Source organism: Arhodomonas sp. AD133, assembly GCF_051195215.1.
GTDB lineage: Bacteria > Pseudomonadota > Gammaproteobacteria > Nitrococcales > Nitrococcaceae > Arhodomonas.
This window is the reverse complement of sequence record NZ_JBNAZM010000035.1, coordinates 1-53639: the sequence shown is the minus strand read 5'-3', so window position 1 is coordinate 53639 and position 53639 is coordinate 1. Positions and strand designations below refer to the sequence as shown.

Sequence of the window (53639 nt, the reverse complement as noted above, 5' to 3'; positions counted from 1 at the left end):
CCGCCTCGATGCCGAACAGCTCGGCGATGAACGCCTCCAGCTCCGGGCCCAGCGCCAGCAGCAGCTCGCTCACCTCGATCGCCGTCAGCGACGCCCCCGCGCGGTAGTCCGACAACCGCTGCCCCAGCCCCGGCGCGTGCTCGTCGAGGTAGGCGCGGAAGCGGGCGTCGACTTGCACGAGCCCGGCCGGTCGCTGAAGCTCCGCGAAAGTAAGCCCGTGACGTTCCAACGCTCGATCCAGGCCGGCTTTCATGCCACACCTCCGCTCATACATGCCATTGCACCCATACCCGTGTTTGCCGCGCGATCGATTCATCGCTCGCGGACAATGCCCTCCAGCAGGGCCATTACGTCACTGCGATGGTCGATCAGGTGGAAATGACCGCCGTCGTAGACCCGCAACCGGAACCCGCTGGCCGAGTAACGGCGCCATTCCCGCACTTCGTTCACCGGAGCGAGGAAGTCCGCGGTGCCGGTAAGCGCCGTTATCGGTACGTCGACGACACCGCCGCCGGTGTTGCCGCGCGCGGAGAGCAGTAGCTCGATGTCGGCCTGAACGACGGGCAGCATCAGATCCATCAAATCCGGGTCGCTCAGGAATTCCGCCGGCGTGCCCCCCATCTGCTGCAGCGCCTCCAGCGCTCGATCCCGCGACATGCGGTGAATGTTCGGCGTCCGGCGCGGCGCGTGCGGCGGCGTCAGCGAGGACAGCACGAGATGGACCGGGGCGGGCCCCCCTTCCCGCTCCAGCACGACGGCAAGCTCGTAGGCGAGCATTGCGCCCATGCTGTGGCCGAAGAATATGGCCGGGGTATCGTCCATCAACGGAGCGATTACCTCGGCGAGCTGACGAACCAGTACATTCGCCTGCCGCTGCGCTGGCTCGGCACGCCGCTCTTCGCGCCCGGGCAGCTGCACGGCGCAGACTTCCGCGTAATCGTGCAGCGGCGCCAACCAGTGGTGGAGAGCGGAGGCACCGGCACCCGCATAGGGGAAGGCGAACAACCGCACCCCGGGCGTCCGCGAGGCGACCGGGCGATGTGGCAGCCACACACCCGGTTCCTCCGCATAGCGCATCGCGCGACTGACAGAACCATTCACAGTCATGGCCACGTTTACCCCGTCGCGACACGTGCCTGCGAGACGTCGACGAGCGAATCGGCCAGCGCGAACCGGTCCACCTTGCCATTGCTGTTTCGCGGCAGCTCGCCGAGCAGGTGGATACGATCGACGATCATGTAGCGCGGCAGCCGTTCCGCGCAGTGGCGTTTGACTTCCAGGATCGAAGGCGGCTGATCGACCGCGGGTACGATGAAGGCACGAAGCTCGCTGTCGACACCGCTACCCAGAGCGATGACGGCCGCCTCGGAAATGCCCGGATGTGCCAGTAGCGTGGCTTCGACCTCCCCACGCTCTATCCGGTAGCCGCGAATCTTGAGCATGTCGTCGCGGCGGCCGACGTACTGAAAACCGCCTTCCGGCAGCGGCCGCACGAGGTCGCCGGTGGCGTACGGACCGTCCCCGTGGGGAGCGCGGCCGTAGTAGCCGAGCATGACCGTAGGCCCCTCGACCATGAGCTCCCCTTCCTCGTCGACACCGCACTCGCTGCCGTCGTCGCGGCACGCCCACACCCGGTTGCCGGAACACGCACGCCCGATGGGCACGGGAACGCTGCGGTCGGGCTCTATCGTGGTCACCTCGTGGAAGGTGCACACATTGGTTTCGGTGGGACCGTAAAGATTGAGCAGACGCACGTCCGGCCAGGTATCCCGCAACCGCCGGACATGCTTGATGGGGAAAGGCTCGCCGGCGAAGAGCACGGCACGCAGGCTCGGCAGCGAGCGCTCCAGCATGCCGCCCTGCTCCTCCATGAGGATCAGAGCGGACGGCACGGAATACCAGACGGTGATGGCGTGATCAGCGAGGAAATCCACCAGCGCGGCCGGTGAGAACGACGTTCCTTCCGGAACCAGGTGTACGCTCGCACCACCGGCGAAGCTCCCGTAGAGATCCAGCACGGAGAGATCGAAGTGTAGCGGCGCGTGGTTGGACAGCCGGTCCCCGGGACCGATACCGAGCTCGCCGACAGCCCAGTCCACGAACGCCATGGCGTTGGCGTGGCTGATGCAAACACCTTTCGGCGTTCCCGTAGAGCCGGAGGTGTACAGGATATAGGCCATGTCATCGAGCGCGCGCGTCACGAGCTGGGGCGCACCGGCACTGCGGACCAGCTCCGTCCACGCGGCAGGATGATCCCTGTCATCGACCACCACGATGAGCCGGTCATCGAGTCCCGCCGCCTCCAGCTCCGCCACCCGATCGCTGGTGGTGAAGACCGCGACCGGTTCGCAATCCCCGGCGATCGTGGCGGCACGACTGACAGGGCTGAGCGGGTCCACCGGCACGTACACGGCGCCGGCGCGCAGGGCACCCTGCATGGCAGCCACCACCATGGCACCCTTTTCCGCCCATAGCATCACCCGGTCGCCCGGCCGCACTCCGCGGGCCTGCAGCCCGGCCGCCAGGGCGGCAGCGGTGCGGTCGAGCTCGTGGTATGTCATGGCCCCATCGGAAGCCACCACCGCCGTCGCCTCCGGAGCGACCACGGCACGCTCGGCCACGAGTTCATGCAGACGTTTCATAGCGAAAGCTCCTGTGCAACGATTTCCCTGAGCATTTCGGATGTCCCCGAGAACAGGGCGGTGGGTACGGCATCGCGCAACATGGATTCGATGCCCGGCTCCTCCTGATACCCCCACCCACCGAAAATCTGCACCGCATCCAGACCCGACTGAACCGCAGCCTCGCTGACCGCGAGCTTCGCCAATGCCACCGGAAGCTCAGCCGACTCACCTTGATCCAGGGCCCAGCAGGCGCGGTAGAGCAGCAGCCGGGCCCCCTCGAGCCGTAACTTCATGTTGGCAATGCGGTGCGAGACCGCCTGGTAGCTACTCAAACGCTGCCCGAACTGCCGGCGCTCGCCGGCATGCGCGATGCAGCGGTCGAGCTGCCGGTCCATCAGTCCCACGAAAGCACCGAACAGACAGGCACGCTCCCAGCCCATGGAACGCTGAAACACGACACGCCCCTGCCCCTCATCACCGATGCGATGGGATGCCGGCACGACGCATTCGTCGAACTCGACCGTGCCGGCGGGACAGTTGCGCAGCCCCATCTTCGCGAACGGGGCGCTGCGGCGAACGCCCGGACGATCGGTTTCCACCACGAAACCGGTGATGCCCAGTGCACCGAAGCTCGGATTGGTGGTGGCATACGTGACCAGCAGATCCGCGACGGGCCCGTTGGTCACGAAGCTTTTGTGGCCGCTGAGCGCGTAGCCATCGTCACCGGTTGCCGTCACCCGGGTGGCCAGGGCGGTGACGTCCGAGCCGGCCTGCTCCTCGGTGATCGCATTGGCACCGATCCACTCACCACTGCACAGTTTGGGAAGGACGCGCTCGCGCACCGGCTGCGATGCGAATTCGACGATGGGCATCACGCAGGCGAAGAGATGCGCCGCTGCCCCGAAGACCAGGCCCATGTCGCTGCAACCGCGACCGAACGCCTCCATGGCGACCGCGGCCCCCAGAGCGCCGTGTCCTCCACCACCGAATTCCGTGGGTGCCGACAGCCCGAGCAGCCCGGCGCGACCGCAGGCGCGCCACTGGTCCCGCGAGTAGAAAGGCTCGCCCTCGTCGCTGCCGGGGAGCTCCTCCTCGCAGAACGTCAGGATGTCCCGGTAGAGCGCGCGGTGAGTGTCGCTGAGCTGAAAATCCATGTCGTCCGTCACCTCCTTATCGGGATGTCGGCGTCAATCGCCGGCGGTAGCGGCCCCGTTAGTGCCGCTGCTTTTCTTCCGGAACGATCGGTAGAAAACGAGACGCCGCGCCCCCTTTGGCGCAGCGCGCATGCCCCACCAGAGTGTCTTGAGCTTCTTGGCCGCCGAGAGGTGGTACACCCGGTCTTCCGGGTCGGCGAATCCGTAGATCGGCGGCACGTAGTCCGCGTCCGCGAGGGCGTCGAATATCCGCCGCGCGGCCGCCGATGGGGTACACGTACCGGCGTCGACATCGCGGCAGGCAGTCACGGCACCGTTCAACAATTCCTTGTAGCCGTCGAAGACAGGCATCCAGAAACCGTCCTCGGCAACACCGTCGACGGCCTCGAACACCCCGGCATCCCCGGTCTGGACGAAACGGTCATAGACCTTCTTGGTGGTGATGGTGCTGGCGATGGACACCAGCAGCCACACCCGGGCATAGGCGTTCCACAACTCGAAATCCCGGAAAGCGGTATACGCGCTCGCGGCGATACGATCGCTCAACCCGGCGATCGCCGTTTGCACCCGGTCGAACGCCAGCAACTCCGGTGAGTCATAGGCGCCGCGGGGCGCCGCCGTGAGCAGCCGGTGTGCGACCGCGTGGACGAGCTCCGCGGTATTGGAGAGTTTCCGGGAAAACAGCAGATCGTTGCCGGCAGCCGCCTCATCGAGCAGGCAATAGCGTGAGCCGACGGTATCGATCGCCCGGTACTGGGCGGGGCGCTGCACGTCCCATTCCCGCACCCGGCGCATGTCCCCGAGCTGATCGCGTAGCGACGGAAACCGCCGCAGCAGCCGTTCCAGCTGGGCATCCCCCGTGTCGGCCCCGTCGATTTCACCTCGAAGGTTCAGTGTCACGCTGCACAGGGGGTTGAGCGAGCCTCCGTGATTCCCGAACGGCACGACCCCCAGCCAACCGTCCGCGAAGACATGGTGCAACGTCCCTTCGTGCCACCGCCCGGGCAGTTTGTGGGGCACGCAGTCGTCGAACCGCTTCACGCCGATGGCATGGGTAGCGAGCGTGGTGGATCGCGTCTCCATCCCCTCGGCCTCCTGTCGGAGCCCGAAGCGGTTGGCCACCGGTGAGTCCCGGCCGCTGACGTCCACGACGTAGTTCGCGCGAATCGTCTCGCCGTGAGCTCCCTCGACGCTCACCCCTTCCGAACCGATATCGATATCGCCATCGGCCCGCCGCGAGCGCAGGACGGCGCCGTACCGCACTGCCGTACGCAGCATGTAAGCGTCGATATCCTGCCGGAAGAGGTGGGTCTCGCCATGCTCCGACGGGACGTTAAACTGCAACGCCTCACGGGGGTCGTGACTCTCGCCGTCGCGGTGATAGAGAAAGCCCAGGTTTTTCTTCACGCCCGATGTCGGGGCGATCGTGCCGAAAACGTCGCGGGCGCGTGCGATGTTGCGTATCTCCGGAACACCGTAGCGGTCGGCAATAAGCTCGAAGATCAGCGATGTGTAGGGAATGCTCGCCTCGCCGGTGGCATAGCGGGGCTGCCCCTCGTGGTCCGCGATGACGACCCGCAGGCCGTGCCGTGCGAGAATCGCGGCGAGCATCGTGCCGGCGAGACGCGAGCCGAGGATCGCAATGTCGAAACGTTGTGGTGTAGCGGTCAGCGGCGATGGTTGCCTCGTGTCCACGCCATTCATGGCGCACCTCCCTGTCGAGCGTTGTCTCCGTCCCGGACGGTCTGCAGGGGCAGCCCACGCCCGACACGTGCCGTCCCCGGACATGGCCTGCCTCCGGATGCCTGCATGCGGGCGCGCTAGGCGCTCGCGGCGAGTGATTCGACGTCTCCGTGCTGGGTATTGACCTGCTCGAGCAGGAAGTCCGGCCACTGCAACCCGGGGCAGTCGAAGAAGTCGCGGGCGTTGATCTCGATGCGCAGATCGCGCCGGCAGCGGCCGATCATTTCCATGACCATGAGGGAATCCAGCCCGAAATCCATGAGACTGCCGCCGTCCTCCAGCTTCGCCTTAACGCGCTCGACGTCCACGCCCAGAATGCGGGCGTACTGGTCCCACACGTAGCCGTCCATCACGGCGAGACGTTCGTCCGCCTCCGCCGCGGCCAGGCGCTGGAGAATGTCGGACTCGGCGTAGGGCTCGGCACGACGGCGCTCGTCGGTGCGTATCCCCCGGAGCAACGGACGCGGCCCGCGCGACTCGAGCAGCGGCTTGAACGTCTCCCAGTCGACGCCGGCCACGACGATCTGCGTTATGTCGCTCGCCAGAAGCCTCACCAGCACGTCGATACCCTGTGTACCCGGCAGGGGTTTGAGGCCGACGGACTTCAGGAACGTCGCCACCTCGTCGTCGAAGAGATGACTGCCGATACCCCACAGCCCCCAGTCGGCCACCATGGCGGGCAACCCCAGCGCACGGCGGTGGTGTGCCAGACCGTCGAGAAACTGATTGGCGGCGGCATAGCTCGCGATATGCTGCGAGCCCCACACGCAGGCGATGGAGGAGAACAGCGCAAAGAACTCCAGCTCCAGCGAAGCAGTGAGCTCGTGCAGCACCCATGCGCCCTCCACCTTGGGACGCAGCACGGTGTCGAAACGCTCCGTGTCCACGTCGACCAGGTCCTGAGGAAGGGACACGCCGGCGGCGTGCACCACGCCGCGCAGGCCACCCGGCTCGGCCGCGAGCGTGTCCACGACATGCGCCATATCGGCCATGGCGGTCACGTCCGCCTGGAAGTAGCGTACCCGCGCGCCTTCCGCTTCGATGGCACGCAGCGCCCGGGCCCCTTCATCGCCATCGGACAGGGCACGCCGACCGGTGATCGCGATCCCGCCCGCACCGTTTGCCGCCAGCCACCGTGCCAGCGCCAGGCCCACGCCGCCGAGGCCGCCGGTGATCAGATACCAGCCCTCCGCGCCGGGCGCGAAGGGCCGGCACGGCAGACTCGCGCCAGCCCACGGGTTGAGCCGCTGCACGTAGCGCCGTGCACCGCGGAAAGCGAGCTGGTCCTCCTCGCCGGGATGGCGCAACTCCTCCACCAGATCCCGGCACGGGGACGAATCAGCAGGATCCAGGTCCACCAGACCGCCCCAGTACTCGGGGTGTTCCAGCGCGATCACCTTGCCCAGCCCCCACAACGGCCCGCCGGCGACCTGTAACGCCCGGGCCCGGTCACCGGCCGGCTGCGCACCGCAGGTGGCGATCCAGAGCTTGGGCTCGCGGGCGGGGCGTTCCGCCGCCAGGGTTTGCACAATGCGAACGACGGGCTCGGTGCCGTCTCCACGGCAGGCCGCGAGCGCCTCCACGGTGGTATCCGCCGGCCCCGGCAGATCCAGCCCACGGAGAAACAGAATGTGGCTGAACTCGTCCGCCACCGCGTCGCGGACCGCCGCGGCGACGGCATCGCAGTCGAGCGCCTCGCTCTCGTCCGCGCCGACCACGCGGCACTGCCAGCCGTCGGCTTCCAGCCCCTGCACCAGGGCCTGCGCGTGCCCGTCACGATCCGCGAACACCAGAGCACGGCCGGGACGCTCACGCGGCTCGGCCCGCCGGATCTGCTCCTCCCAGTCCAGGGCGTAGTAGAGATCAGGCAGGGGTACGGCGTCCGCAGTGAGCTGCGCGTCGGCACGAGAATCCACGGTCACGCGAGTCAGCCGACCCAACAGCCCACCCTCGCCGTCGTAGAGGGCGACATCCATGCTCGTCCCGCCTCCCGGAGCGGCCCGCATGCCAGTTACATGCACATACGCCAGGGCATCCGGATCCCGGTGGGTCATCATGGCGTGGTCAACGTGGCTGATACGCACGTGCTCACCCTGCCCCAACGCTGCGGCCAGGGCCGCCGCCAGGGGCACGCCACTGGCGCCGTGGTGCTGATCTTCATCGATGATGCACAGGCATTCGCCGCCCTCACCCCGACGCACCGCCGCGATCCCCCTGGCCACGAGACCGGCATCGACCTCGCCGATCTCCGGGCAGCGCTCGTGCAAACGCTGGCCATCACCACGCTCGCTGTCCGCGCGCGCGCCGGCGGCCACGCGGCTCAGCGTCGCCGAGAGCACCTGGCGCCAGGAACCGTCCACGACCGCTTCAGCGCCGGTGCGCTGATAGCACTGCACCAGCCACTCGCCGGCACCTCGGGGCTGCATCAGCGTGTAAACCGTCACGCGGTCGTTGCGACGCACGGCGATGGGCTCCCCCATCGTCAGGTCGCTGAGGTGGTAATCGCCCGGCCCGGCCACATCCTGACCAGCCTGAAACGGCAACCACAGAGCGCCGCTATCCGGCAGCACCCTCGCATCGTCAACGCTCAACCCTCCCAGCTCGGCGAGCCCCGCTTCGTCCAGCACCGACTCGAAGGCGGGAACCGGCATCTCGAGGCGCCTGCCGAGAAGCTCTCCGGCTGCCTCACCGCGCACGCCGGACGCGGCCGGTGACGCCGCGTCACGGGCGAGCTCGAACCAGTAGCGCTCGCGCTGGAACGCGTACGTCGGCAATGGCAGGCGAACGGCGCCGTCGCCCTCGTGTACACCGTTCCAGTCCGGGCTCACTCCGCTCACGAAGAGGTTGGCCACGGCCAGCCGCATGCCCCGGGCAGACGATCCGTCGCGACGCATCGATGCGATCCAGTGGCGTTGCTCCGCTCCCGGGCCGCGCCGGCCCAGCGCGGTGAGCACCGGCGCCGGCCCCACCTCGAGGGCGATGTCCATCTGCGCCTCGGCCAGTGTCTCCAGGCCATCGGCAAAGCGCACGGCTTCGCGGGCATGCCGGGCCCAGTAGTCCGGGTCCGCCAGACTGGCCCCTGTGTGGAACTGCCCGGTGACATTGGCCACCACCGGAATCCGGGGCTCGCGGTAGTCGAGCTCCGCGGCCACCGCACGCAACGGCTCCAGTACCGGATCCATCGCTGCGGAATGGAACGCGTGGGAGACGCGCAGGGGCGTGGTTGCCACGCCCTGCTCCTCGAAAGCCGACACGACCGCGTCGATGCCCTCGTGATCGCCGGAGACGACCACGTCTTCCACGCCGTTGACAGCGGCGATGCTCACCCGCTCGTAGCCGGCCAGCGCTGCCTGCACCTCGGCCTCAGTGGCATTGACCGCCACCATCGCACCACCGGCGGGCAGCTCCTGCATCAGCTCGCCTCGTGCCGCGACCAGGCGCAACGCGTCCTCGAGGGGCAGCGCCCCAGCCACGCAGGCGGCGACGATCTCGCCCACGCTGTGACCCAGGAGCGCCGCCGGACGAACCCCCCAGGCGAGCCACAGCTGGGCGAGCGCGTACTCGAACGCGAACAGAGCGGGCTGCGTGTAGCGTGTCTGTTGCAGGGTCGCCTCGTCACCGGGGCCGACGCGGGGATAGATCAGATCGGTCAATGCAACGTCGAGCGTGGAGGCCAGAATCTCCGAGCATCGATCGAACGCAGCGCGGAAAACCGGCTCCGTATCGTAGAGCTCACGGCCCATGCCGACGTACTGCGCCCCCTGGCCGGTAAACAGGAACACCACTTGTGGCCTGCTGCCCCGGGGCACGCAACCTTCCACGACGTCGTCGGCCAGCTTGCGCGCCGCGTATGCGGCGAGCTGGCCACGCAGGGTGTCCGCCGAGTCGGCCACCGCCGCGAAGCGATACTCCAGCGGCGCACGGGAGACGTTCGCGGAATAGCATACGTCCGCCAGATCCGGCTCCTGCTCGACGATGTGCCGCTCATAGCGGCCGGCGACCTGCCGCCGTGCCGCCTGATCGCATCCGGAGAGCGTGAGTACCTGCCACGGCCGTTCCGCTCTGCGCTGCGGGCGTTCGCGCTCCGGCGCTTCGGCGATGAGCACGTGGGCGTTGGTACCGCTGACGCCGAAGGAGCTGACGCCCGCATAGCGGCGCGCACCGTCACTTTCCCAGGCCATGCCGTCACGGGGTACACGCACTGCCAGGCGGTCCCACTCGACCCTGGGGTTTGGGTGCTGCAGGTGGAGATGGGGCGGAATGTGGCCGTGCTGCATGCCGAGAATGACCTTCATCACGCCGGCCACGCCGGCCGCCGGCTCCAGGTGACCGATATTGGTCTTCACCGAGCCCACGGTCAGGGGGTCGTCACGGCCGCTGGCCGTACCCAGAACGGCATCCAGCGCCCGCAGCTCGATGGGGTCACCGAGATCCGTTCCGGTCCCGTGGGCCTCGACGTAGCTGACCTGGTGCGGCTCGATACCGCCGTCGTCGAGCGCGGCGCTCACTACCGCCTGCTGGGCGTGTGCATTGGGCACGGTGATCCCGCTGCTGGGTCCGTCGTGGTTGATGGCGCTGCCCTGCACCACCCCGAGGATGGGGTCACCATCGGCCTGCGCGTCCGAGAGGCGCTTCAGCACCAGGATGCCGCAGCCTTCGCCGCGGCCGTAGCCGTCCGCAGACGAATCGAAGGTCTTGCAGCGTCCGTCGGGGGAGACCGCCCGCAGCTTGCTGACCAGCACGAAACCGTAAGGCGAGAGAATGAGATTCACCCCACCAGCCAGGGCAAGATCGGTCTCGCCACTACGCAGGCTGCGACAGGCCTGATGCATGGCCACCAGCGAGGACGAGCAGGAGGTATCCACCAGCTCCGCAGGTCCATGGAAGCCATACGTGTAGGCGATGCGGCCGGGGATGAAGCTGACTTCACCATAGAACTGGTAGGCATCCACGTCGGCGGGATCCCCCAACTGCTGACGCAGGCGGACATAGTCGTTGGTGCTCACGCCCATATAGACACCGGTACGGCTGCCCTGCAGGCGGTCCGGTGCCAGGCCGGCACTCTCGAGTGCCTCCCAGGAGACCTCCAGGGCCAAACGCTGTTGTGGATCCATACCCACGGCCTCCCGGGGCGATATGCCGAACAGCGTCGGGTCGAACCGGTCAACCTCGTCGATGAAGCCCCCACGCATGACGTATGCCTTGCCGGGCGTCTGCGGATCGGCGTCGTAGTAATCGGTCCCGTGGAGGCGGTCACGGGGAAAGTCCGTGATCGCATCGACGCCGTCGCGCAGCAGTCGCCAGAACCGCTTGGGATTGTCGGCACCGCCGGGAAAGCGGCATCCCATGCCGATGACGGCCACGGGCTCGCGCGCGCGGCGTTCGACGTTTTCCATGCGGGTGCGCAGATCCCGGATGGTTGCCACCGCACGACCCAGGCTCCGCTTGAGCTCGGCGTTGGAATGGCCGTCGTTGCTGTCACTCATCGTTGTCCTCCTTGACGTCGAGCTCGCCGACTCGTGAAAGCTCACGGTCCAGAGAGGCCAGCAGCTCGGTCTCGGAAAGCGATTCGTAGGTGTCCACCCCGCCGGCATTGGTGTCCGGGGCGGATTCGCTCGCATCGTCGCCGCTGTCACCAGCGGTAGCGGATTGGGCTTGACTCAGCCCCAGATGCTCGTCGTGGAGGTGGCGGGCTATGGCATCCACCGAGGTGTATTCGAAGGCGAGCGTGCTGGGCAGCTCCGTGCCTGTCAGCCGCTCCAGTCGTGCGCGCAGGTCGACGGCCATCATGGACGTCATCCCCATGTCGAAGAAGCCGCGTTCCGGGTTGACCTGCGCGGCATCATCGAAACCGAAGGCCTCCGCTGTCACGGCGCGCACCCGCCGGCTGAGGTTGTCCAGGCGCAGTTCCGGCGGCAGGCTGCGCAGCTGCTCCCACCATTGCGTGTCGGCTTCGGCGGTTACGGCACCGGCGACGCCATCCAGCACGGGCCACCGAATGCTGCCTTCGTACAGGGGCTTGAGCACTGACCAGTCCGCTGCTGCGACAGCGCCCTGATGACGCCCCGCGGCCAGCAGGCGCTCAAGAGCGCTGAGTGCGCTCCGGGCAGTGAGCGGCTGCAGCCCGCCCTGACGCATCAAGCGTTCGTCGTCAGGTCGTTGCGCCACCAGAGACTCCCACTGGGTCCAGTTCACCGCCAGCGCCGGCAGGGCACGCGCATGGCGGTAGGCGGCAAGCGCATCCAGATAGGCGTCGGCAGCAGCACTGGCGCCTAGCCCCATGGCCCCCCACGCCGAAGCGGCGCTGCTGAAGAGCACGAACAGCGCCACCGGATCCGCCGCGGTCTGGCGGTGCAACTCGGCGACGCCCGCGACCCGGCCGTGAAACGCCTCGGCCACGGTGCCGGCGTGCATTTCGTCCAGCCGACGCAGGCGCCAGTCCCCACCGGCGTGAATCACGGCGGCAATCGGGCCGTGCCGGCGCACTGCATCGAGGCTGCGACTCAGGGCACCGGCGTCCGCGGCGTCCACGTCGAGCGCTTCGAAGGTGACACCCGATACTTCGGGCAAGGGTGCGTCCGTGCCGATGACCGCCACGTGGTCGACACCCAGACCGCCGAGCCATTGCGCCAGCTCGGCCACCACGGCGGGATCGGGCTGGTGCACAAGCGCCACGCTGCCCGCCGGCAACCGGGGGGGTGGCGTGCGTGCAAGCGCGTCGGGGACGAGTGTTGCCTTGTATGCACGCCCGTCACGCAGGGCGAGATGATCATGCCCGGGTTCTCCGGCGAGGACCGCAGTCAACGCCTCCACCGACGGTTCGTCGTCCAGTGGCACGTCGACCATTCCGCCCCACCAGCCGGGATGCTCGAGACCGAAGCTGCGCGCCATGCCCCACACCGGGGCACCGTCGAGGCGATGCGGTGCGCCGGCGACGGCTTGCGTCTCCTCGGTGAGGAACCACACCGGCAGGCCCTCGCCTCCAACCTCCGATATCGCCCGAGCCAACGCCGATATCGACTCGCACGCACGCTGACTCGACTCACCGGGCCCGTGGCAATCCGGCGGCAGACCGCAACCGAGCGCGTGCACGATCCCTCGACAGCCGGCGTCACGCCCCTGCTCGCGCAGTAGTCGCACCAGATGGCGTTGATCGGTGGTATCGAGCGTTCCGGGCTCCCGCCCCGGGCTCTGGTAGACCGATCCGCTGCGCAGGCGTTTGAGCGTGTACCCCCGGGCAATCAGCGCCTGCGCAGCGTCTGCCGCACGCCCCGCTTCGTCCTCCAGCCAGAGCCAATGGCCCGTGGCCGGCACCACGCTGTCCGGCAGCTCGGTTTCGTCCCAGTGCAGGGCATAGGTGTCCGCCTCCGTGGGCTCCGCCACCGCGGTTGCCCTGTCGGCATACTTCAGGCCAGCGGCACGGATGAGCACGCGGCCCTGCCGGTCGGTTACCACCACTTCGCCGGCCCCTTCCACCGACGCCTCGGCGACCCACAGGCACACATCTTCCGGCAGACCGTCCGCTACGAAGAGCTCGTCGCAAGCCATAACGGTCGGCTGTTCACCGTCGCCCGCGCTCAACACCGCGGGCAGAGTCAGGCAGGACTCGAGTAGCGTTTCGTTCACGTGCCGAGCGGACGCGCCGACGCCTTCATGCAGGTGCACTCCCATCACCGAGCGCCCGCCACATCGGCAGACGCACTCCAGACGCCCGACAGTCGACTGCGGTCCGAAGCCGATCAGCGCCAGCAGGTCGCGTTCGTCTTCCTCCACGACCACCGGGCATTCCGGTTGCGCCCAGGTGACACCGGACGGCGGTGCGGTGCGCCGGACGCGACCGTCGGCATGCACGAATTCGACGTCGCCTGCCGACGCCCGGCTGGCGACACGGAATTCGAACTCGCCCTCCGGCACCGGGGTTAACCGGATCTCCAGGATTCGATCACGCGCTTCGGCCAGAATCAGCGGCGCGTGGAACCCCACACTGGCCAGGGCATAGCGCCCGCTACCGAGCAGGTCCCTGACCGCCGCCAGCACCGCGGCGGCAAGCGCGGCGTAGCCGAGACGGGCATCTCCGTGCGCGGTTGCGGTGAGCGAACACGCAACACCGGGATCGGCGAGATGTGCCTGCCAGACGTGCGCGGGCTTCGGATACGTTTGCCGACTATGGTGCTGGAGCAACGGGTGGCGACTGCTGCGTGACGGCACCGGTGCTGCGTGCCCACCGTGGTGCTCGGGCATGGGCAGCCAGTACGGCTGGTGCTGCCACGGATACGTTGGCAAGCCAACGACGGTGCCCGGCGTCGGCCAGACATCACGCCAGTCCACGGACTCGCCGGCCATGAACCGTCTTGCCAACGCCCCGACCCCGGCAGACGCCGGCGCGTCGTCGTCCGCCGTATTGCCGGCGATCCAGGCCTGCAGTGCGTCGGCGAACCCCGCGGCGGTGCGGGCGACGAACGCCAGTCGCACCGGCAGTGCCGCACGACGCAATGCCGCCGTGTAGCAGATGTCCTCGATGGGCTCATCGGTTTCGCGCAGGAAATCGGCCATCTCGCAGGCGAGCGCTCGCAGCGCGTCGTCGCTCCTGGCGGACAGCACCAGGGGCAAGGGCCGATCCGCGTCGCCATCGCCGGAGACCGTGCGCGGTGACTCGGCACCGCGCAGGAGCACGTGTACGTTCGTCCCGGTAAAGCCGAAGGCGCTCACGCCGGCGACGCGTTCCACCGCGCTCGCCTCCCAGGGCTCCCGGCTGGTAGGCACCCGCAAGGCCAGCTGACGCCAATCCAGCCGGCGGTTGGGCTGGTTCAGGTGCAGATGCGCCGGAATCGCACCATGCGCGACCGCCAGGCAGGACTTGATGAACGCAGCGATGCCGGCCGCCGCTTCCAGATGGCCGATGTTGGTCTTCACCGACCCCACCCGCAACGGATCGTCCGGGCGCCGCTGCCGACGATAGACCGCATCCAGAGCCTGCAACTCGATGGGATCGCCCAGCACCGTGCCGGTACCGTGGGCTTCCACGTACCCGACCTCGGAGGGCGCGATCCGGGCGGCGTCGAGTGCTTCTCTCACGAGCGCCTGCTGCGCCGGACCGTTGGGCACGGTCAGTCCGCTACTGGGACCATCGTGGTTGATTGCCGAGCCCGGAATCGTCGCCACCACGGGATCGCCATCCGCGAGTGCGCGGGACAGCGGTTTGAGAACGACGATACCGCAGCCTTCTCCGCGCCCGTAGCCATCGGCACTGTCGTCGAAGGTCTTGCATCGCCCGTCGGGAGCCAGCGCCCCCGCCTCCCCCATGGAGAGGAAGATGGCCGGGCCGGCCATGACGTTGACGCCACCGGCGAGTGCCTGGTCGCACTCGCCACTGCGCAGCGCCTGACAGGCCAGGTGAATAGCAGTGAGTGACGACGAGCAGGCTGTGTCCACCGCCAGGCTGGGCCCCTGCAGGCCCAGAAAATGGGATAGTCGTCCGGCGACGGCGGAGAAGGTATTGCCGGTGCCGTAGTAGGCATCGATATGCTGCGGGTCGGCCGCCACGCGCAGCTCATAGTCATGGGCATTGAGCCCCGCGTAGACCCCCGTTCGGCTTTCCCTGAGACTGTCACCGGGCAGGCCGGCGCGCTCCAGCGCCTCCCACGCCACCTCCAGGAACAGCCGCTGCTGCGGGTCCAGGCTGCGCGCCTCCCGGGGCGAGATCTGAAAGAAATCGGCGTCGAAGCCGGCGACGTCGTCGACGAACGCTGCCGCCCTCGGCAACCCGTCCCGTCCATCGGCGATATACCGTTCGACATCCCAGCGCTGCGCCGGTGCCGGCCCGACGGCACACCGGTGCTCCATGAGCAGCTCCCAGAACGCCTCGGGGGAACCCACACCGCCGGGGAAACGACACCCGATCCCCACCACCGCGATGGGATCGTCCTGCCTGTCAGAATCGGTCATCGGCGCTGGCGGATCGGCATCGACGGGCTGTTGTTGCTGTTGTTGCGCGATGAAGCGCCCGAGGCGACGGGCATCCGGATAATCGAATGCGACGGTCGCCGGAAGATCGCAGCCGCACCGTTGCTGCAGCATGCGGCGCAACTCGACCATGGCAATGGAATCCAGGCCCAGGCTCGTGAATCCGCGGTCGCGATCGAAAGGCTCATCGGATGGCAGACCGATGAGCTCGCGCACCGCCGCCTCCACCTCGGCCTCCGGGTCGACTGTCGACGACGGTGTTGCCGGTGTCTCCCCCGCTGGCACTACACCGGACGGGTCCACCGACTCGACGCCTTCATCCGCCAGACCCGCCAGAGCGACGTCGTCCGCACCGGCGACCACACGCCCCGCCTCGTCCAGAACCTGAACGCGCGCGGTAAGGCGCGACGGATCGAGCCGCCCCTCGTCGTGACCGGGGCCGGTGGATTCGAACCAGAAGCGCTGGTGCTGCCAGGGATAGCGGGGAAGCGACACGCAACGTCCGGCCGGTTGGAGCGAGGCCCAGTCCAGGGACGCTCCCGCACAGTAGAGCGCTGCCACGGCGTGGCGAAGCCCTTCGGGACCGGCCTGGCCGCGCTTGATCGCACTGATCGCCTGGCCGGCAACGCCGGCACGGGCGAGGCACTGATGAATGGGGGTCGTCAGAACCGCGTGCGGTCCCAGCTCCAGGAACAGGCGATGGCCACCTTCCACCAGCCGGTCCACGGCGTCGCGAAAACGAACCGGCCGACGAATGTTGGCCACCCAGTAGTCGACATCCGCCCTGCCCGTATCCTCCGTGGCGCCGCTGGTCGACAGCCAGGGGATGACGGGCTCGCTGACCTCCAGCCCTGCCAACGCCGCGGCCAGGGGCTGCTGATAGGGGGTCATGCCGGCGCTGTGAAAGGCATACGCCCGTTGCACGAACACCGCGAACACCCCTTCGGCGCCCAGTTCGGCGGCCAACGCCTCCAGGGCGGTGCTGTCGCCGGCGAGCACGGTGGCCCCGGGCGCGTTGACCGCCGCGACCTCGATGCCGGCGCCGTCGGACAGGCGCGCTTCCGCGTCTTCCGGGTCAAGGCCGACGGCCAGCATGGCGCCACCGCCGTGGGCTTCGCGCATGACCTCGCCGCGATGAAAGATCACGGTGAGCGCCTGCTCCAGCGTCAGCGCGCCCGCGGCATACGCGGCCGCCACCTCCCCCATGCTGTGCCCGACCACGGCCGCGGGCCGCACGCCCCAGGCCCGCCAACGCTCGGTCAGCGCGGCCTGTAATGCGAATATCACCGGCTGGGCGATCTCCGTGCGCGCCAGCCTCGACGTCTGCGGTTCGCGGCGGAGCTCGTCCTCTATACGCCAGTCCGCCAGCCCGGAGAGCACGGCGTCGCATCGCCGAATGGTCGCGGCGAACACGGGATCGGTGTCGAGCAGGTCCGCCGCCATGCCGGCCCATTGGGCACCCTGGCCGGTGTAGACGAAGACCACGGGTGTGGCCCCGGTCGCGTCGGCCACCCCGGTATGCACGCCGTTCCCGGCATCGCCTGCGGCGAACCCCTCCAGCCGCTCAGCCAGCTCGTCCACGCCGTCGGCAACGACGGCAAGGCGCCTGTCGTGGTGGTCACGGCGACATGAGGCGGTGTGGAGCATATCCGCCACGGCGGTGTCGCCGGCTCGCAGTGACCGCCCGTACGCACCGGCCAACGCCTGCAGCGACGCGCCCGCCCTCGCGGAAACCGGCAGCACCAGTGGCCCGTCGACGGGTCCGGCCGCCGGCTCACTGTCCTCGTGAGCGCTCAGCACCACGTGCACGTTCGTACCGCTGAGACCGAATGCACTGACACCGGCACAGCGGTTACCGCCGTCGCCCGGCCAGGCCGTGGTCTCCAGGGGAACGTCCAGCGCGCTGCGCTCCCAGTCCACTGCCGAGGTGAGGCTGGAAACATGCAGTTGCCCGGGAACCTGTCGGCGCCGAAGCGCCTCGACGGTCTTGATGAGCCCGGCCACGCCGGCCGCCGCATCCATGTGCCCGTAATTGGCCTTCATGGACCCCACCAGCAGAGGCGTATCGCGGTCGGCCGAGAACACCCGGTCGAGGGCGTCGAGCTCCACCGGATCACCCAGCGGCGTGCCAGTCCCGTGGGCCTCGACATAACCCACCTCAGCGGGTCTTACGCCGGCGTGCGCCAGGGCATCGCGGATGACGGCCCGTTGTGCCGTGGCGTTGGGCACGGTCTGCCCGGCACTCGCGCCGTCGTGATTCACGGCCGAGCCACGGATGACGGCCAGCACTCGGTCGCCATCGGCCAGAGCCCGGTCGAGCGTCTTGAGCACGACGACACCGCAGCCCTCGCCCCGGACGATGCCGTCGGCGGCGGCGTCGAAGACGCGACAGCGTCCCGTCGGCGAGATCGCCCGGACCTGGCTCATGAACACGGTCAGGTCCGGGCTGAGCATGAGGTTGACGCCGCCGGCCAGGGCGACGTCGGTCTCACCCGCGGCCAGGCTGCGGCAGGCAAGATGCACGGCGACCAGCGACGACGAGCAAGCGGTGTTCACGGTCATCGCCGGCCCATGGGAGCCCAGGTGGTAGGCCAGCCGACCGGCACCGAAGCTGAACTCCTTGCCGGTTGCATAGTAAGGGTTGATGCCGGCCACGCCGGCCTCGCGGGCATGCAACAGGGCGTAGTCCATGCCCAGCATGCCCACGTAAACCGCCGCCCGGCCGCCGTTGAGGCCGGCGACCGGCAATCCGGCATCCGCGAGCGCCTCCCAGGCGACCTCCAGCAGCAGGCGCTGCTGCGGGTCCATCTCCCTCGCCTCCGCCGCCGTTAGACCGAAGAAGGCGGCGTCAAAAGCGTCCACATCGTCCAGGAACGCCCCCTCACGGCAATAGGTCGTACCTGGCCGGCGCATCTGCGGGTCATGGATTCGCTCGACGTCCCAGCGTCGGCTCGGCGTTGCATCAACCGCATCCACGCCGCCGGCGAGGACTCGCCACAGACCCTCACGGCCATCACCGCCGCGGGGAAAGCGACAGCCCGCCCCGACTATCGCGACAGGCTCGCTCCGCTGAGACATGGTGCCTCCCTGCTCCTGCGACAGCTCAAAAGGTGGGCGCGGCCGACGGCATGCTCAGGTCGCCGAGATAGCCGTGCCAGAGATGGTCGGGGTTGTTCTCCACCTCCTTGACGATCTCGCGCATCTTGCACAGCGCCGCCGGCTCCTCGACGTCATAGACGTCGCCTTGCAGCAACTGCAGAACGTCCAGCCGATACCGGGGATCCTGAACGAATGCGGTAAAGAGGATGTTCAGCCGGTAGTAAAGCGAGATGAACTCATACCAGTTGCGAACGCCGCGACGGAGCTTGCCCTCGTAGTTGGCGAACTGCGCTTTGCTGAAGTCATCCGCCTCGAGCGCCGCGAGGATGTCCTCGCTGGCAATGCGGGCACTATTGACCGCGACGCTGACCCCGCTGGAGAAGATGGGATCCACGAACCGGGCGGCATCGCCGATCATGACGTAGCCATCGCCGCAGATCTGTTTCATGCCGTAGCTGTAGTCGGCTTCCGCGGTGAAGGGACGCACCCGGTCGGCGGCCTGGAGTGCGTCGTAGAGCTCGGGGCGCGTGCCGATGCACTCCCAGAAGAACTCCTCGCGGTTCTTGTTCGCCTGCTTGAAGTGCTTCTTCTGGGTGACCACGCCGATGCTCGTCACCGTCTCCGTGATCGGGATCTGCCAGACCCAGGTGTTGGTTACCGGCAGAAAGTGGATGAAGATGTAATCCACCTTGTCCGGATTCGTGGTCACCGTGCTCCGGTCGTAGTTGTCGAACCAAGTGTGTACGGCGAACTGGTCGAAGACCGGATCCACTTCCTTGAGCTTGAGTTTCTTGCCGAGAAAGCACTGCCGGCCACTGGCGTCGACCACCATGCGTACCCGCACGGGCACGTCCTTCTGGCCGATCTTCACGTGCAGCGTTCTCGCATCCGGCTCGGAGAAGTCGACGCCGCGAACACGCACGCCCTGATAGACCGTGGCCCCGAGCTCACTGGCGTGTTCGAGGAGAATGCGATCGAACTTGCCGCGGTCCACATGGAAGGTATAGTCGCGGTCGACACCGTCCTGGTCCCGCTCGTTGAACAGGATCTCGGCGGCCCGGAAATCGTGGTCGAGGCCCTGAAACCCCATCTTGTCGACGGGGCCCGCCTCGGCGGAGGTCCAGGCCGCGCCGAACTTGCGGGGAAAACCCGCGCGCTCGAGCTTGTCCATGACACCGATGTCCAGGAACACCGGCGTCGTGGCGGGCACCAGCGACTCCCCCACGTGCGGGCGTTCGAACACCTCCCCCTCGAATACCGCGCACTTCACTCCGGCTTTCGCCAGGTAAGAGGCCATTGTGGAACCGCCCGGGCCACCACCGATGATGCCTACGTCAAAGTCGAAGCCATCCATGCCTGCCGTCTCCTGTTGTTTGCGTCTCTCGCGCCTGATGAATCGTCTACCGCGCGCCGATACAGCCCTGGCTCAGGCCGTGGCGGGTTCGGCGTCGGCCTGCAGGGCCTCGACGAGGCGGACGATCGCGTCGAGGTTCTTGAAGTTGCTGCCGGTTACTTCCGACGGGGGGATGGCAACACCGAGTTGCTCGCGAACGTAGGTCATCAACCGGGCGATATTGAGCGAGTTGAGAACCCCCCACTCGAGCAGTGGCGTCTCGGGCTCGATCTCGACCTGGGCCGAGTTCAGAAGCTCCTCCGCAATGAAGCTGCGGATCCTCGCGTAGGTCTGCTCGTACGCCATGCTTGCTCTCCCTATTCAGCTTGGCGGTCATGCACGATCAGGTATTAATCAACTATGTAATTAATTACGGAACGATGCGGATGAAGCCTTTTCCTCGTTCCGCCGTTGCCAATACCTGCGGGCAGTATAGGAGGTGTTCAGGCGTATTCAATGTCCATTTAATTAATTTTTTCGCCAAAGTGGGGTAATCGATCCGAGCCCCACTGCGGTCGGGCTACACGCGGCCGCCACGGCCTTCTGCCGAGCGACGAGAAGCAACCGTCGGCGGCCGCACCGGATCCCTCAGGTGGCGGGCACCACCTCGCGCCATGCGTCGCGGCTATGCTCGGTGGCCGCACCTTCGTAGAACAGATGCACCGTATGTGCCACCAGGCGCTCGATGCGCTCCGGCGTGATGTCCACGTCGAACACCTCGCTCACGATGGGCCGGGCGACGAATGGAAACAGGGCGAGGCTGATCAGCGTGAGCGCCGTAAGCCCGGGAGTCAGATCCTCACGCAGATGCCCCCGGCCAATCTCGGCTTCCGCCATGCCCGCAAGCATGCCACCTCCGGCCGGGTGGGCATACGCACGGACAAACTCCTCCCGGAACTCGCCATCGGGCATCAATACGTCCCGCACGAGCAATGTCGGCAACCACTGATCCTGCGCCATCTCACGCATGTAAGTCGCCATGAAGCGCGCTGCCGCTTCGCCGCGCTGCGACGGCGCGGTCCTGGTGACCGCCTCGATGTGCCGGAAGATGGGCTCGGCCGATCGGTGGATGACTTCACGGTAGAGTCCGCGCTTGTCCGTGAAGTAGTAACGCACCATCGCACTGTTAACGCCCACCGCCTCGGAAACCTCCGCCAGAGAAGTCTGGTGAACGCCCTGCCGGGCGAAAAGGCGCCCGGCCGCCTCCAGCAACTGTTCGCGGACGCTGTCGTCATGCGGCCCGCTCGGCCGTCCCGGTCCCTTCCTCGGACGATCTCGATTCACCATTGCTAGGCTCTCCTTACCAGGTTGGGTCGTTTGTACGTAATTAACTCATTGATTAATTAATTTACACCCGCTCTGATCCGTCCGACGCCAGCAGCCCGCCCTTCAACGTAGACCAGATGAGCGCCCGCCGCCGTGTCGCGGCATCTTCACTACCTCACTGAGGCGAAGCCTCGCCACGGCCCCGCGGGTATCATTGTCCTAGCGGTAATTGGGACTATTGTCGCCGATCTGAAAGCACTCCGCCACAACCGTGGTGGCATAGGCCCCGGGAGGCAGGCGAAATGCGAGCTCGAGCACGCCACGGGCCGGCCACCGCCATGCAAGATCGGCGACGCGCAAACGCAAGGCACGGCGCTGGACTTTCACCCGTCGTCGCGTGAGCAGGGCGACGAGCTCGTGGCATTCGTCCATGACCGCCTGCTCGATGGCACGTGCCCGGTCGCTAACCAACGCATCGCCGACACCGGGCATGGGTCCGGTAGGATGAATCGCTTGAACGCTCAGACGGCGGCTCAGTCGCGCGGGCGCTTCGTCTGAAGCAGCGAACACACTCCCCCGCCCGTCGAGCACCATCCAATCCCCCGGAATGGCGCGGTTCCACGTCCCCGCCTCGACGCGCCGGCGGAGTACGCGATTGAACACTTCCGAGCGCGCGGCCGACAGGAGCAGCCCCTGCACGTCGCGCCGGCGCACCGCCATCTCGCCACGGTGCCAAGCGAGCGCCTTGTCCAGGTTGGCGCCCGCGCGCCCGAAACGCTGACTGCCGAAATAGTTGGGAACACCGTGCCAGGCCATGCGGGCCAGCCGACGATCGACGGCATCACGAGGCGCATCCACAGCCCGTAGCCGCAACCGGAAGCGGTTGCCGGCCAACGCGCCCGTACGCAGCTTGCGGCCATGCCGGCCGGCACGGAGGATCTCCAGCCCGGTATCGATAGCGCCCGCCCGCGGAACGCCCTGCCCTCCGGGATCGTGCACGCTGAGCCACTGGCTGGTAACACCCTGGCGGTCCTTGAGACCGGCATGACTGACTGCCCGCGGCGCAACGCCGAGATGCGCGGCGAGCTGCCGCACGGCCTCCCCCGTGGTGAGCCCGCTTTTCCGGATCTCCAGAAGAATGTGCTCGCCACTACCCTCCGGCAGGACCTTGGGCACCTCGGCAACCTGGAAATCCTCGGGGTGGACCTTCACAACCGCACTGCCGAGAAGCTCCCCGTGGGCGGGCAGCGGTGCCACAGGGCGAAACGATTGACGCTCAGCGGTCATGACCGGTGACCAGCACCACCGCCATGGCGGCGATTCCCTCGCCACGCCCCGTGAACCCCATGCGTTCGGTGGTGGTCGCCTTGAGGTTGGCGGCGTCGATGGCGACGCGCAGATCGGTAGCGATGCATTCGCGCATGGCACCGAGGTATCCGGAGAGTCTCGGGCGCTGGGCGATCACGGTGGCGTCCACGTTGACCACCTGCCACCCCCCCTCGTCGGCGAGGGCAACGGCATGTCGGAGGAGGTCGCGGCTATCCGCTCCGGCGAAACACGGATCGGAATCGGGAAAGTGCTGGCCTAGATCCCCGGCGCCGATGGCCCCCAGCAACGCATCGGTGATGGCGTGAAGCAGGCAGTCCCCGTCGGAGTGGGCCTCCAGCCCCTGCTCGTGGGGAATTTCGACACCGCCGAGCACCAGGCGGCCGCCATCGCGGAAACGGTGAGCGTCGAATCCCTGGCCGATACGCAGGTTCATTCGGTCTGCCCCCGGGTGCGGGAATGAAGAATCGCCTCCAGGAGCACTCGATCGCCGCGACGCGTCAGTTTGATGTTGCCGGCCTCGCCGGCCACCAGCCGGGGCCGATAGCCACGACGCTCCATCGCCTGCGCCTCGTCGGTAACGGCAACACCCTGCGCCCGCCCTTCGCGTAGCGCCTCGCGCAACGTGCCCAGCGGGAACATCTGGGGCGTCTGGGCGGCCCACAATCCGCTACGCTCGGCGGTGGCGACGCTCTCGCCCGCCTCCCCGCGCTTGAGCGTATCGGCAACCGGCAGGGCCAGCAGCCCGCCCGAGGGGCCATCGGCACCGCGGATCAACGCCTCGATGGCGGCGGCGGTCACCGCCGGTCGGGCGGCGTCGTGCACCAGCACCGGGTCGGTGTCGTCCGCATTCAGCTCGTGTAACGCCTCGAGCCCGGCCAGCACCGAGTCGCTGCGGTGTTTGCCGCCGCGGCAGGTGTGAACGCGGTGGTCGCTCGCGATGGCCAGCGTCGACCAGTCACGGTCGTCACCGGCGAGTGCCACCATCACGCCGACCACGTCGCGACACGCGAGCAACGCGCTCACGCTCCATTCGATGACGGCGCGTCCGGCGAGGGTTTCGTACTGTTTGGGCCGCCCACCGCCGAAACGTTCCCCGCGGCCAGCGGCGGGCACCACGGCCCAGACACGCCTAGCCCGCATATCTCACCGCGTGACGACCCAATGGGGCGCCACCATGTCCAAGGGCCCTAGCGTTGCTCACGTTCGCCCGTTACCTGAAAGAAGGTCTCGTTGTCGCGGATCATGCCGAGCTCCCGGCGCGCCCGTTCCTCCACCGCCTCGAGCCCCCCCTTGAGGTCGGCGACGTCGGCGGCCAGGGCGTCGTTGCGCGCCTGGAGCTCAGCGTTGTCCTCACGCTGCTCGGCGACGGCGTCCTCCAGCCGCTGCAGCTCGGTGACACTGCCGTCACCGAACCACAGACGTGCCTGCAGGGCGACCAGCGCCACTGCCAGCACGCCGATGAGCACGCGCATGGTCACGGCCTCAGCCGAAGTCCTTCAGATTCGGGAACGCCTCGCGGCCGGCATAGTTGGCCGCATCGCCGAGCTCCTCCTCGATGCGCAGGAGCTGGTTGTACTTGGCGACCCGGTCCGAACGGCACAGCGAGCCGGTCTTGATCTGCGTGGCCGTACTGGCGACCGCGAGATCGGCGATGGTGGTATCCTCGGTTTCGCCCGAGCGATGCGACACCACCGCGGTGTAACCGGCATCCGCGGCCATCGCGATGGCGTCCAGGGTCTCGGTGAGCGTGCCGATCTGGTTGAACTTGATCAGAATCGAATTGGCGACGCCCCGGTCGATGCCCTCGCGCAGGATGCTGGTGTTGGTGACGAACAGGTCGTCGCCGACGAGCTGGACGCGGTCGCCGACAGCCTCGGTGAGCGCTTTCCAGCCTTCCCAGTCATCCTCGGACATACCGTCCTCGATGGAGACGATGGGATACTTCTCGACCCAGCCGCGCAGCACCTCCGCGAACTCGGCCGGCGCGAAGGTCTTGCCTTCGGACTCCAGGTGATAGGCGCCGTCGCGGTAGAACTCGGAGCTCGCCGCGTCCAGTGCCAGCCACACCTGGTCACCGGCGCGATAGCCCGCCGCTTCGACCGCCTCGAGAATCACCTCGATGGCCGCCTCGTTAGAGGGCAGGTTGGGCGCGAAACCACCTTCGTCGCCCACGGCGGTGGACAGCCCGCGACCGGCGAGAACCTTCTTCAGGGCGTGGAAGATCTCGGTGCCGCAGCGCAGCGCCTCGCTAAAGCGCGCGAAGGCCACCGGCATCACCATGAACTCCTGGATGTCCACACTGTTGTCCGCATGCGCACCGCCGTTGAGGATGTTCATCATCGGCACCGGCAGCGTGTATGGCGCTTGCGGGGTGAGCTCGCGGAACAGTGAACGCTCATGGTCGTTCGCCGCGGCGCGCGCCGTGGCGAGAGACACGGCGAGCAGCGCGTTGGCGCCCAGCCGGCCCTTGTTGTCCGTGCCGTCCAGGGCGATGAGCTTGTCGTCGATGGCACGCTGCTCGTCCGCCTCCATGCCCACGAGGGCATCGCGAATGACCGTATTGACGTTCTCCACCGCCTGGGTCACGCCCTTGCCGAGGTAGCGGGCCTTGTCGCCGTCGCGCAGCTCCACGGCCTCGCGGGCACCGGTAGAAGCACCGGAGGGCACCGCGGCGCGGCCGAAGGCGCCGCTCGCCAGCAGCACGTCCGCTTCGACGGTGGGATTGCCCCGGGAATCCAGGATCTCGCGGGCCTTGATCGCCTTGATGCTCGCCATGCCGTTTTCTTCCCTCCTGTCGGTGTGATTGCTACGCAGCCGCCTCGTACGGCCGACCCGCCATCAGGCGAGCGAATTCTCGATGAATCCGTGCTCCTTGACCAACCCGTCCAACGCCGTGAGCGTGGTGAGCAACTCCCGCATGCGCGGCAGCGGCCACGCGTTGGGCCCGTCGGAGAGCGCGCGACCCGGGTCCGGGTGGGTCTCCATGAACACGCCGGCGACACCAGCGGCCACCGCCGCCCGCGCGAGCACGGGTACGAACTCGCGCTGGCCGCCGGAGGCCTTGCCCTGCCCCCCCGGCAGCTGGACGGAGTGCGTCGCGTCGAATACCACCGGCGCCCCCGTCTCCCGCATCACCGAAAGGGCGCGCATATCCGAGATCAGGTTGTTATACCCGAACGACACGCCGCGCTCGCAGGCCATGATCCGCTCGTTACCCACGGCATGTGCCTTGGCCACCACGTTCGCCATGTCCCAGGGGGCGAGGAACTGGCCCTTCTTGATATTGACGGGCAGGCCCTGGCTCGCCACGCGCTGGATGAAGTTGGTCTGCCGGCAGAGGAACGCGGGGGTCTGGAGCACGTCCACGACCGCGGCCACCTCCTCCAGCGGCGTATCCTCGTGAACGTCGGTAAGCACCGGCACGCCGATCTCGGCACGCACTTTCTCCAGGATGCGCAGCCCTTCGTCCATGCCCGGGCCGCGGAAGCTGTCGTGGGAGGAGCGGTTGGCCTTGTCGTAAGAGGACTTGTAGATGAACGGAACGCCGAGCTCGTCGGTCAGGGCCTTGAGCTCGCCGGCGGAATCGAGCGCCAGCTGCTCCGACTCCACCACGCAGGGCCCGGCGATGAGAAACAGTGGCCGCGTCAGCCCCACTGGAAAACCGCAGAGTTCGAACGCCGTCATCTTCAGGCCTCCTGACGCGTGCCCGAGACGCTATCCGCGCTGGAACGCTGCTCGTCGCGACGGGCCGCCGCGCGGATGAAGCTCGTGAACAGCGGATGGCCATCCCGCGGAGTGGACGTGAACTCCGGGTGGAACTGACAGGCCAGGTACCAGGGATGGTCCGGCAGCTCCACGCATTCGACGAGCTCGTTGTGCTTCGCCCAGCCCGAGATACGCATACCCGCCTCTTCGAGCACCTGCGCGTAGCGATTATTGAACTCGTAGCGGTGCCGGTGGCGCTCGCGGATGACGTCCTTGCCGTAGATGCGGTGCACGAGCGAATCGCGCACCAGACGGGCCGATTGCGAGCCCAGACGCATGGTGCCGCCCAGGTCGGAAGCCTCATCGCGCATCTCCACGAGCCCTTCCTCGTTCATCCACTCCGTGATCAGGCCGATCACCGGGTGCTGCGGGTGGGTCAGGAATTCCGTGCTGTGCGCGCCCTCGAGGCCGGCCACGTTGCGCGCGAACTCGATGACCGCCACCTGCATGCCCAGGCAGATGCCGAGATAGGGGATTGCGTTCTCGCGCGCATAGCGCGCCGCGGCGATCTTGCCCTCGACCCCGCGTTCGCCGAACCCGCCGGGCACAAGAATACCGTCGACGTCGGCGAGGATCTCGGCGCCCTCGCGCTCGATCTCCTCGGACTCCACGTAGCGGATATTGACCTTGCGCCGCGTCTGCACGCTCGCGTGACGCAGCGACTCGTTGAGCGACATGTAAGCGTCGGCGAGGTTCACGTACTTGCCCACCATGGCGATGGTGACCTCGCCTTCGGGGTGGGCCATGGTCTCCACGACCTTGTGCCAGTCACCCAGGTTGGCGGGCGGCAGCTCCAGGTGCAGTTTCTCGGCGACGATATTATCCAGTCCCTGCCCGTGAAGGGCCTCGGGGACCTTGTAGATATTGTCCACGTCCAGCACCGAGATCACCCCACGCGGGTCCACGTTGGTGAACAGCGCGATCTTGCGACGCTCTTCCTCCGGGATCGGGCTGGCAGCACGACACAGCAGGATGTCCGGCTGTATACCGATGGAGCGCAACTCCTTGACGGAATGCTGCGTGGGCTTGGTCTTCATCTCCCCGGCGGCGCCAACGAACGGCACCAGGGTGAGGTGCACGAACAGGCAGCGCTCGTGACCGAGCTCCGAACCCATCTGCCGGATAGCCTCCAGGAACGGCAGCGATTCGATGTCACCCACCGTGCCGCCGATCTCGATCAGCGCCACGTCCGCACCGTCGGCACCCTGCTCGATGCAGCGCTTGATCTCGTCGGTAATGTGCGGAATGACCTGCACGGTCCCGCCGAGATAATCCCCCTGGCGCTCCTTGCGGATGACCGACTCGTAGATGCGCCCGGTGGTGTAATTGTTCTTGCACGTCATGCGCGTACGCAGGAAGCGCTCGTAATGCCCCAGGTCCAGGTCCGTCTCCGCGCCGTCGTCGGTGACGTACACCTCGCCGTGCTGGAACGGGCTCATGGTGCCCGGGTCCACGTTGATGTAGGGGTCGAGCTTGACCATGGTCACGCTCAGCCCGCGCGCCTGTAGCACGCTACCCAACGAGGCTGCGGCGATGCCTTTGCCCAACGAGGACACAACACCGCCCGTGATGAAGATGAATCGCGTCATAGAGCAGTTCAGAAGAAGGTCAGGGAACGGACCCGGCCAACGCCGGCCTCAGGATGGACCAAAACGGTATCAGAACACCCGTGTGTGCACAACGCACGATGCGCGAACGCGCAGAGTATATATTTAAAAATCAATTAATTATAAAAAAATTCTCCCATTATTTCTCAACATCGTTCATTCCCGTCACTGCCCGCTACCGCCCGCGCCGGTGTCCAGCCACGGTGACAGTCCCCCGGTAACGTCACACGATCTCGGCAGCGTCAGACGCCACACCGGCGTGTAGCCACCGCTGACCGTCACCGCCGGGTCCATACCGATGCCCGGCACGGCTACCACCTCCCCGTCGAGCCGGAGAAGGGGCAGCCAGCCGCGCTCCCAAGGGGCGATACCGCGAGCCCGGTAGAGCTCCGTGAGACGCTGGCGGCCGCCTCCGCGGTGCAGCCGCAGCCGTGCACCCGCGGGGGCGAAGCTCACGGTGAGCCTCGCAATGGTCTCCGGGGGCAGACCACCGCCGGGGGTCCATCGCCAGCAGAGACGACCGATGCCGAAATCGGTCTCGTCCGCCTCCGTGAGACCGCTCGCGACCGCGGGGGACGGTTCCGGAAGCGAGGGCGGCAGACGGTAGAGCATCGCGGCGTGGCGGCGCACCTGCCCGTCCGCCCACACCAATGCGGGGTGTCGGTCCGCGCCGGCCGAAAACAGGTCGTGCATGCCCTGACGCAGACGCGCCTCGGCAGGGGCACGCAGGCGGGCCTGCCGCAGCCAGTGGCGCAGCACCGCGGCGGCGACCGCGGGCGGCGCCTGGGCCAGCGGCGCAGTGACGACGGGTCCATCCACGATGCCCAGGCGTTCGGCGGCCCAGGCCGCCACCTCCCGCGCCTCGGCCGCATGTCGCGACGTCCGCGCCAGTCGCCGGGGAACGTCCGGCCAACGGGACTCGAGGCGGGGCAGAATCTCGTGGCGCAGATAGTTGCGATCGGGGGTGAGCTCGTAATTGGTCGGATCGTCGATCCAGTGCAGGCGTCGCTTTCGCGCATAGGTGCGTAACGTCTCCCGTCGCCACGGCAGCAGCGGGCGGATGAGCGCCAGCCCGCCCTCGCTGCGGCGCGGCGCGATGCCGGTAAGCCCTTCCACCCCCGCCCCGCGCAACACACGCAACAGCACCGTCTCGGCCTGGTCGTCACCGTGGTGGGCCGTGGCCAGCACCGCTCCCGGTGGAAGCAGGTCGCGAAACGCCTGGTAACGCGCCGCGCGCGCCCGTGCCTCCAGGTCGGAACCGGCCTCGAGGGCAAGACAGCACTGCCGAACGGGAATACCGCGGCGCTGGCACAGCGTTGCCACGAACCGTGCCCAGCGCGCACTCGCCGGCTGCAGGCCGTGGTCCACGTGCACGGCGCCGGCAGCGACTCCGGCGCGTGCGGCAAGGTCCAGTAGCACCACGGAATCGAGACCGCCGCTCACCGCCACGTGGATGCTCGAATGCACACCCAGGGCGTAGACGGCGTCGCGGAATGTCTCCGGATCGAGGGCGGACACGTTCCGGCCCTCCTGATTACCAGTCTTGTCAGTCGCGGAAACGGCCGAACTGCATCAACCGGTCGTAGCGCTGGTTGACGAGCTCGTCAGCGGACAGGCTGCGCAGGCTCTCGAGCTGGTTATGCAGCGCCTCGGCAAGTGTATCGGCCATGCCGGCCCGGTCCCGATGAGCGCCACCGAGCGGCTCGGTCACCACTTCGTCGATCAGCTCGAGCTCGTGCAGGCGCTCGGCGGTAATACCCATGGCCTCGGCGGCGGTCGCCGCCTGATCCGCGCTCTTCCAGAGAATCGACGCGCACCCTTCCGGCGAGATCACCGAATAGGTGCTGTACTGCAGCATCAGCACGCGATCGCCCACGCCGATTGCCAGCGCCCCGCCGGAGCCGCCCTCGCCGATCACGGTGCAGACGATGGGGGTACGCAGGCGCGCCATGACCTGGAGGTTGCGCGCGATGGCCTCGCTCTGGCCCCGCTCCTCGGCGCCCACGCCCGGATATGCCCCCGGGGTGTCGATGAAGGTCAGCACCGGCAACCGGAAACGCTCGGCCATCTCCATGAGCCGTTTCGCCTTGCGGTAGCCCTCGGGTCGAGGCATGCCGAAGTTGCGGCGAAGCTTCTCCTTGGTGTCCCGACCCTTCTGATGACCGATTACCATGACCGGCTCACCGCGGAAACGCGCCGGACCGCCGATGATCGCCTCGTCGTCGGCGAAGCTGCGGTCACCGTGGAGCTCCTCGAAGTCGGTGAACAGGTGCTCGGCATAATCCAGGAGGTAAGGGCGCTGCGGATGCCGGGCGAGCTGTGCGATCTGCCACGGTGAAAGCGAAGCGAAGATCTGCTCGGTGAGCTGGCTGCTCTTGGTCTGAAGCCGTCCGATCTCCTCGCTGATATTCACGTCGGCATCATCACCGACGTAGCGCAGCTCCTCGATCTTGGCTTCCAATTCCGCGATAGGGCGCTCGAACTCGAGAAAATTCAGACTCATCGGTGCCGATTCCGCACGACTGCCGCAAACACAGGCGGCAGATCATAACACGTTAGCGCCGGATGGCATCGCCCGTACGCACCGCACCCTGGTGTCCCGGGACTTCAGTACTCCACGCGCACGGCTCCGTCACTGGCGAGTCCTTCCAGACGGCGCACGAGCTCGTCGGTGGGCCGTACGCGCCAGTCCTCGCTCAGGCGCAACGAAGCGCGGGCCTGCTCACCGCGATAGTCGATGAGCACCGGGCACTCACCGTCGCGGTAGGCCGACAGCGTCTCGCGCAGCTCGGGAATGAAACCGTTGCCTGCCCGGGCACTGTCGACGCCCAGTACCAGCGCCCGGGCGAAACGCTCGCGAGCCTCGCCGATACCGAAGACCTCGTCGGCGGATATGCGGTAGCCGTCGCTGAAATCGTCGTACCCGAGCTCGCCCTGAACGACCAGCAGCTCGTCCTTGACCAGCAGATGGCGGAAACGCTGGAAGGCCTCGGGGAATACCACCACGTCGATACGCCCGGTGCGGTCATCGAGTGTGAACACGCCGAGCCGCCCGCCGCTTTGCGTGTTGCGCACGCGAAGCGCCATCACCAGCCCGGCGACGGTCACCTTGGGACCGCTCTCGCGCCGGCGGCCCTTGCCACCTTCCGCGGGCGGCGTGGCCCCCATCCCGGTGGCGAGCTGATTCAGGCGTCCGGTGATGAAACGGGTGATCTCGGCCTCGTATTCATCGATGGGATGGCCGGTGAGATACAGCCCCAGTATCTCTTTCTCCGCGGCAAGACGTTCCTGCTCCTCCCACTCGGGCATGGCCGGCCGTTGCTGCGGCGTGTCCGCTGCCGCCGGCGCTCCAAGGCCGAAGAGGTCGTCCTGACCCAGCTCGGCGTTGCGGGATTTCTGCTCCGCCGCCTTCAGCGCCTCGGGCAGATAATGCATCGCCGTGGCGCGGTTGGCGGCGAGATTGTCGAGACTGCCGGAGCGGATGAGGGCTTCGAGCACGCGCTTGTTGAGCCGGCGCAGATCCACCCGCGCGCACAGGTCGAACAGATCGGCGAACGGCCCGTTCGCCTCGCGCTCGGCGATCAGCGCCTCGATGGCGGAATGGCCCACGCCCTTCACCGCACCGAGGCCGTAGACAATGGTGCGCTCATCGCGGGCACGGAACATCCAGTCCGAACGGTTGACGTCCGGCGGCTCCACGGTGAGCTCCATGGAGCGGCACTCCTCGATGAAGGTCACCACCTTGTCGGTGTTGTCCATGTCCGAGGACAACACGGCCGCCATGAACGGTGCCGGCTCGTGGGCCTTCAGCCAGGCGGTCTGGTAGGAGAGCAGCGCATAGGCGGCGGAGTGCGACTTGTTGAAGCCGTAGCCGGCGAACTTCTCCATCAGGTCGAAGATCGCCTCGGCGTGCTCGTGGGTAAGTCCGTTCTCCTTGGCGCCGGCGAGGAAGATCTCCCGCTGCTTCGCCATCTCGGAGGCTTTCTTCTTGCCCATGGCACGGCGCAGGAGGTCGGCGCCACCCAGGCTGTAGCCGGCGAGGACCTGGGCGATACGCTGGACCTGCTCCTGGTAGAGGATCACGCCGTAGGTGGGCTTGAGAATCGGCTCCAGATCGTCGTGGTGGAGCTCGGATGTGGGATACGCCACCGGCGTGCGGCCGTGCTTGCGGTCGATGAAGTCCTCGACCATGCCCGACTGCAGTGGCCCGGGACGGAACAGCGCCACCAGCGCGATGATGTCCTCGAAACTGTCCGGCTGCAGCCGGCGGATGAGGTCCTTCATGCCCCGGGACTCGAGCTGGAAGACGGCCGTGGTCTGGCAGGCCTTGAGCAGGTCGAAGCTCGCCTTGTCATCCAGCGGGATGGCCGAGATGTCGAGGGGATCGCTGCCGCGTTCAGCGCGGATGGCGTTTACCGCCTTCACCGTCCAGTCGATGATCGTGAGCGTGCGCAGGCCGAGGAAGTCGAACTTCACCAGGCCAACGGCCTCGACGTCGTCCTTGTCGTACTGCGTGGCGAGTCCGCCACCGCCGGGCTCGCAGTAGAGCGGCGCGAAGTCGGTGAGCTCGGAGGGGGCGATCACCACGCCGCCGGCGTGCTTGCCCACGTTGCGCGACATGCCCTCGAGCTTGCGCGCCATGTCGATCAGCGTGTGGACATCCTCGTCCTCGTCGTAGAGGTTCTTGAGGTCCTCCTCCTGCTCCAGGGCCTTTTCGAGCGTCATGCCGAGCTCGAAGGGCACGAGCTTGGCTATACGATCGACGTAGCCGTAGGGATGGCCGAGCACGCGGCCGACATCCCGCACCACCGCACGCGCGGCCATCGTACCGTGGGTGGCGATCTGGGAAACCTTCTCGCGCCCGTATTTGTCGGCGACATAGTCGATCACCCGGTCGCGGTTTTCCATGCAGAAGTCGACATCGAAGTCGGGCATGGAAACACGCTCGGGATTTAGAAAACGCTCGAAGAGCAGGTCGTACCTGAGCGGATCCAGGTCGGTGATCTTGAGCGCATAGGCGACCAGCGACCCGGCACCGGAGCCACGCCCGGGGCCGACGGGGATGTCATTGTCCTTCGCCCAGCGTATGAAGTCGGCGACGATCAGGAAGTAGCCCGGGAACCCCATGTGCTCGATCACGTCGAGCTCACGCTGCAGGCGCTCCTCGTAGCGCCTGCGAGTGGCCGCGGGGTCGGGGTCGTCATCGGTGATGATGCGTGTGAGACGCTCTTCCAGCCCCTTGCGGGCGTCGGCGGCGAGGAACTCGTCGATGGTCATGCCCTCGGGCACCGGGAAGTCCGGCAACACGTTCTCGCCGAGGGTCAGATTGAGATTGCAGCGCCTGGCAATCTCCACGGTGTTCTCCAGCGCTTCCGGAATATCGGAGAACAGCTCCGCCATTTCCTCGGGCGTGCGCAGGTACTGCTCGGCGCTATAGCGCCGCGGACGGTGCTTGTCGTCCAGGGTGCGGCCCTCGTGGATGCACACACGGGCCTCGTGGGCCTCGAAATCCTCGGGCGCGAGAAAGCGGACGTCATTGCTCGCCACCACCGGCACATCGGTGTCGGCGGCGAGCGCGACCGCCGCGTGGAGGTGGTCTTCGTCGCCCGGACGGCCGGCACGCTGGATCTCGAGGTAGTAGCGGCCGGGGAAATGCTCCTGCCAGAACGCGAGCTTCTCGCGGGCGAGCGCGTCATGACCATCGAGCAACGCCCGCCCGACGTCCCCGTCCTTGCCGCCGGAGAGCACGATCAGGCCCTGGGACCACTGCGCGAGCCACTCGTGGCGCACCACCGGCACGCCCTGATCCTGGCCGTGCAGATAGCTCTCGGTGAGAATGCGCGTCAACGACCCGTAACCGCTGTCATCGGCGCACAGCAACGTGGCCTGGGAGTGTCCGTCGGCGCTGTCGCGGTCGGTCACGCGCACGTCCGCCCCGACGATGGGCTTGATCCCCGCCGCGATGGCCGCCTCGTAGAACTTGACCATGCCGAAGAGATTGCCCTGGTCTGTGACCGCCACCGCGGGCATACCGGCATCCGCACATGCCTTCATGAGCGGCTTCAGGCGCACGATGCCGTCGATCAGGGAGAACTCGGAGTGCAGATGCAGGTGTACGAAGCTGCCGGTCATGGGCTCTCGTCGGTCGGTTGTGCGGGTCGCCGTGTGCAGGCCCTTACTAATCTTCTCAGAGGTATTGTCATGCGTCAGCCGGTCTGTGCGCCGATGGGGCAAGGCGCGAGGCGCGCCGTGTAGCCGGGCACCATGAGCGGCGAGCAACGCAGCCCCCATCGGCGCACAGTCCGGCCCGAAGGCAGCGCCACAGCGGCCCGGTGGCGGCGTTGCGCTCGCTTGACGTGACCCGGCCACGCCGGCGCGAGCGCGCCTTGCCCCCGAACCGCTGTGGCGCTCTGACACATGACACAATACCTCTGAGAAGATTAGTAGTGTAATGCCCGGCGTGCGTTCGACCAACGCGTCAATCCGCGGCGGCCTCGCGCACCGGACGGAAGGATCGACGGTGTATCGGACACGGCCCGAGCCGCCCCAGCGCGGCAAGGTGCTCGCGGGTGCCATAGCCCTTGTGGCGGGCAAAGCCATAGCCCGGGTAGCGCTCGTCGAGTACGACCATCTCCGCATCCCGCAACTGCTTGGCGAGGATGGAGGCTGCGCCGATAGCCGGCACGCTCGCGTCACCGCCGATCACCGGCTCCACGGGACACCCGAGCGGCGGACAGTCGCGGCCGTCGACCAGGGCGAAGTCCGCGGCCGGGTCCAGCGCCTCAACGGCTCGGCGCATGGCGACGAAAGTGGCCTGACGGATGTTCAGCCGATCGATCTCGGCGACCTCGGCACGGCCCACCGCCCACGCGAGCGCCTCGTCACGCACGCGTTCGGCCAGCGCCTCGCGCCGAAGCGCCGTGAGCGACTTGGAGTCGGCGACCCCTTCGATACCCGCGGGCGGCAGAATGACCGCCGCTGCCACCACGGGGCCCGCCAGTGGTCCCCGCCCCACCTCATCGACGCCGGCGGTGAACTGCGCGGCGGCGGCAAAGGAGAATCCGCTTTGGCCGCTCATCCGACCGTGTGCTCGACGGCCTCGGCGGCGCGCTCGTCGGCGCCGCGGCGGAGACGCTGATGCAATTCCTCGAAGCGCGCCTGCATCGCCGCCGCCCGCCCGCGATCCTCGAGCAGACGCTGCACGCCCTGGGCCATCGCCGCCGGCGTGGCCTCGTCCTGAATGTACTCCGGCACCAACGCCTCGTCCGCGAGCAGATTCGGCAACGCGACATACGGCGTCTTCAGCAGGCGCAGATGACGCACGAGCCAGGCGGTCGCCGGCGCGACACGGTAAGCCACCACCATGGGCCGCTTGAGCAGCATGGCCTCCAGCGTCGCCGTGCCCGAGGCGGTGAGCACGACATCCGCCGCCCCCATCGCTTCGGCGGACCGTCCGTCGATGAGGTTCACGCCCCCGGTCACGCCCGCCGCGGCGAGCAGCACCTCGAATCGGGCTCGCAGTGCGGCCGTGGCCATGGGCGCGACCACCTGCAGATCCGGATGGGCGCGGCGCAGCCGTGCCACCGTCTCGGCGAAGATCGGGCCGATGCGCTCCATCTCCCCGCCGCGGCTGCCCGGCAACACCGCCAGCACCGGTGCATCGTCGGGCACCTCCAACGCCGTCCGGTAGGCGGAGACATCCACGTCCATGGGGAAACGATCCGCTGCCGGATGGCCCACGAAAGTCACCGGCACGTGGTGACGCTCGTAGAACGCGGCTTCGAACGGCAGCAGCGTGAGCATCCGGTCCACCGAGCGCGCGATCCCGTGAATGCGCGCCTGACGCCAGGCCCATACGCTGGGGCTTACGTAGTGAACGGTACGCACCCCACGGGCACGCAGGCGCCGCTCCAGTCCCAGGTTGAAATCGGGCGCGTCGATGCCGATGAACACATCCGGCGGGTTCGCGCTGAAACGCTCGAGGAGATCGTTACGCACCCGCAGCAACCGCGGCAGGTGTCGGAGCACCTCGACCAGCCCCATGACCGACAGGGTTTCCAGCGGATACAGGCTATCCAGCCCCGCGGCCCGCATGCCCGGGCCGCCGATACCCTCGAAGCGTACACCGGGGTGCCGGCGTGCGAGCGCGCGTATCAGCCCCGCACCGAGCAGGTCCCCCGACAGCTCGCCGGCGACGATCGCGACTCGCTGCATGGGTATGGCGTCCGAATGATCCATCTCCATCTCGGGCAGAATCCGTGACGAGCCCGGCGTCAGCGGATGATACCGCGCTCGCTGGCCCGCACGAACGCCGCGAACCGCGCCACCATCGGATCGTCGGCGGTTTCCAGGGTGTTGATGGCTTCCTCGAGCCGCAGCCCTTCGCGGTAGAGCGTCTTGTAGGCCTGCTTCAGCGCACGGGTCGTCTCCCTCGGAAAGCCGTTACGCTTGAGACCTTCGACATTGAGCCCGCGCGGCGTGGCGCGCTGGCCGGCGGCCATGACGAAAGGCGGCACGTCCCGGTCGACGTGGGCGCCGAAGGCGAGGAAACAGTGCTCGCCGAGGCGGCTGAACTGGTGCACCAGCGAAAATCCGCCGAGGATCACGTGATCCGCGACTTCCACGTGCCCCGCCAGCGAGGCATTATTCGCGAAAACCGTGTGGCTGGCGACGAGGCAGTCGTGGGCGATATGGCAGTAGGCCATGATCCAGTTGTCGTCGCCGATACGCGTCACCCCGCCACCGTCGCCGGTGCCCCGGTTGATGGTGACGCATTCGCGGATGGTGTTGCCGTCACCGATCTCCAGGCGCGTGCGCTCGCCGCGGAACTTCTTGTCCTGGGGCTCCTCGCCCACCGAGGCGAACTGGAAGATGCGATTGTCACGGCCGATGCGCGCAGGCCCCTGCACCACCGCATGGGGACCGATCCACGTCCCCTCTGCAATCTCCACGTCCGGCCCGATGACCGCATAGGGGCCCACCGTCACGTTGTCGGCGACACTCGCCGCCTCGTCGATAACTGCCGTCGGGTGGATGCTGCTCACACTTCCCTCATCGTGCAGCGGATTTCGGCACTCGCAGCGACCGCCCCATCCACCCGGGCCTCGGCGCTGAACATCCAGATGCCCCGCATACTGCGGGTGACACGCGCGTGCAGCACGAGCGCGTCGCCCGGCTCCACCGGGCGCTTGAACTTGGCCTTGTCGATACCGACCAGATAGAAGAGCTTGGAATCGTCGGGCTGCTCCTCGTCGGGCTGACTCTCACGGGTGCGAAACGCCAGCAGCCCGCAGGCCTGTGCCATCGCCTCGAGAATCAACACCCCCGGCATGACCGGGCGCTGGGGAAAATGCCCGCCGAAGAACGGCTCGTTGACGGTGACGTTCTTCACCGCCTCGATCACTTCCCCCGGCACACAATGGCTGACACGATCCACCAGCAAAAACGGATATCGATGCGGCAGATAATTCTTGATCTGGTGAATATTCATGCCGGTGTGTTGTTCGCTTTGGGTCATGAGTCCTTCCGTTCGTCCGTTTGCAGCGCCGCCAGGCGCCGCTCGAGCTGGCGCAGGCGCCGCGCCATCGCGTCGAGCTGATTGAATCGTGCCGCATTACGGCGCCAGTCACGGCTCGCCGCCATCGGCGTACCGGAAGCGTACACCCCCGGCTCGCGAATGCTGTGGGTAACCCGAGCCATGCCGGTGATGACGCTGCCGTCCGCCACCTCCAGATGACCGGCGATCCCGGCCCCGCCGGCGACGGTCACGCCGCGCCCGATGCGGGTGCTGCCGGCAACCGCGGAACAGCCCGCCATGGCGGAATTCGCACCGATGTGCACGTTGTGGGCGACCTGAACGAGATTGTCGATCTTGACACCGTCCTCGATCACGGTGTCCTCGAGAGCGCCGCGGTCCACGGTCGTGTTGGCGCCGATCTCCACGTCATTGCCCAGCACGACGCGTCCCAGCTGGGGAACCTTCTCCCAGCGGCCGCCGTCGTTGGCATAGCCGAATCCGTCGGCGCCGATCACCGCGCCGCCATGAATGATCACGCGATTGCCGAGCACGCAGCCCGCATAGAGCACGGCACCGGCCATCACCCGCACGTCCGCACCGAGCACGCAGCCGGCGCCCACCACCGCGTTGGCATGCACCACGCAGCCGTCGCCGAGCACTGCCCCGCTCTCCACCACCGCACCGGCGCCGACGTGCACACCGTCACCGAGGCGCGCGTCCTCAGCGACCGCGGCACGGGGGTGAATACCCGCGCCGGGTGTCGGCTCCGGGTGCAGCATACGCGCCACACGGGCAAAGGCCAGATGCGGGTTATCGGTGACCACAGCGGCCATGGCGAGCCCGGAGACGTCTTCGGCGCGCACGATCACCGCCGAGGCCCTGGACTGATGAAGCTGATCGCGCAGCCGAGGACTGGCCAGAAAGCTGATTTCACCCGGACCGGCCGTCGTCAGCGGCGCCACGCGCTCCACCCGAACACCGCCATCACCGTGAACCCGACACCCGAGTGCGTGCGCCAAGTCCGACAGCGGAATCCCGCGTTCCTCCCGCACCATCGCCCCTCGCTATCTGCGCCGCGTCAGCGGCCGTTCTGGTTTCGCTCGAATTCGCGACGCAGACGCTCGATGATCCGGTCGGTGATATTCACCGCGTCGCTGGCGTAGATCACGCCATCGCTGACGACGAGATCGTAGTCCTGCTCCTTGGCGTACTCGCTCACCGTCTGGAGGATGCGCCGCTGCAGCTCACCGAGCTCCTCGTTGCGGCGCATGTTGAAGTCTTCCCGGAACGCATCCTGGGTTCGCTGGATATCCCGCCGCAACGACAGAATATCGCGCTGGAGGCTCTGCCGCTCGGCCTCGCTCTGGTTCAGCTCGGCGTCCTGCATGCGTTCCTCGAGCTTGCGCAGCTCTTCCTGCATGCTCACGATCTCGCGATCCCGGGGAGCGAACTCCTCTTCGAGCTTGCGCCGGGCCGCGTCCGCCTGCGGGGCCCCGGAGGAAACCTTGGCCGGGTTCACGAACCCGATCTTGAGATCGGCCGCGTGGGAGGTCGCCTGCAACGCGAGGCTCGCGCCCAGCGCGAACAAGCCGTGTCTTATGATTCTCGGTATCATGGGCGTTTATTCAGGCCTTGAGCGGGTGCCATCAGAAGAAGGTGCCCACGGAGAACTGGAAGAATTGGGTGTCGTCGCCGGGCTCATCATTTAACGGTTCCGCCACACTCATTGTCAACGGACCCAGCGGCGACATCCAGATCACGCCCAGGCCCGCCGCGTAGCGGATTTCGCCGGCGTCGATGTCCTGATCGGGGGTGGACCACACCTGGCCGGCGTCGACGAATGTGGAGATCCGGAAACCACTGTCCTCGGCGCCCGGCGGCGGAAAGCGCAGCTCCGCGCTGCCGAGGGCACGGAAGTTGCCGCCGAGTGGATCGTCGTTCTCGTCGCGCGGGCCCAGGGAGTTGCCATCATAGCCGCGCACGGTGGATATACCGCCGGCGAAGTAGTTCTCGAAGAACGGCAGCCTGCCGGTACTGCCGAAGCCGTCGCCGTAGGCCAGCGAGCCTTCGAGCGCCAGCGTGAGCCAGTCACTGATCGCGGCGAAGCGGCGGTGGCTGTAGCTCGCACGGTAGTACTCGAGGTCGCTGCCCGGAATGGAGACCTGAAGCGAGCCGCGCTGGCGACTGCCACTGGTGGGGAAGACCGCGCGATCGCGGGTGTCGTGCGTCCAGGACAGCGCCAGACGATAGGTCATGTTGCTCTCGCCATTGCGCTCGACGAAGTCCGTCTGCACTTCGGTGGGCTCGTCGCTCAGCGTGAGCTCCAGGTCCTCGATCTCGACGTCGACGCCGAAAGTGTCGTTGGAAGTCACCGGTATCCGGTAACCGTACGTGCCGGTGAGGCTCTTCACGCCGTAGTCGGAGAGATCCGCCTCGTCGGCGTCGGTGTCACGGAAGGCCACGGACATGTCCCGGTCGATGCCCGAACGCGTGTAGAACCGATCGAGGTACGACGCGCGGTAGACTGTATTGACGTCGTCGTTATTGGCGGTGAACGAAAGACGATCACCACTGCCGAGGACGTTGTCCTGCTGCACGCCGAAATTCAGCAGCAGCCCCTGCTCCGTGCCGTAACCGATACCGGCCTTGAGACTGCCCGAGAGGCGTTCCTCGACGGAGACGTCCACATCCACCTGGTCGCCGGTGCCGGGCACCCGCGGCGTTTCAATGTTCACGTTGTCGAAGAAACCCAGCCGCCCGAGCCGCCGCCGGGACTCCTCGACATCCGCGGTGGACAGCCACGCGCCTTCGCTCTGTCGGAGCTCCTGACGGATCACGTCGTCGCGCGTACGCGTGTTGCCGGAGATATTGATCCGGCGCACGTATACGCGCTCGGCCGGGTCCACGAAGAAGGTGAGATCCACCGTGCCCTCGTCCTCGTTCACCTCGGGCAGGGGGTTGACGTTGGCGAACGCATAGCCCCGCTCGCCGAGTTTCTCACGGAACGCCTCGGACGTCGCGACCACATCCTGGCGCGAGTACAGACCGTCCGGCGCGACCGCCACGAGCTCGCGCATGGTCTCTTCGGGGAAGACCAGATCACCGGCGAGAGAAATCTCGCCGACCCGAAACTGCTCGCCCTCGTCGAGATTGACGGTGACGTGGATACGGCGGCGGTCCGGGCTGATCGAAACCTGGGTGGAGGTGATCGTGAAGTTGACGAAGCCCCGGTCCTGATAGAACGAGCGCAGCCGCTCCAGATCCCCGGCTAGGCGCTGGCGCGAATAGCGATCGGCATCGGAGAAAAAGCTCCACCAGGGCACCGGCCCCATCTCGAACTGGTCACGCAAAGCCTCGTCGTCGAAACTTTGGTTACCGACGAACTCGATGGCCTGCACCGAGGCGGGCTCGCCTTCGGTGATATCGAGCCGCACGCCCACCCGGTTGCGTGGCAGCGGCGACACCGTGCTCTCCACGCGCACGTCGTAGTAACCCAACGCGAAGTACTGCTGACGCAGCTGGCGCTCCACCTGGGCAAGCAGGGAGCGGTCGAACGTGCGCCCCTGGGCCAGGCCGGCGTCCTTCAGCCCCTTGAGGAGGTCTTCCTCGCCGATCTCGTCGTTGCCGTGGAGCTCGATCCGGGCAATCGCCGGACGCTCGGAAACCTCCACCACGAGCGTGTCACCATCGCGACGCAGGGCGATATCCTGGAAAAAACCGGTGTCGTAGAGCGAACGAATCGCCGATGCGATGCGCGCATCGTCCACACGGTCGCCGACCTGAATGGGCAGGTAATTGAAGACCGTGCCGGCGGCGATCCGCCTCAGCCCCTCGACCCGGATGTCCTCCACCTGGAAAGGCTCTGCCGCCGTCGCGTGGCCCATCGCCGCGGCCAGCGCGAGTGCAATCAGCGATTTTCGCATCCCCTCGTCGATTCCCTGTCAGCTCGGCCCGAACAGTCGGGCAAGGTCGTTGTAGAAGGCCACGGCCATGAGCAGACCGAGCAGGACCAGCCCGATCTGCTGACCTGTCGCCTGGGCGGCCTCCGATAGCGGTCTGCCACGCAGCCACTCGATGCCGTTGTAGAGCAAATGGCCACCGTCGAGCACCGGAACGGGCAACAGGTTGAGGATGCCGAGACTGATGCTCACGATGGCGAGAAACCGCAGGAACGGCACCACGCCAAGGGTGGCCGACTGGCCGGCATACTGCGCGATATTGATCGGCCCGCTCAAGTTCTTCACCGAAGCATCGCCGGTAACCATCTGTACGAGCAGCTTGACGGTGAGAGCGCTCGCCTCCCAGGTAGCGCCCGTCGCCTGGGCGATAGCGGCCAGCGGCCCATGCTGGACGGTGCGCCGCATCCCGGCGTAGGCGCTGTCTTCCACCCGGGGGCGGACCCCCAGGCGGCCGGTGTCGCCGTCCTCGCCTTCGACCCGGCCAAGGGTAACGGCGAACTCGCGGCGCTCACCGTCACGGCGCACCGTCACATCAACCGCCTCGCCGGGACGCGCCCGCACTACCTCGACGAGCGTCTGCCACTCGTCAACCGGCTCGCCGGCAACGGCGATGATACGATCCCCGGCGGTAAGCCCCGCTGTCGCAGCCGGTCCCCCCGGCAGCAGCTCGCCGACCACGGGCTCGATCGTCGGGCGCCAGGGCCGCAACCCGAGCGCCCCGAGAATATTCGGCTTTTCGCCGAGCGGCCCGATCGCCGCCACATCCAGCGTCAAGTCCCGGCGGATACCATCCGGCGTTTCCACCGCGAGCGAAAGCGCCTCGTTGCCTGCTCCCTCGGCGAGCAGACGCATGAGCACGTCATCCCAGCTCAGCGTTTCCTCCCCCGCCACGGCCACGATCTCCTGCCCCTCGGCGAGCCCCGCTTCCGCGGCGGGGCTTTCCGGCACCACCTCGCCGAGCACCGGCCGGAGCTCGGTGGTGCCGATGACGGAAATCGCCCAGTAAGCGAACAGCGCAAAGAGGAAATTGAAGCCGGGCCCGGCAAAAAGGATCGCGTTGCGGGCCCACAGTGGCTGGCGGTTGAACGCGCGGTGTCGTTCCTCAGGCGCGACATCGCCCTCGCGCTCGTCGAGCATCTTCACGTAGCCGCCGAGCGGAATCGCGGAGAGCGCGTACTCGGTGCCGTCACCGCCAGTGCGCCGCCAGACGACCCGGCCGAAGCCGATCGAGTAACGCAGCACGCGCACGCCCACGCGCCGCGCCACCCAGAAATGGCCGAACTCATGGATGGCGACGAGCAGGCCGAGCGCCACGACGAAAGCGATCAGATTGACGAGTACGCTCATGGGATCACACTCCCTGCCGCAGCCATTCAGTGGCGATTTCACGCGCCCGTGCGTCCGCGAGCATCAGCTGCTCCAGGGACTCCGCCGGCTCGGCCGGCAGCCGTGCGAGCGTCGCCTCGATGACGGCGGCGATGCGCGTGAATGCGAGCGTGCCATCGAGGAAGCCGGCCACGGCCACCTCGTTGGCGGCATTGAGCAACGCGGGAGCGGTACCGCCCTCACGCATGGCCGCCTCAGCCAGGCTCAGGCACGGGAACCTCGCCGGATCGGGGCGTTCGAAATCGAGCCGCGCCAGCGCGAACAGATCGAGTGGCTCGACGCCCGCCGCGAGCCGGTCAGGCGCGCCCAGCGCGTGCGCGATGGGTGTACGCATATCCGGATTGCCGAGCTGGGCGAGCACCGAGCCGTCCGCGTAGGACACCAGCGAGTGGACCACGCTCTGTGGGTGGATGACCACATCCACCGCGTCCGGTTCCATGCCGAAGAGCAGGCAGGCCTCGATGAACTCCAACCCTTTGTTCATCATGGTGGCGGAATCCACGGAAATCTTCCGCCCCATGCTCCAGTTGGGATGCGAGCAGGCCTGTTCCGGCGTCACCGTGTGCAAGGTGCTCGGGTCGCGCTCGCGGAAGGGTCCACCGGAGGCGGTGAGCAGGATACGGTTCACACCGCGGCGCTCTGCCTCTCCGCGACGGTAACCTGCCGGCAGGCACTGGTAAATGGCGTTGTGCTCGCTGTCCACCGGCAAAAGCTCGGCACCGCCGCGCTCCGCCTCGGCGAGAAGCAGCGGGCCGGCGACGACCAGGGATTCCTTGTTGGCGAGCAGCACGCGATGCCCCCCCGCCACTGCCGCCATGGTCGGCCGCAGTCCCGCAGCGCCGACGATGGCGGCGACCACGATGCCCCTGGGGGCATCGGCCACGGCGTCGGTCACCGCCGCCTCCCCGGCGAGCACGGAAGGCGCCGCCGCTTCACCCGCCAGCCGCTCGCGCAACCCACGGGCGGAGACCTCGTCGGCCATGACCGCCACCCGCGGGCGGTACTCCCGGCACAGGCGGGCCATGGCTTCCACATTCCGATTGGCGGTAAGCGCATGCACGCGGAAGCGCTCCGGATGCCGGCCTACGACGTCCAGCGTGCTCTTGCCGATGGAGCCGGTCGCGCCGAGGACAGTCACCTCACGCATGAGTGCCTCCGAGCATCATTGCAGCGGCACCCACCACGGGAGCCGCTGCAAGCAAGCCGTCGATACGGTCCAGAATACCGCCATGGCCGGGCAGGAGATGGCCGCTGTCCTTGTGGCCGCGCAACCGCTTGATCATGCTCTCGAACAGATCGCCGACAACACTCATCGCGATCGCCGCGACCCCCAGCCCGATGAGCCCGGAGATGCCCGGCACGCTCGCCCCCAGGCCAGCGAGCCGAGCCAGCACGTAGACGACCACGGCGCAAAGGAGCCCCAGGGATATGCCGCCCCATACCCCTGCCCAAGTCTTGCCGGGACTCACGGTCGGCGCAAGGCGTCGGCCGCCCCAGCGTCTGCCGGCGAAATAGCCGCCGACATCGGCGCCCCAGACGAGCACCAGCAGCAACGTCAGCCAGAGAGCGCCGTCGTCGGCCCGCAAATGTACCGCGAACACCGCGATGCTCGCGGAGGTGAGCGTGGCGGCGCCGGAAAGCGCGTCGGCGGCGACACTGCCGCGACCGCTGAACAACGCCAGCCGCACGATGGGCACGAGCCACCAGGCCAGCGCGACCCACACCAGCGCTTTCACCGGCACGCCGGCGGCCACGAGTGCCCATGCCCCGACGCTCAGCGCCGTGCACGCGGCCGCGTAGCCGCCACGAACCGCCGCACCCTCGAGGCCCGCAAGACGGCCCCACTCCCAGCCGGATAGGGCGATCACGAGCGAGAACGCGCCAGGCAGCACCGCTGTCGGCGCGAGCCACACGAGCCAGAGCGCGAGGGGCACCAGCACCAGCGCGGTGACCACCCGCGTTCTAAGCACGGGGATCGGGCTCCACTTGGTCAGGGGTCATGCCGAAGCGGCGTTCGCGCCCGCCGTACCAGGCAACCGCGCGATCCAGATCGGTCTCGCTGAAATCCGGCCACAGTGCGGGGGTGAAATACAGTTCGGCATAGGCGAGCTGCCAGACGAGGAAGTTGCTGATGCGCTGCTCGCCGCCGGTGCGGATGAACAGGTCCGGCTCCGGGAGGTCGGCGAGACAAAGCTCCCTCGCCAGCGCGTGCTCGTCCACCGCCTCGGCGGGTATCTCACCGTCGGCGACCCGCGCGGCGAGCCGCCGTGCCGCCATGGCGATGTCCCAGCGGCCACCGTAGCCCACCGCCACGTTCACGCCCAGCTCGCTGTTGCCGGCAGTGCGTTCCTCCGCCTCGCGCATGCGCGTGCGAAGGGTACCGGAGAAGCGTTCGCGCTCGCCAATGAAACGCAGTCGCACGCCGCTTTCGACGAGACGGTCCGTCTCCCGCTCGAGCGCGCGCAGGAACAGCTCCATGAGCATTCGGACCTCGCCGGCCGGACGCCGCCAGTTCTCGCTGCTGAAAGCGAACAGGGTGAGATAGGGAATCCCCAGCCGACGACAATGCTCGACCGTCCGGCGGGCGGCCTCCGCACCGGCCCGGTGCCCCTGATGGCGGGGTTTGCCTCGCCCGGCGGCCCAGCGGCCGTTCCCGTCCATGATGATCGCCACGTGCCTGGGGCCTGACCCGTCGCCCGCCGCACGGTTATCGCAGTCGCGCTCTGCCGCTGTCATTGTCTCTCCACGGTCCGGGACACGGCCGACGCCGGCCGACGAATATACACGCGGCCATGCGTGCCGCGTTGCAGCGACGCCCGTTCGCCGACGGACGCCCGGCCCGGGGTCAGACCTCCATCAGCTCCTCTTCCTTGCCGCTGAGGAGCTTGTCGATTTCGGCGACGTAGCGATCGGTGAGCTTCTGGATATCGTCCTCGCCGCGCTTCTCGTCGTCCTCGGTGATCTCCTTCTCCTTGAGCAGAGCTTTGAGATCACTGTTGGCGTCACGGCGAATGTTGCGCACGGCCACCCGCGCCTGCTCCGCCTCACCACGCACGATCTTGATGAGATCCTTGCGGCGCTCCTCGGTCAGCGGCGGCAGGGGAATGCGGATCACATTGCCCGCGGAGTTCGGCGTGAGCCCGAGATCGGACTCCATGATCGCCTTCTCGATGGGCTGGATCATCGATTTCTCGAACGGGGTCACCGTCAGCGTGCGCGCGTCGCTGGCCACCACGTTCGCGGCCTGGTTGAGGGGCACCTGGGTGCCGTAATAGGTCACCGTGATGTGGTCGAGAAGACTGGTGTGGGCACGGCCGGTACGGATCTTGTGGAAGTCATGGTTGAGACTCTCCACGCTCTTGGCCATGCGTTGCTCAGCGTCTTTCTTGATATCTTCGATCATGGCTTATCCTCTCTCCACGATCGTGCCTATGTCGCGGCCCTCGACGGCGTCCACGAGACAGCCGGGACGCGTTATGTCGAAGACCATGATGGGCATGTTCTGGTCGCGGCACATGACGATCGCAGTAGCGTCCATCACACCCAGCTTTCGCTCCATCACCTCATCATAAGTGAGACGGACGTAGCGCTGGGCCGTGGGATCCTTGACCGGATCAGCGGAGTAGACACCGTCCACCTTGGTCGCCTTGAGCATGATATCGGCATTGATCTCCACCGCGCGCAGACTCGCGGCCGAGTCCGTGGTGAAAAACGGATTGCCCGTGCCCGCGGCGAAGATGACCACCCGCCCTTTCTCCAGATGACGAATGGCCCGGCGGCGGATGTAGTCCTCACACACCTGATTGATCTTGATCGCCGACATGACCCGCGTGAACACGCTCTCGCGCTCCAGGGCATCCTGCAGCGCGAGAGCGTTCATGACCGTGGCGAGCATGCCCATGTGGTCGCCGGTGACCCGATCCATCCCCGCGGCGGCGAGACCCGCCCCGCGGAAGATGTTGCCGCCACCGATTACCAGCGCCACCTCGACACCCCGGGCGATGAGCTCCTTGATCTCCGCCGCCAACCGCTTGGTCACGCGGGGGTCGATGCCGTAGGCCTCCTCGCCGAGGAGACCTTCCCCACTGAGTTTCAACAGAATGCGGCGATAACGCGGCTCGCTCATGTCACAGGGCTCCGTGGCGTTTGGGGCGATGTCTCCACAGTCGTCTGGGCGGCCTCAGGAGCCCTTGACCTGGGCAGCGACCTCGTCGGCGAAGCTCTCCTGCTTCTTCTCCTTGCCCTCGCCCACCTCGAAGCGGGTGAAGTGCGTGACCGTCGCCCCCTTGGACTCGAGGAGCTTGCCCACGGTCTGATCCGGATCCTTGACGAAGGGCTGGCCGAGGAGCGTGATCTCGCCGAGCCACTTGCGAAGGCGTCCGTCGACCATCTTCTCGATGATCTCGGCGGGCTTGCCGGAATCCTTCGCCTGCTCCACGAGAATGTCCTTCTCCTTGGCGACGACATCCGCCGACACCTCGTCGGGGGTGATATGCAGCGGCTGACTGGCGGCAATGTGCATGCAGATATCGCGCGCCAGGGCCTCGTCCCCGCCTTCGAGCTCCACCATAACGCCGATGCGGCTGCCGTGGAGGTAGCTGGCCAGAACGCCGGAGGTCTCGTAACGCACGAAACGGCGGATCTCGATATTCTCGCCGATCTTCGCGATCAGTGCCTTCTGGGCGGTGGCGACGTCATCGCCGTCGTCGAGCTCGAGCGCCATCAGCGCGTCCAGATCCGCCGGGTTCTCCTTGAGCACCAGGTCGGCGATCTTCTGGGAGAACGCCTTGAAGTCGTCGCCGGCGGCGACGAAGTCGGTCTCGCTGTTGACCTCGACCATCGCACCCTGACGGGCGTCATCGCTGGTCGACACGACAATGGCACCCTCGGCGGCGACGCGACCGGCCTTCTTGTCGGCCTTCGCGAGGCCGCGCTTGCGCATCACCTCGATGGCCGCCTCGATGTCGCCTTCAGCCTCAACGAGCGCCTTCTTGCACTCCATCATGCCCGCGCCCGTACGCTCGCGCAGGTCTTTTACCAGTTGAGCGGAAATCGCCATGGGGAAATCACCCTTTCACTGTTCGGTTCACGATCGCCTTGACGGCGCGGCGGCGAAGACCGATCACTCGGTCTTCTGCTCCGGCTCCTCGGCGGCAGGCGCCGTTTCCTCGACCTCGACGAACTCGTCGTCGCCGCTGGGCGGCTGCGCGCTGGCCATGCGCGCGTCGATAATGGCATCCGCCGCCCCCTTGAGATAGAGACGAATCGCGCGGAAGGCGTCGTCGTTGCCGGGGATGACGTAGTCCACCTCGCGCGGGGAATTGTTGGTGTCGACCACGGCGACCACCGGGATGCCGAGCTTCTTGGCCTCCTGGATCGCGATCTTCTCGTAACCCACATCGATCACGAACAGTGCGTCCGGCAGGGCATCCATGTCGACGATACCGCCGAAGCCGCGCTCGAGCTTCTCCATCTCACGGCGCAGCGAGAGCACCTCGCGCTTGCCGAGCTTGTCGAAGGTGCCGTCCTTCTCCTGCTGCTGCAGGTCCTTGTAGCGACGGATGGAGTGCTTGACGGTACGGAAGTTGGTGAGCATGCCGCCGAGCCAGCGGTGGTTCACGTAAGGCATGCCACAGCGGCCGGCCTCTTCCTTGACGGCCTCGCGCGCCGAGCGCTTGGTGCCGACGAACAGGATCCGGCCGCCATTGGCCGCCAGGCGGCCCATGTAGTTGAGCGCGTCCTCGTAGAGCGGCTGCGTCTTCTCGAGGTTGACGATGTGGATCTTGTTACGCTCGCCGAAGATGTACGGCGCCATCTTCGGATCCCAGTAACGGGTCTGATGCCCGAAGTGAACACCGGCTTCGAGCATCTCGCGCATGGTCACTTTAGCCATGTTTGCAGTCTCCTTTTACGGGTTGAGCCTCCATGCACCCGCACGCGGAAACCCCGCCAGGGGGCACCCGACCGCGTGTGTCGGTGCATGTGTGGATTGGTTGATGGCGGTACCGGTTCCGGCCCGCGATATCCGGCAGGCACTGGAGCCGCCGTTGCCTTGAAGGCGCGCGATTTATACCATACCGAGCATTGAGTGTCATGCGGCACGGGGGTTGCAAGCCCGTCGCCGCCCGCCCCGCCCGGGCCCGTCGTCACCTCCCTTTCCCTGAATTTAAGGTTCGTGAATGTCCGTAACGATCAAGTCCGCCGAAGAGATGGAGAAGATGCGCGTCGCCGGGCGCCTGGCCGCCGAGGTACTCGATGTGGTCACTCCCCACGTACAACCGGGCGTGACCACCGAGGAGCTCGACCGCATCTGTCACGAGCACATCGTCAACGAGCAGGACGCCATCCCGGCGCCGCTGAACTACCGCGGCTTCCCCAAGTCGGTGTGCACGTCCGTGAATCACGTCGTCTGCCATGGTATTCCCGGCCCCAAGAAGCTCAAGCGCGGCGACATCATCAATATCGACGTCACCGTCATCAAGGACGGCTATCACGGCGACACGAGCCGCATGTTCTATGTAGGCGAGCCGACGATTCAGGGCAAGCGCATCTGTGAGCTCGCGTGGCGCAGCATGTGGGCAGGCATCGAGCAGGTACGCCCCGGTGCCCGCCTGGGCGACATCGGCCACGCCATCCAGACACTCGCCGAGGGCGAAGGCTGCTCGGTGGTGCGCGAGTTCTGCGGCCACGGCATCGGCCGGGGTTTCCACGAGGAGCCGCAAGTGCTCCATTACGGACGCCCGCATACGGGCATGGAACTCACCGAAGGCATGACCTTCACCATCGAGCCCATGGTGAACATCGGCCGCCCGGACAGCCGCATACTCAAGGACGGGTGGACCGCGGTAACCAAGGATCACAGCCTCTCCGCCCAGTGGGAGCACACCATTGCGGTCACGCCGGACGGCTACGAGATCCTCACCCACAGCGACCGGTACCGCGACTGATGATCACCCCGGAGTCCGTCCGTCACGACCGCCAGCTCCTCGACGTGGAAGCGCTGGACACCGCGCTCATCCGCGGCGAGGCGCCGGTACCTCTATTTCGCGCGGCGCGGGACGAGGCGGACCAGATCCTCCAGGCCCGCTTCCAGGAGGGCACCCCCGCCGCCGAGCTGGTTCCGCTGCGCGCCGCGGTCGTGGACAGCCTCGTGACCCGGGTCTGGGACTGGACCATGGGCCCGCGCGGCGCCGAAGCGGCACTGGTGGCCGTCGGCGGCTACGGCCGCGGAGAGCTGCATCCGGGCTCGGACACGGATCTCATGGTCCTGCTGCCGGAGGCTCCCCAGGACGACTTCGAAGGAGCGATCCAGGCGTTCGTCACCACGCTATGGGATATCGGCCTGGAAGTCGGGCACAGCGTGCGCACGATCGCGGAATGCGCCAGCAACGCCGAGGCGGACATCACCATCGCCACCAACCTGATGGAGTCACGGCTGCTCTCGGGCAGTCGCGAGCTCTACGTGGCGATGGAGGAGGTAACCGGCCCGGACCGGGTGTGGCCGAGCCGGCGCTTCTTCGAGGCCAAGTGGCAGGAGCAGCTCGAGCGCCACGAAAAGTACCACGACACGGCCTACAACCTGGAGCCCAACGTCAAGGAGAGCCCCGGCGGCCTGCGTGACATCCATATGGTCGGCTGGGTCGCCAAACGCCACCTGGGGGCGGATACGCTCTATGACCTGGTGCGCAAGGATTTCCTCACCGAGGACGAATACCATGCGCTGATGCAGGGCCAGCACTTCCTGTGGGACGTGCGCTTTGCGCTGCACATGCTTGCCGGCCGCCGCGAGGACCGGCTGCTGTTCGACTACCAGCTCCGCCTCGCCGAGCAGTTCGGCTACAAGGACGCCGAGCACACGCTGGCGGTGGAGCAGTTCATGCAGCGCTACTACCGCACGATCATGCGGCTCAACCGCCTGAACGAGATGCTGCTTCAGCTCTACCAGGAGGCGATCCTCTACGCCGGGGTGGACGAGGCGCCGGAGCTACTGAACAAACGGTTCCAGGTCAAGCGCGGCTTCATCGAGGTCACCCACGCCAGCGTCTTCCGGCGCTACCCCTTCGCGCTGCTGGAGATCTTCCTGCTGCTGCAGCAGCACCCCGAGATCAAGGGCGTGCGCGCCTCCACCATCCGGCTGATCCGGGAGAACCGGGAGCTCATCGACGATCGCTTCCGTAACGACCTGCGGGTGCGCAGCCTGTTCATGGAGATCATGCGCCAGCCGCGCGGAATCACCCACGAGTTGCGGCGCATGCACAACTACGGCGTGCTCGGCCGCTACATCCCCGCGTTCGGCCGCATCACCGGACGCATGCAGTACGACCTCTTCCACGTCTATACCGTGGACACGCACATCCTCATGGTCGTGCGTAATCTCCGACGACTCGCGGTGCCCGAATTCGCGCACGAGTTTCCCTTCTGCAGCGAGCTCATCCGTCGGGTCGCCAAGCCCGAGCTGCTCTATCTCGCCGGGCTGTTCCACGATATCGCCAAGGGCCGCGGCGGCGACCACTCCGAGCTCGGCGAGACCGACGCCTACGACTTCTGCATTCACCACGGCCTGTCCCGCTATGACAGCCGCTTCGTCGCCTGGCTGGTGCGCCATCACCTGCTGATGTCGATGACCGCGCAGCGCCGCGACATCTCGGACCCACAGGTCATCAACGAGTTCGCCCGCGAAATCGGCGACCAGAAGCACCTCGACTACCTTTATCTGCTCACCGTCGCCGACATCCGCGGCACCGACCCCAAGCTCTGGAATTCCTGGCGCGAATCGCTGCTGCGCGAGCTCTACGACCTCACCAAGCGCGCCATCCGCCGTGGACTCGGCAATCCCATCGACGGCGACGAGCTCGTCGCCGAGACCCAGCAGCAGGCCCGGCGGCTGCTGCGCGAGCAGGGGCTGCACCACATGACGGTGCGCGCCATCTGGCGTCATTTCACCCCGGACTACTTTCTGCGCTACGCCGCCGACGAGATCGCCTGGCACACCGCGGCCATTCACGGCCACAGTGGCCGCGACGAGCCCCTGGTGCTGGTCCACCCCGAAAGCAGCCGCGGCGGCACAGAGGTGTTCGTCTACACCCCGGACCGGGACAACATCTTCGCCCTGACCGTCTCCGCGCTGGACCAGCTCGGGCTCAACATTCAGGACGCGCGCATCATCACCACGGAGAACGGCTACACCCTGGACAGCTACCTGGTCCTCGAAGACGACGGCAACCCCATTGACGGCCCCTACCGGGGCAGCGAGATCGTCTCCCGCCTGAACGAGGCGCTGGGCAAGGTCGACCGCCTGCCCGAACCCTCGGCGCGCACGCTCCCGCGACGGTTGCGTCACTTCAATACGCAGACGCAGATCAGTTTCTCCGAGGAGCCCCACAACGACCGCTCGGCGATGGAGCTGATCACCGGCGACCAGCCCGGCCTGCTCGCCCAGGTCGGCTACACCTTCGCGCGCTGCGGCATCCGCGTGCAGAACGCCAAGATCGCCACCATCGGCGAACGGGCCGAAGACGTGTTCTTCATTACCGGCCCGGAGAACAGCCCCCTCACTGCCGAGCAACAGGGAACGCTCAAACAGGCGCTGCTCGAGATCGTCGACGACGATGACGACATCATGGCGCGCGCTGACGGCGTGTAGCGGGCGGGAGAGAAGACTGACCACGACGACTCGCAAGTGCGTCTTCGTGCGCAGTCCCGACTCCTACGCCACCTCACGCAAGCGGTGGGCGACAGCGGTCGGCGGTTTTCCCTATACTCGGCGCTTCGCGCCGTTGTCGACAGTCCCGGCGCACCGGTTTCATCCCAATCCGGCGCGCGCACGAGCGCGCGGCTTCGCCCACGTATTTCGAGGAGACCCCCATGGACAAGCTCAAGAGCCTGATCGAGGAAGCATTCGACAATCGCGCCGACATCCACCCCGACGCCGGCCTCCCCGAGCTGCGCGACGCGGTCGAGCGCGCCCTGGAGATGCTCGACCGCGGCGAGGCGCGGGTGGCCGAGAAGATCGACGGTGAGTGGCGCGTCAACGAGTGGCTGAAGAAGGCAGTGCTGCTGTCCTTCCGGCTCAACGACAACCAGGTGATGCGCACCGGCGTCACCAACTACTTCGACAAGGTGCCGCTGAAATTCGCCGACTACAACAGCACCGAGCTGCGCGAGTCCGGCGTGCGCGTGGTACCGCCGGCGGTGGCGCGCCGCGGTTCGTATATCGCCCCCGGTGCCGTGCTCATGCCCTCCTACGTGAACATCGGCGCCTATGTCGGCGAGAGCACCATGGTCGACACCTGGGCGACGGTGGGCTCCTGCGCCCAGATCGGCGCCAACGTCCACCTCTCCGGTGGCGTCGGCATCGGCGGCGTGCTCGAGCCCCTGCAGGCGAGCCCGACCATCATCGAGGACAACTGCTTCATCGGCGCACGCTCGGAGATCGTCGAAGGCGTGATCGTCGAAGAAGGCGCCGTGATCTCCATGGGCGTGTACCTCGGCAAGAGCACCAAGCTCTACAACCGCGAGACCGGCGAGGTCACCTACGGACGCGTGCCCAAGGGGGCAGTGGTGGTGCCCGGCAGCCTGCCCGCCGAGGATGGCAGCCACAGCCTCTACTGCGCGGTCATCATCAAGCAGGTCGACGAGAAGACCCGCGCGAAAGTGGGCATCAACGAGCTGCTGCGGCCCTGAGGCCCGGGCACAAAAGTAGAAAGACCAAAGATGCAAGAGGATCGTGGCGGAACGCATAACCCGCCACGATTCTTTTACTAATCTTCTCAGAAGTATTGTCATGCGTCAGCCGGACTGTGCGCCGATGGGGCAAGGCGCGAGGCGCGCCGTG

At 67.1% G+C, this 53639-nt stretch carries 38 protein-coding genes; 3 read left to right on the top strand and 35 right to left on the bottom strand.

Translation table 11 applies throughout. The features are described 5' to 3' along the window. The 35 genes from ACPEES_RS16850 to rpsB form a co-directional block, all read right to left on the bottom strand. Positions 1-253 (bottom strand): hypothetical protein (locus ACPEES_RS16850; protein ID WP_435104740.1); only part of this gene is annotated, 253 nt, incomplete at its 3' end. A gap of 59 nt (positions 254-312) precedes the next feature. Next, positions 313-1053, bottom strand: a complete 741-nt coding sequence (locus ACPEES_RS16845) for a thioesterase II family protein (protein WP_435104739.1) — start codon at positions 1051-1053, stop codon at positions 313-315. 62 nt (positions 1054-1115) lie between these two features. Beyond that, positions 1116-2642, bottom strand: a complete 1527-nt coding sequence (locus tag ACPEES_RS16840; RefSeq protein WP_435104738.1) for an amino acid adenylation domain-containing protein — start codon at positions 2640-2642, stop codon at positions 1116-1118. After that, positions 2639-3778 (bottom strand): acyl-CoA dehydrogenase family protein, encoded by a 1140-nt coding sequence (locus ACPEES_RS16835; RefSeq protein WP_435104737.1) that lies wholly within the window; start codon positions 3776-3778, stop codon positions 2639-2641. The genes ACPEES_RS16840 and ACPEES_RS16835 overlap by 4 nt, the downstream gene beginning before the upstream one ends. A 33-nt stretch (positions 3779-3811) precedes the next feature. Next, positions 3812-5482, bottom strand: a complete 1671-nt coding sequence (locus ACPEES_RS16830) for an NAD(P)/FAD-dependent oxidoreductase (protein WP_435104736.1) — start codon at positions 5480-5482, stop codon at positions 3812-3814. A gap of 116 nt (positions 5483-5598) precedes the next feature. Continuing rightward, positions 5599-11007: a type I polyketide synthase gene (locus tag ACPEES_RS16825; protein ID WP_435104735.1), complete on the bottom strand. Its 5409-nt coding sequence runs from the start codon at positions 11005-11007 to the stop codon at positions 5599-5601. Further along, complete coding sequence (locus tag ACPEES_RS16820) at positions 11000-18562, bottom strand: beta-ketoacyl synthase N-terminal-like domain-containing protein (RefSeq protein WP_435104734.1); 7563 nt, start codon at positions 18560-18562, stop codon at positions 11000-11002. The genes ACPEES_RS16825 and ACPEES_RS16820 overlap by 8 nt, the downstream gene beginning before the upstream one ends. A gap of 25 nt (positions 18563-18587) precedes the next feature. Further along, positions 18588-19937 (bottom strand): NAD(P)/FAD-dependent oxidoreductase, encoded by a 1350-nt coding sequence (locus ACPEES_RS16815; protein WP_435104733.1) that lies wholly within the window; start codon positions 19935-19937, stop codon positions 18588-18590. A 72-nt stretch (positions 19938-20009) separates the two neighbouring features. Continuing rightward, positions 20010-20282, bottom strand: a complete 273-nt coding sequence (locus tag ACPEES_RS16810) for an acyl carrier protein (protein WP_435104732.1) — start codon at positions 20280-20282, stop codon at positions 20010-20012. Between the two features lie 282 nt (positions 20283-20564). After that, positions 20565-21263, bottom strand: coding sequence for a TetR/AcrR family transcriptional regulator (locus ACPEES_RS16805; RefSeq protein ID WP_435104731.1), 699 nt, complete (start codon positions 21261-21263; stop codon positions 20565-20567). Between the two features lie 198 nt (positions 21264-21461). Continuing rightward, positions 21462-22529, bottom strand: a complete 1068-nt coding sequence (truD, locus tag ACPEES_RS16800) for a tRNA pseudouridine(13) synthase TruD (protein WP_435104730.1) — start codon at positions 22527-22529, stop codon at positions 21462-21464. Then, complete coding sequence (gene ispF / locus ACPEES_RS16795) at positions 22519-23004, bottom strand: 2-C-methyl-D-erythritol 2,4-cyclodiphosphate synthase (RefSeq protein ID WP_435104729.1); 486 nt, start codon at positions 23002-23004, stop codon at positions 22519-22521. The genes truD and ispF overlap by 11 nt, the downstream gene beginning before the upstream one ends. Continuing rightward, on the bottom strand, positions 23001-23711 hold the full coding sequence (gene ispD / locus ACPEES_RS16790) for a 2-C-methyl-D-erythritol 4-phosphate cytidylyltransferase (RefSeq protein ID WP_435104728.1): 711 nt from the start codon (positions 23709-23711) through the stop codon (positions 23001-23003). The genes ispF and ispD overlap by 4 nt, the downstream gene beginning before the upstream one ends. Positions 23712-23758: 47 nt before the next feature. Then, positions 23759-24043 (bottom strand): cell division protein FtsB, encoded by a 285-nt coding sequence (gene ftsB, locus ACPEES_RS16785; protein WP_435104727.1) that lies wholly within the window; start codon positions 24041-24043, stop codon positions 23759-23761. Between the two features lie 10 nt (positions 24044-24053). Beyond that, entirely contained in the window at positions 24054-25346 is a 1293-nt protein-coding gene (gene eno / locus ACPEES_RS16780) for a phosphopyruvate hydratase (RefSeq protein ID WP_435104726.1), read from the bottom strand. Between the two features lie 63 nt (positions 25347-25409). Beyond that, on the bottom strand, positions 25410-26255 hold the full coding sequence (gene kdsA / locus ACPEES_RS16775) for a 3-deoxy-8-phosphooctulonate synthase (protein WP_435104725.1): 846 nt from the start codon (positions 26253-26255) through the stop codon (positions 25410-25412). A gap of 2 nt (positions 26256-26257) precedes the next feature. Beyond that, positions 26258-27925 carry a CTP synthase gene (locus ACPEES_RS16770; RefSeq protein ID WP_435104724.1) on the bottom strand — a complete coding sequence of 556 codons (1668 nt, stop codon included), beginning with the start codon at positions 27923-27925 and terminating at the stop codon, positions 26258-26260. 183 nt (positions 27926-28108) lie between these two features. Next, a complete protein-coding gene (tilS, locus tag ACPEES_RS16765; protein WP_435104723.1) occupies positions 28109-29461 on the bottom strand; it encodes a tRNA lysidine(34) synthetase TilS in 1353 nt (450 codons plus the stop codon). Between the two features lie 28 nt (positions 29462-29489). Beyond that, positions 29490-30446 carry an acetyl-CoA carboxylase carboxyltransferase subunit alpha gene (locus ACPEES_RS16760; RefSeq protein WP_435104722.1) on the bottom strand — a complete coding sequence of 319 codons (957 nt, stop codon included), beginning with the start codon at positions 30444-30446 and terminating at the stop codon, positions 29490-29492. Positions 30447-30550: 104 nt separating this feature from the next. Further along, the gene (gene dnaE / locus ACPEES_RS16755) at positions 30551-34075 is read right to left on the bottom strand and encodes a DNA polymerase III subunit alpha (protein ID WP_435104721.1); all 3525 of its coding nucleotides are present in this window, start codon (positions 34073-34075) and stop codon (positions 30551-30553) included. A 346-nt stretch (positions 34076-34421) separates the two neighbouring features. After that, positions 34422-35021 (bottom strand): ribonuclease HII, encoded by a 600-nt coding sequence (rnhB, locus tag ACPEES_RS16750; RefSeq protein ID WP_435104720.1) that lies wholly within the window; start codon positions 35019-35021, stop codon positions 34422-34424. Next, positions 35018-36181, bottom strand: a complete 1164-nt coding sequence (gene lpxB, locus ACPEES_RS16745) for a lipid-A-disaccharide synthase (RefSeq protein WP_435104719.1) — start codon at positions 36179-36181, stop codon at positions 35018-35020. Before lpxB ends, rnhB begins: the two co-directional genes overlap by 4 nt. A 35-nt stretch (positions 36182-36216) precedes the next feature. Then, the gene (lpxA, locus tag ACPEES_RS16740; RefSeq protein WP_435104718.1) at positions 36217-36987 is read right to left on the bottom strand and encodes an acyl-ACP--UDP-N-acetylglucosamine O-acyltransferase; all 771 of its coding nucleotides are present in this window, start codon (positions 36985-36987) and stop codon (positions 36217-36219) included. Continuing rightward, the gene (gene fabZ, locus ACPEES_RS16735; protein WP_435104717.1) at positions 36984-37460 is read right to left on the bottom strand and encodes a 3-hydroxyacyl-ACP dehydratase FabZ; all 477 of its coding nucleotides are present in this window, start codon (positions 37458-37460) and stop codon (positions 36984-36986) included. The genes lpxA and fabZ overlap by 4 nt, the downstream gene beginning before the upstream one ends. After that, the gene (gene lpxD, locus ACPEES_RS16730) at positions 37457-38515 is read right to left on the bottom strand and encodes a UDP-3-O-(3-hydroxymyristoyl)glucosamine N-acyltransferase (RefSeq protein ID WP_435104716.1); all 1059 of its coding nucleotides are present in this window, start codon (positions 38513-38515) and stop codon (positions 37457-37459) included. Before lpxD ends, fabZ begins: the two co-directional genes overlap by 4 nt. Before the next feature lie 23 nt (positions 38516-38538). Continuing rightward, positions 38539-39075 carry an OmpH family outer membrane protein gene (locus ACPEES_RS16725; protein WP_435104715.1) on the bottom strand — a complete coding sequence of 179 codons (537 nt, stop codon included), beginning with the start codon at positions 39073-39075 and terminating at the stop codon, positions 38539-38541. Between the two features lie 31 nt (positions 39076-39106). Next, positions 39107-41383 (bottom strand): outer membrane protein assembly factor BamA, encoded by a 2277-nt coding sequence (bamA, locus tag ACPEES_RS16720; protein WP_435104714.1) that lies wholly within the window; start codon positions 41381-41383, stop codon positions 39107-39109. Positions 41384-41401: 18 nt separating this feature from the next. Continuing rightward, the gene (gene rseP / locus ACPEES_RS16715; protein WP_435104713.1) at positions 41402-42766 is read right to left on the bottom strand and encodes an RIP metalloprotease RseP; all 1365 of its coding nucleotides are present in this window, start codon (positions 42764-42766) and stop codon (positions 41402-41404) included. Between the two features lie 4 nt (positions 42767-42770). Beyond that, complete coding sequence (ispC, locus tag ACPEES_RS16710; RefSeq protein WP_435104712.1) at positions 42771-43952, bottom strand: 1-deoxy-D-xylulose-5-phosphate reductoisomerase; 1182 nt, start codon at positions 43950-43952, stop codon at positions 42771-42773. Next, entirely contained in the window at positions 43945-44775 is an 831-nt protein-coding gene (locus ACPEES_RS16705) for a phosphatidate cytidylyltransferase (protein WP_435104711.1), read from the bottom strand. The genes ispC and ACPEES_RS16705 overlap by 8 nt, the downstream gene beginning before the upstream one ends. Continuing rightward, positions 44768-45541 carry a polyprenyl diphosphate synthase gene (gene uppS, locus ACPEES_RS16700; RefSeq protein WP_435104710.1) on the bottom strand — a complete coding sequence of 258 codons (774 nt, stop codon included), beginning with the start codon at positions 45539-45541 and terminating at the stop codon, positions 44768-44770. Before uppS ends, ACPEES_RS16705 begins: the two co-directional genes overlap by 8 nt. Before the next feature lie 109 nt (positions 45542-45650). After that, complete coding sequence (gene frr / locus ACPEES_RS16695; protein ID WP_435104709.1) at positions 45651-46208, bottom strand: ribosome recycling factor; 558 nt, start codon at positions 46206-46208, stop codon at positions 45651-45653. A gap of 3 nt (positions 46209-46211) precedes the next feature. After that, positions 46212-46931 (bottom strand): UMP kinase, encoded by a 720-nt coding sequence (gene pyrH, locus ACPEES_RS16690; RefSeq protein ID WP_435104708.1) that lies wholly within the window; start codon positions 46929-46931, stop codon positions 46212-46214. Positions 46932-46985: 54 nt separating this feature from the next. After that, on the bottom strand, positions 46986-47864 hold the full coding sequence (gene tsf / locus ACPEES_RS16685; protein ID WP_435104707.1) for a translation elongation factor Ts: 879 nt from the start codon (positions 47862-47864) through the stop codon (positions 46986-46988). A gap of 63 nt (positions 47865-47927) precedes the next feature. Further along, positions 47928-48698 carry a 30S ribosomal protein S2 gene (rpsB, locus tag ACPEES_RS16680; protein WP_435104706.1) on the bottom strand — a complete coding sequence of 257 codons (771 nt, stop codon included), beginning with the start codon at positions 48696-48698 and terminating at the stop codon, positions 47928-47930. Between the two features lie 286 nt (positions 48699-48984). Here rpsB and map point away from each other — a divergent pair, with 286 nt between their 5' ends. From map to dapD, 3 genes are all read left to right on the top strand, one after another. Further along, positions 48985-49752, top strand: a complete 768-nt coding sequence (gene map, locus ACPEES_RS16675) for a type I methionyl aminopeptidase (RefSeq protein ID WP_435104705.1) — start codon at positions 48985-48987, stop codon at positions 49750-49752. Next, a complete protein-coding gene (gene glnD, locus ACPEES_RS16670; protein WP_435104704.1) occupies positions 49752-52448 on the top strand; it encodes a [protein-PII] uridylyltransferase in 2697 nt (898 codons plus the stop codon). Before map ends, glnD begins: the two co-directional genes overlap by 1 nt. 221 nt (positions 52449-52669) lie before the next feature. Then, complete coding sequence (dapD, locus tag ACPEES_RS16665) at positions 52670-53488, top strand: 2,3,4,5-tetrahydropyridine-2,6-dicarboxylate N-succinyltransferase (RefSeq protein ID WP_435104703.1); 819 nt, start codon at positions 52670-52672, stop codon at positions 53486-53488. Positions 53489-53639 lie beyond the last annotated feature (151 nt).

Bases quoted from the DNA above. Each gene is read 5' to 3' on its own strand.
- ACPEES_RS16840 (WP_435104738.1), bottom strand. From the start codon at position 2,642: ATGAAACGTCTGCATGAACTCGTGGCCGAGCGTGCCGTGGTCGCTCCG.
- ACPEES_RS16835 (WP_435104737.1), bottom strand. From the start codon at position 3,778: ATGGATTTTCAGCTCAGCGACACTCACCGCGCGCTCTACCGGGACATC.
- ACPEES_RS16830 (WP_435104736.1), bottom strand. From the start codon at position 5,482: ATGAATGGCGTGGACACGAGGCAACCATCGCCGCTGACCGCTACACCA.
- ACPEES_RS16825 (WP_435104735.1), bottom strand. From the start codon at position 11,007: ATGAGTGACAGCAACGACGGCCATTCCAACGCCGAGCTCAAGCGGAGC.
- ACPEES_RS16820 (WP_435104734.1), bottom strand. From the start codon at position 18,562: ATGTCTCAGCGGAGCGAGCCTGTCGCGATAGTCGGGGCGGGCTGTCGC.
- ACPEES_RS16815 (WP_435104733.1), bottom strand. From the start codon at position 19,937: ATGGATGGCTTCGACTTTGACGTAGGCATCATCGGTGGTGGCCCGGGC.
- ACPEES_RS16810 (WP_435104732.1), bottom strand. From the start codon at position 20,282: ATGGCGTACGAGCAGACCTACGCGAGGATCCGCAGCTTCATTGCGGAG.
- ACPEES_RS16805 (WP_435104731.1), bottom strand. From the start codon at position 21,263: ATGGTGAATCGAGATCGTCCGAGGAAGGGACCGGGACGGCCGAGCGGG.
- truD (WP_435104730.1), bottom strand. From the start codon at position 22,529: ATGACCGCTGAGCGTCAATCGTTTCGCCCTGTGGCACCGCTGCCCGCC.
- ispF (WP_435104729.1), bottom strand. From the start codon at position 23,004: ATGAACCTGCGTATCGGCCAGGGATTCGACGCTCACCGTTTCCGCGAT.
- ispD (WP_435104728.1), bottom strand. From the start codon at position 23,711: ATGCGGGCTAGGCGTGTCTGGGCCGTGGTGCCCGCCGCTGGCCGCGGG.
- ftsB (WP_435104727.1), bottom strand. From the start codon at position 24,043: ATGCGCGTGCTCATCGGCGTGCTGGCAGTGGCGCTGGTCGCCCTGCAG.
- eno (WP_435104726.1), bottom strand. From the start codon at position 25,346: ATGGCGAGCATCAAGGCGATCAAGGCCCGCGAGATCCTGGATTCCCGG.
- kdsA (WP_435104725.1), bottom strand. From the start codon at position 26,255: ATGACGGCGTTCGAACTCTGCGGTTTTCCAGTGGGGCTGACGCGGCCA.
- ACPEES_RS16770 (WP_435104724.1), bottom strand. From the start codon at position 27,925: ATGACGCGATTCATCTTCATCACGGGCGGTGTTGTGTCCTCGTTGGGC.
- ACPEES_RS16760 (WP_435104722.1), bottom strand. From the start codon at position 30,446: ATGAGTCTGAATTTTCTCGAGTTCGAGCGCCCTATCGCGGAATTGGAA.
- dnaE (WP_435104721.1), bottom strand. From the start codon at position 34,075: ATGACCGGCAGCTTCGTACACCTGCATCTGCACTCCGAGTTCTCCCTG.
- rnhB (WP_435104720.1), bottom strand. From the start codon at position 35,021: ATGAGCGGCCAAAGCGGATTCTCCTTTGCCGCCGCCGCGCAGTTCACC.
- lpxB (WP_435104719.1), bottom strand. From the start codon at position 36,181: ATGGATCATTCGGACGCCATACCCATGCAGCGAGTCGCGATCGTCGCC.
- fabZ (WP_435104717.1), bottom strand. From the start codon at position 37,460: ATGACCCAAAGCGAACAACACACCGGCATGAATATTCACCAGATCAAG.
- lpxD (WP_435104716.1), bottom strand. From the start codon at position 38,515: ATGGTGCGGGAGGAACGCGGGATTCCGCTGTCGGACTTGGCGCACGCA.
- ACPEES_RS16725 (WP_435104715.1), bottom strand. From the start codon at position 39,075: ATGATACCGAGAATCATAAGACACGGCTTGTTCGCGCTGGGCGCGAGC.
- bamA (WP_435104714.1), bottom strand. From the start codon at position 41,383: ATGCGAAAATCGCTGATTGCACTCGCGCTGGCCGCGGCGATGGGCCAC.
- rseP (WP_435104713.1), bottom strand. From the start codon at position 42,766: ATGAGCGTACTCGTCAATCTGATCGCTTTCGTCGTGGCGCTCGGCCTG.
- ispC (WP_435104712.1), bottom strand. From the start codon at position 43,952: ATGCGTGAGGTGACTGTCCTCGGCGCGACCGGCTCCATCGGCAAGAGC.
- uppS (WP_435104710.1), bottom strand. From the start codon at position 45,541: ATGACAGCGGCAGAGCGCGACTGCGATAACCGTGCGGCGGGCGACGGG.
- frr (WP_435104709.1), bottom strand. From the start codon at position 46,208: ATGATCGAAGATATCAAGAAAGACGCTGAGCAACGCATGGCCAAGAGC.
- pyrH (WP_435104708.1), bottom strand. From the start codon at position 46,931: ATGAGCGAGCCGCGTTATCGCCGCATTCTGTTGAAACTCAGTGGGGAA.
- tsf (WP_435104707.1), bottom strand. From the start codon at position 47,864: ATGGCGATTTCCGCTCAACTGGTAAAAGACCTGCGCGAGCGTACGGGC.
- rpsB (WP_435104706.1), bottom strand. From the start codon at position 48,698: ATGGCTAAAGTGACCATGCGCGAGATGCTCGAAGCCGGTGTTCACTTC.
- map (WP_435104705.1), top strand. From the start codon at position 48,985: ATGTCCGTAACGATCAAGTCCGCCGAAGAGATGGAGAAGATGCGCGTC.
- glnD (WP_435104704.1), top strand. From the start codon at position 49,752: ATGATCACCCCGGAGTCCGTCCGTCACGACCGCCAGCTCCTCGACGTG.
- dapD (WP_435104703.1), top strand. From the start codon at position 52,670: ATGGACAAGCTCAAGAGCCTGATCGAGGAAGCATTCGACAATCGCGCC.